This is a genomic window from Clostridium grantii DSM 8605, assembly GCF_900129965.1.
In the GTDB taxonomy this organism is placed as follows: Bacteria; Bacillota; Clostridia; order Clostridiales; family Clostridiaceae; genus Clostridium_AF; species Clostridium_AF grantii.
In genome coordinates this window covers 403,699-461,369 of the sequence record NZ_FQXM01000002.1, presented here as the reverse complement: position 1 = coordinate 461,369, position 57,671 = coordinate 403,699, and the positions used below count along the sequence as shown (strand labels likewise).

The 57,671-nt window shown below is 29.8% G+C and carries 49 protein-coding genes and 1 pseudogene (1 of these 50 running past the window's edge); 12 read left to right on the top strand and 38 right to left on the bottom strand.

Annotation, left to right across the window (positions count from 1 at the left end; genetic code table 11):
• From BUB83_RS02055 to BUB83_RS02020, 8 genes are all read right to left on the bottom strand, one after another.
• A protein-coding gene (locus BUB83_RS02055) for a hypothetical protein (RefSeq protein ID WP_073336482.1) crosses the window boundary here: on the bottom strand, positions 1-121 show its 5' portion. Its footprint begins 197 nt before the window's first position; only the first 121 of its 318 coding nucleotides appear in the window; it begins with the start codon at positions 119-121; the stop codon falls past the left edge of the window.
• A gap of 305 nt (positions 122-426) precedes the next feature.
• On the bottom strand, positions 427-621 hold the full coding sequence (locus BUB83_RS02050) for a DUF4177 domain-containing protein (RefSeq protein WP_073336480.1): 195 nt from the start codon (positions 619-621) through the stop codon (positions 427-429).
• A 261-nt stretch (positions 622-882) separates the two neighbouring features.
• Positions 883-1,149 (bottom strand): AbrB/MazE/SpoVT family DNA-binding domain-containing protein, encoded by a 267-nt coding sequence (locus BUB83_RS02045; RefSeq protein ID WP_073336478.1) that lies wholly within the window; start codon positions 1,147-1,149, stop codon positions 883-885.
• Between the two features lie 280 nt (positions 1,150-1,429).
• The gene (locus tag BUB83_RS02040; RefSeq protein ID WP_084133350.1) at positions 1,430-2,209 is read right to left on the bottom strand and encodes a DnaA ATPase domain-containing protein; all 780 of its coding nucleotides are present in this window, start codon (positions 2,207-2,209) and stop codon (positions 1,430-1,432) included.
• Positions 2,142-2,639, bottom strand: coding sequence for a DnaD domain-containing protein (locus tag BUB83_RS02035; RefSeq protein WP_073336474.1), 498 nt, complete (start codon positions 2,637-2,639; stop codon positions 2,142-2,144). Before BUB83_RS02035 ends, BUB83_RS02040 begins: the two co-directional genes overlap by 68 nt.
• Positions 2,640-2,720: 81 nt before the next feature.
• Complete coding sequence (locus BUB83_RS02030; RefSeq protein ID WP_073336472.1) at positions 2,721-3,101, bottom strand: phage replisome organizer N-terminal domain-containing protein; 381 nt, start codon at positions 3,099-3,101, stop codon at positions 2,721-2,723.
• A 29-nt stretch (positions 3,102-3,130) separates the two neighbouring features.
• Positions 3,131-4,180, bottom strand: a complete 1,050-nt coding sequence (locus BUB83_RS02025) for a YqaJ viral recombinase family nuclease (protein ID WP_073336470.1) — start codon at positions 4,178-4,180, stop codon at positions 3,131-3,133.
• A gap of 189 nt (positions 4,181-4,369) precedes the next feature.
• Complete coding sequence (locus BUB83_RS02020) at positions 4,370-4,609, bottom strand: helix-turn-helix transcriptional regulator (protein ID WP_073336468.1); 240 nt, start codon at positions 4,607-4,609, stop codon at positions 4,370-4,372.
• A gap of 157 nt (positions 4,610-4,766) precedes the next feature.
• Between BUB83_RS02020 and BUB83_RS02015 the strand changes: the two genes are divergently transcribed.
• The 4 genes from BUB83_RS02015 (at position 4,767) to BUB83_RS02005 (ending at position 7,965) form a co-directional block, all read left to right on the top strand.
• Positions 4,767-5,246 carry a helix-turn-helix domain-containing protein gene (locus tag BUB83_RS02015; RefSeq protein ID WP_073336466.1) on the top strand — a complete coding sequence of 160 codons (480 nt, stop codon included), beginning with the start codon at positions 4,767-4,769 and terminating at the stop codon, positions 5,244-5,246.
• 15 nt (positions 5,247-5,261) lie between these two features.
• Positions 5,262-5,432: a hypothetical protein gene (locus BUB83_RS21800; protein WP_207649319.1), complete on the top strand. Its 171-nt coding sequence runs from the start codon at positions 5,262-5,264 to the stop codon at positions 5,430-5,432.
• Between the two features lie 350 nt (positions 5,433-5,782).
• Complete coding sequence (locus tag BUB83_RS02010) at positions 5,783-6,229, top strand: ImmA/IrrE family metallo-endopeptidase (protein ID WP_073336464.1); 447 nt, start codon at positions 5,783-5,785, stop codon at positions 6,227-6,229.
• Between the two features lie 122 nt (positions 6,230-6,351).
• Positions 6,352-7,965 carry a recombinase family protein gene (locus tag BUB83_RS02005; RefSeq protein WP_073336462.1) on the top strand — a complete coding sequence of 538 codons (1,614 nt, stop codon included), beginning with the start codon at positions 6,352-6,354 and terminating at the stop codon, positions 7,963-7,965.
• A gap of 502 nt (positions 7,966-8,467) precedes the next feature.
• On the opposite strand, the gene BUB83_RS02000 is transcribed toward BUB83_RS02005, so the two are convergent.
• The 11 genes and pseudogenes from BUB83_RS02000 to nadA all read right to left on the bottom strand — a co-directional run bounded on the left by BUB83_RS02000 (position 8,468) and on the right by nadA (position 24,250).
• A complete protein-coding gene (locus BUB83_RS02000; protein ID WP_073336460.1) occupies positions 8,468-10,471 on the bottom strand; it encodes a TIR domain-containing protein in 2,004 nt (667 codons plus the stop codon).
• Positions 10,472-10,524: 53 nt separating this feature from the next.
• The gene (locus BUB83_RS01995) at positions 10,525-11,064 is read right to left on the bottom strand and encodes an adenylate/guanylate cyclase domain-containing protein (RefSeq protein ID WP_073336458.1); all 540 of its coding nucleotides are present in this window, start codon (positions 11,062-11,064) and stop codon (positions 10,525-10,527) included.
• Between the two features lie 70 nt (positions 11,065-11,134).
• A complete protein-coding gene (locus BUB83_RS01990) occupies positions 11,135-11,425 on the bottom strand; it encodes a RyR domain-containing protein (RefSeq protein WP_073336456.1) in 291 nt (96 codons plus the stop codon).
• Positions 11,426-11,483: 58 nt separating this feature from the next.
• Positions 11,484-13,721 (bottom strand): hypothetical protein, encoded by a 2,238-nt coding sequence (locus BUB83_RS01985; protein ID WP_073336454.1) that lies wholly within the window; start codon positions 13,719-13,721, stop codon positions 11,484-11,486.
• A gap of 36 nt (positions 13,722-13,757) precedes the next feature.
• Positions 13,758-13,904, bottom strand: a pseudogene (locus BUB83_RS21190) (hypothetical protein); the annotation flags it as partial.
• A gap of 122 nt (positions 13,905-14,026) precedes the next feature.
• Positions 14,027-14,713, bottom strand: a complete 687-nt coding sequence (locus BUB83_RS01975) for a metallophosphoesterase family protein (RefSeq protein ID WP_073336452.1) — start codon at positions 14,711-14,713, stop codon at positions 14,027-14,029.
• A 40-nt stretch (positions 14,714-14,753) separates the two neighbouring features.
• The gene (locus BUB83_RS01970) at positions 14,754-16,409 is read right to left on the bottom strand and encodes a hypothetical protein (protein ID WP_143160450.1); all 1,656 of its coding nucleotides are present in this window, start codon (positions 16,407-16,409) and stop codon (positions 14,754-14,756) included.
• A 268-nt stretch (positions 16,410-16,677) separates the two neighbouring features.
• Positions 16,678-20,991, bottom strand: a complete 4,314-nt coding sequence (locus tag BUB83_RS01965; protein WP_073336448.1) for an acyl-CoA dehydratase activase-related protein — start codon at positions 20,989-20,991, stop codon at positions 16,678-16,680.
• A gap of 217 nt (positions 20,992-21,208) precedes the next feature.
• Positions 21,209-22,045, bottom strand: coding sequence for a carboxylating nicotinate-nucleotide diphosphorylase (gene nadC, locus BUB83_RS01960; RefSeq protein ID WP_073336446.1), 837 nt, complete (start codon positions 22,043-22,045; stop codon positions 21,209-21,211).
• The gene (locus tag BUB83_RS01955; protein WP_073336444.1) at positions 22,026-23,327 is read right to left on the bottom strand and encodes an L-aspartate oxidase; all 1,302 of its coding nucleotides are present in this window, start codon (positions 23,325-23,327) and stop codon (positions 22,026-22,028) included. The genes nadC and BUB83_RS01955 overlap by 20 nt, the downstream gene beginning before the upstream one ends.
• Positions 23,327-24,250, bottom strand: coding sequence for a quinolinate synthase NadA (nadA, locus tag BUB83_RS01950; RefSeq protein WP_073336532.1), 924 nt, complete (start codon positions 24,248-24,250; stop codon positions 23,327-23,329). The genes BUB83_RS01955 and nadA overlap by 1 nt, the downstream gene beginning before the upstream one ends.
• Positions 24,251-24,946: 696 nt before the next feature.
• Here nadA and BUB83_RS01945 point away from each other — a divergent pair.
• Complete coding sequence (locus tag BUB83_RS01945; RefSeq protein ID WP_073336442.1) at positions 24,947-26,275, top strand: MATE family efflux transporter; 1,329 nt, start codon at positions 24,947-24,949, stop codon at positions 26,273-26,275.
• 44 nt (positions 26,276-26,319) lie between these two features.
• On the opposite strand, the gene BUB83_RS01940 is transcribed toward BUB83_RS01945, so the two are convergent.
• The 3 genes from BUB83_RS01940 to BUB83_RS01930 all read right to left on the bottom strand — a co-directional run bounded on the left by BUB83_RS01940 (position 26,320) and on the right by BUB83_RS01930 (position 30,846).
• Positions 26,320-27,252, bottom strand: coding sequence for an N-acetylmuramoyl-L-alanine amidase family protein (locus tag BUB83_RS01940; protein ID WP_073336440.1), 933 nt, complete (start codon positions 27,250-27,252; stop codon positions 26,320-26,322).
• A gap of 23 nt (positions 27,253-27,275) precedes the next feature.
• Positions 27,276-29,393, bottom strand: a complete 2,118-nt coding sequence (locus BUB83_RS01935; protein ID WP_073336438.1) for an amino acid permease — start codon at positions 29,391-29,393, stop codon at positions 27,276-27,278.
• A gap of 109 nt (positions 29,394-29,502) precedes the next feature.
• Entirely contained in the window at positions 29,503-30,846 is a 1,344-nt protein-coding gene (locus BUB83_RS01930) for an MBL fold metallo-hydrolase (RefSeq protein WP_073336436.1), read from the bottom strand.
• A gap of 194 nt (positions 30,847-31,040) precedes the next feature.
• On the opposite strand from BUB83_RS01930, the gene BUB83_RS01925 reads away from it, so the two are divergent.
• Together BUB83_RS01925 and BUB83_RS22165 are read left to right on the top strand one after the other, a co-directional pair.
• Positions 31,041-31,586, top strand: a complete 546-nt coding sequence (locus BUB83_RS01925; RefSeq protein ID WP_073336434.1) for a type II secretion system protein — start codon at positions 31,041-31,043, stop codon at positions 31,584-31,586.
• 121 nt (positions 31,587-31,707) lie between these two features.
• Positions 31,708-31,872 carry a hypothetical protein gene (locus BUB83_RS22165; protein WP_200801415.1) on the top strand — a complete coding sequence of 55 codons (165 nt, stop codon included), beginning with the start codon at positions 31,708-31,710 and terminating at the stop codon, positions 31,870-31,872.
• A gap of 64 nt (positions 31,873-31,936) precedes the next feature.
• On the opposite strand, the gene BUB83_RS01920 is transcribed toward BUB83_RS22165, so the two are convergent.
• The 5 genes from BUB83_RS01920 to BUB83_RS01900 all read right to left on the bottom strand — a co-directional run bounded on the left by BUB83_RS01920 (position 31,937) and on the right by BUB83_RS01900 (position 37,677).
• Positions 31,937-32,863, bottom strand: a complete 927-nt coding sequence (locus tag BUB83_RS01920) for an ABC transporter ATP-binding protein (protein WP_073336432.1) — start codon at positions 32,861-32,863, stop codon at positions 31,937-31,939.
• Positions 32,853-33,932 carry an ABC transporter ATP-binding protein gene (locus tag BUB83_RS01915; RefSeq protein ID WP_073336430.1) on the bottom strand — a complete coding sequence of 360 codons (1,080 nt, stop codon included), beginning with the start codon at positions 33,930-33,932 and terminating at the stop codon, positions 32,853-32,855. The genes BUB83_RS01920 and BUB83_RS01915 overlap by 11 nt, the downstream gene beginning before the upstream one ends.
• Positions 33,933-33,944: 12 nt before the next feature.
• The gene (locus BUB83_RS01910; RefSeq protein WP_084133347.1) at positions 33,945-35,009 is read right to left on the bottom strand and encodes an ABC transporter permease; all 1,065 of its coding nucleotides are present in this window, start codon (positions 35,007-35,009) and stop codon (positions 33,945-33,947) included.
• On the bottom strand, positions 35,002-35,943 hold the full coding sequence (locus tag BUB83_RS01905; RefSeq protein WP_073336428.1) for an ABC transporter permease: 942 nt from the start codon (positions 35,941-35,943) through the stop codon (positions 35,002-35,004). The genes BUB83_RS01910 and BUB83_RS01905 overlap by 8 nt, the downstream gene beginning before the upstream one ends.
• A gap of 75 nt (positions 35,944-36,018) precedes the next feature.
• The gene (locus BUB83_RS01900; RefSeq protein ID WP_073336426.1) at positions 36,019-37,677 is read right to left on the bottom strand and encodes a peptide ABC transporter substrate-binding protein; all 1,659 of its coding nucleotides are present in this window, start codon (positions 37,675-37,677) and stop codon (positions 36,019-36,021) included.
• 457 nt (positions 37,678-38,134) lie between these two features.
• Between BUB83_RS01900 and BUB83_RS01895 the strand changes: the two genes are divergently transcribed.
• Entirely contained in the window at positions 38,135-39,376 is a 1,242-nt protein-coding gene (locus BUB83_RS01895; protein ID WP_073336424.1) for an NAD(P)-dependent oxidoreductase, read from the top strand.
• A 114-nt stretch (positions 39,377-39,490) separates the two neighbouring features.
• Here BUB83_RS01895 and BUB83_RS01890 read toward each other — a convergent pair whose 3' ends face one another.
• The 11 genes from BUB83_RS01890 to ssnA form a co-directional block, all read right to left on the bottom strand.
• Positions 39,491-39,880, bottom strand: a complete 390-nt coding sequence (locus tag BUB83_RS01890; RefSeq protein ID WP_073336422.1) for a hypothetical protein — start codon at positions 39,878-39,880, stop codon at positions 39,491-39,493.
• A gap of 22 nt (positions 39,881-39,902) precedes the next feature.
• Positions 39,903-40,451 (bottom strand): GNAT family N-acetyltransferase, encoded by a 549-nt coding sequence (locus tag BUB83_RS01885; RefSeq protein ID WP_073336420.1) that lies wholly within the window; start codon positions 40,449-40,451, stop codon positions 39,903-39,905.
• Between the two features lie 69 nt (positions 40,452-40,520).
• A complete protein-coding gene (locus tag BUB83_RS01880; RefSeq protein WP_073336418.1) occupies positions 40,521-41,801 on the bottom strand; it encodes a MerR family transcriptional regulator in 1,281 nt (426 codons plus the stop codon).
• Between the two features lie 116 nt (positions 41,802-41,917).
• Positions 41,918-43,189 (bottom strand): hypothetical protein, encoded by a 1,272-nt coding sequence (locus BUB83_RS01875; RefSeq protein WP_073336416.1) that lies wholly within the window; start codon positions 43,187-43,189, stop codon positions 41,918-41,920.
• Positions 43,190-43,382: 193 nt separating this feature from the next.
• Complete coding sequence (locus BUB83_RS01870) at positions 43,383-43,673, bottom strand: nucleotidyltransferase family protein (RefSeq protein WP_073336414.1); 291 nt, start codon at positions 43,671-43,673, stop codon at positions 43,383-43,385.
• A 4-nt stretch (positions 43,674-43,677) separates the two neighbouring features.
• Entirely contained in the window at positions 43,678-44,115 is a 438-nt protein-coding gene (locus BUB83_RS01865; RefSeq protein WP_073336412.1) for an HI0074 family nucleotidyltransferase substrate-binding subunit, read from the bottom strand.
• 137 nt (positions 44,116-44,252) lie between these two features.
• Entirely contained in the window at positions 44,253-44,399 is a 147-nt protein-coding gene (locus tag BUB83_RS22295; RefSeq protein ID WP_207649317.1) for an MBL fold metallo-hydrolase, read from the bottom strand.
• A gap of 293 nt (positions 44,400-44,692) precedes the next feature.
• Complete coding sequence (gene xdh, locus BUB83_RS01860; protein ID WP_073336410.1) at positions 44,693-47,251, bottom strand: selenium-dependent xanthine dehydrogenase; 2,559 nt, start codon at positions 47,249-47,251, stop codon at positions 44,693-44,695.
• Positions 47,244-48,617: a dihydropyrimidinase gene (hydA, locus tag BUB83_RS01855; RefSeq protein WP_073336408.1), complete on the bottom strand. Its 1,374-nt coding sequence runs from the start codon at positions 48,615-48,617 to the stop codon at positions 47,244-47,246. The genes xdh and hydA overlap by 8 nt, the downstream gene beginning before the upstream one ends.
• A gap of 21 nt (positions 48,618-48,638) precedes the next feature.
• Positions 48,639-51,641: a putative selenate reductase subunit YgfK gene (gene ygfK, locus BUB83_RS01850; RefSeq protein WP_073336406.1), complete on the bottom strand. Its 3,003-nt coding sequence runs from the start codon at positions 51,639-51,641 to the stop codon at positions 48,639-48,641.
• A 16-nt stretch (positions 51,642-51,657) separates the two neighbouring features.
• Complete coding sequence (gene ssnA / locus BUB83_RS01845; protein WP_073336404.1) at positions 51,658-52,989, bottom strand: putative aminohydrolase SsnA; 1,332 nt, start codon at positions 52,987-52,989, stop codon at positions 51,658-51,660.
• 250 nt (positions 52,990-53,239) lie between these two features.
• Here ssnA and BUB83_RS01840 point away from each other — a divergent pair, with 250 nt between their 5' ends.
• From BUB83_RS01840 to ygeW, 4 genes are all read left to right on the top strand, one after another.
• Complete coding sequence (locus BUB83_RS01840; RefSeq protein ID WP_073336402.1) at positions 53,240-53,881, top strand: helix-turn-helix transcriptional regulator; 642 nt, start codon at positions 53,240-53,242, stop codon at positions 53,879-53,881.
• 19 nt (positions 53,882-53,900) lie between these two features.
• Complete coding sequence (dpaL, locus tag BUB83_RS01835) at positions 53,901-55,112, top strand: diaminopropionate ammonia-lyase (protein WP_073336400.1); 1,212 nt, start codon at positions 53,901-53,903, stop codon at positions 55,110-55,112.
• Positions 55,113-55,160: 48 nt separating this feature from the next.
• The gene (locus BUB83_RS01830; protein ID WP_073336398.1) at positions 55,161-56,360 is read left to right on the top strand and encodes a YgeY family selenium metabolism-linked hydrolase; all 1,200 of its coding nucleotides are present in this window, start codon (positions 55,161-55,163) and stop codon (positions 56,358-56,360) included.
• Positions 56,361-56,421: 61 nt separating this feature from the next.
• Positions 56,422-57,615 carry a knotted carbamoyltransferase YgeW gene (gene ygeW / locus BUB83_RS01825; RefSeq protein WP_073336396.1) on the top strand — a complete coding sequence of 398 codons (1,194 nt, stop codon included), beginning with the start codon at positions 56,422-56,424 and terminating at the stop codon, positions 57,613-57,615.
• Positions 57,616-57,671 lie beyond the last annotated feature (56 nt).

The following is a 57,671-nucleotide window of genomic DNA, read 5'->3' as shown; positions in this document are numbered from 1 at the left end:
GTGCAACTTCAAAACTTTTTATTTCCTCCTGATTAATATCACCTAAATAATTATTATCTAATATTATTTTGTATTTTCGCAAACTATCTGCATATCCCTTTTTTCTTGTAATCTTTATCAAAATATCAACTCCATGATTTGATTATGAAAGAATATTATTCATTAGACACAATATCCCCTATAAAATATTTAGAATGCAATATTGTATATATAGTAACAATAGCAGCATAAATAGCATTACCTATAAAGGGTTGACTACCCTATTTATTTGCTTGAAAAATACTTACACAACAGAGTAAAACTGAATAAATCAACATGCTCCAATAACCCCATTTTGTTTGTATAAAATATTCACAGGCTATTATTATAGCAAATATTACTACACATATTTTTACTAATATTTCTGGAATAAAAGGCACACCAAAATTACTTTCTTCTCTTAAAAACTGCTATTGCCTCTCTGCCATAACCTGATCCTCCATTTGTAGAAAAACAAGATACTAATTCCCACCCTTGTTCTCCCATTTTATTGAGTTCGTCGTCAAAATCTTTTACTTCCAATATACCTCCCTGAAATCCCTTAAGTTGTATTTTAATAGTAGTATATTCCCACTTTTCCAAAATAAAACCCCTCCTATTAATACGTTAGTTTCTATAAAGTAATAAATAAATTATATTAACTTATATGGAAATTATAACATATTTCTCATATTTCTACATCTTTATATTTCTTCATAATACCGTATTATTCAATTTTCAAAGATCATTATTCCTACTTTTAATTGGAATGTGCTATGGATCCATTTCTGCCCTTCATTTTGTGCATCCTATTGAGCACTGGTTGTCCACTGTTCTGATAACAAGATTCAACATTCTTACCTTTTAACCTAAAATGTCGGTATTTATTTTAACATAATCAACCATTTCTTTTAAACACTTTCTACATAATGAAACTTTACCAGTAGTAATTACTCCATTAACCTCACCACATTGCATACATCCAACACTATATTTTTTAAGATAAACTTCTTCCTTTGATATATTAATTTGTGTTTCTTTTTCAACGAAATTAAGTTTCTTTCTTAACTCCTTTGGTATAACTATTCTTCCTAACTCATCTAATCTTCTTACAATTCCTGTTGCTTTCATTTTCCCATCCTCCATTTTCTATTTAATTTCTGTTTTAAATAAATGTTGATTTTTACATTTATTTAAAGCTTTCCATTAGTTAACTGAGGATATGTTTTAAATTGTGGAGTTCATTATAATGAGAATCTACTATTCTTGTTTAGTTTAAATCATGGAGCGTTAAGAAATTTTCTTGTCTGAGCTTGCGAGTTAGAAAATTTTAGCTACATTAGTTAAAATAAATTTAGAATTGTTTTCGATATTATATGAAATCAACAATTTCTTAAAACATAGCCTTTATTTACTTAATAAATTTTTTCAAACTATAATTATATTTAATTCCTTTAAAAACCGTTATATTATCCCCGCACATTTCTAAAATTCTTCTAGCAATAGCTTCATCTAACTCAATCAACATTTGTGGAGTACACTCACTTGACACTAAAACAGGTAATTTATTTAAATATCTATAATTAATAATTGGGTATATATGTTTGATGTCTGAGCTGTTTAATTCTGCAATCAACTTATTGTTTTTCACTTTGCTTTTAAATAAATCATCCATTATCAGCAGCTCCGCTCTGCAATACTTTGATTGAATTTTTATATAATTTTCATCATCCATGGCATTGGCTTTTAAATCTCTAATCACTTCTTCATAAGGCATATAAACCACTTTAATAAATTTCTCTTGCCTATTTAGTAAAGCAGCTCCTATGGCAATTACTAAGTGGCTTTTCCCTGCCCCTGGCTGACCAAATAAGCCAAAACTATTTTCTTTTCCTTTCTTTATTCCATCAAAGTTTTGTATATATTTAATGGCTTTATTTTTAACTTCATAGGTTACATCATCGAAGGGCTTATAATCGTTAACTTTTGCAACCTCTTCTGGTTTAACTCCAAATCTACTCCAGGCATTCTCGATAATTCTTTTTTCATAACATTCACATCTGGTACAAACATTGTTTTCATTTATAATCCAAGTAGTATCCATACACTCTTCACACTTATATTTATCCTCCGAACATTGAGAAATCGTACAAGCTGCTTGCATCCTTTTTATGGTGGCTTGTAGATCCATTTTTTTCTTCCCTTCCTTCTGCTCTCCAATTGTTTAAAACCCCTTGAACATAACTAAGACTTTTTTTATTTCTCATAACTGCAATATCTACAGCACCCTTAAACCACTCAAGAGTAAATTCATTTACCATGTCAGTTATTTTATCTAAAGTGATTTGTGATATAGTCCCAAATCCTGCTTTTTCATAATAATTACAAGCTTCAAGAGAAAAATCAGTAGACCACGTTGAAATCTCTTCTTTTCTTCTTTCTTTTTCTCTTTCTAAATCTTCTTCTTTATCTCTTTCTTCTTTATCTCTTTCTTCTTTATCTCTTTCTTCTTTATCTCTTTCTTCTTTATCTCTTTCTTCTTTATCTCTCTCTTCTTCTACATCATTACGTAACATTACATTTTTGTTACTTAACATTACATCTAATTTAACATCCTTCATCTTAAAATTACTTTTATCAAATCTATTTTCTACACTCTCGCTACATATTTCATCTTTAGGGGTAGGCTTGACTTCTTTCTTCTATTCCCTATGCCTAGCTACTCTTTTTCTATTCTGATCCTTTAACTTTTCTAATTTATCAAGGCTTTGATGTTTACCCCAGTTAGAAATGAATATAAAGTTATTATCAAGTATTTCTATCATCTTAAATTTCTTAAATACATCTAAAGCTAAGCGAATGGTATTAAGAGGTCTGTTAAATATTGCAGCAAGCATCTCATCTGTGAAAGGTATATTTTCATCAAGATAGATATACCCTTCATCATATATTTTACCTGCAAGAACTAAAAGCTTAATCCAAATGGTAAATATTCCATCACTCTCTGGCATTGAATCTATAAGCTTTATTTTTTCATCATCAAAGATTGAAGTTGTTATTTTAATCCACTTTACATCTGCCATTTATTTCACCTTCTTTTGTGAATATATTTTTATTTACATTTTGTAATTCTCATGGTCACATATTCTGTTGTTCCATTTTTTATAGCTGCATAAGTAACTGGATATTTTTCATTTAAAAGTTTACTATCTATTTTATCTTTTTTAATTTCATATCTAGTTACTTTATATAGTCCATTAGAACCCTTTTTACTTTCTCCTAATTCTAAATATATTAATTGTTTTAATTGCTCCTTTTCCTTCTCTAAAGCTTTGATTTGCTCATCTATTACTTTATATCTTTCTAATTTGTTATCACCAATATTAACTTCAATATCCTTATTTAGTGTTTGATTATAAAGTATTTCTTTGGTTTCACATGGTAATCCAACCGGTGCAGGTGGAACTTTTTCAAGTATGTGTTTTTCCCAGAAATCTTGTCCTATTTCAAACAAAACTTTTATAGCCTCTTCATTTCTTGAAATTATTTTCCACTTAACTTCTTTCCCTATTAAATAAACTAATAAAAAATAATTAAGCCCTGTAACCCCCATATACCACTGACATTTATAATAATATTCATTTGGAATTTCATCTCCTTCCCACCTATTTTTTAAAAACTCACTAACTGTTTTAATTTCTAATCCTACAAGCTCATTTTTAGGAATAAATTCACTCTCTTTAGTATCCAAATTTTCATAGTATTTGTAATTATCTTCAAACCTTGCTAACCCATTAATATTTGCTGAAAAGAATTTATACTTCTTATGAATCATCATATAGGGGTACTCAAATATTCTTAATTCAATCTTAGTAGCTTCTTCAAAATCATCTTGTATCCATTCTTTTATCAAAGGCTTCATTCTATTTCCAAAGACAGTATGAATATTCCCTTTAAATTTTTCTGAAAGTCCTAACTTATCATTAAATACTGTTAAAGCCGAACCATATTTACTATATCCAGCAATTTTAGCAATCTCAGAACCCCCAATGCTTTTGCCTCTAATTTTTAACCATTTCGTTCTTTCTTCATCATCCTTCCTAGTATCAAAAATAACTCTTGCACTTTCAAAAATTTCCTTATCTTCTATAAAACCAACCATAATGTGCCTCCTACACTCTTTATATCTACCCACTATTCACTACCCCACCTACCCTATAGACAAACCATACGTAAACTTAAATTATACTTGTACAAAATCTCTACGTTTTGAGGAGTTTTGGACACGTATAATTTAATAGTTGAAGTGGTTTGTCTATAGTTTTAAAAACTTGAAATTGCATAAAATAAATTAACTTATTTTATCGGTTGCATCAAACGCAACTTTTTCATTAAAAAAAATCTTCATTATTTCTTCACTAGATAAATTCAAAATTTTCGCTATATTACTAACTTCATTAATTGTAAATGGCACTACTCCGTTTTCTCTTTTAGAATAAGATGTTTCTCCTAAAAGAGCTAATTGAGCTAACTTTTTTTGTGAATATCCGCCACGTATTCTAGCTGCCTTTAATTCATTTGGAACTAACATTCTTTCGCCTCCTTTAGTTGCTTCAAAAACAACTTATAAGTCTATTATAGGCTTTTGATGCAACTTGTCAATAGTTTATTAAAAAAAAGTTTCTTGTTGAACAACATTTATTTATTTTAACGCAACTGAAGATATAATATAAATTGAGGTGATTTTAATGGCTACATTCAGTGAACGATTAAAAGAATTACGAAAAGAAGCTCGTTTAACTCAAGATGAACTAGCTAAAATTTTCTTTTTAAACAAAAGTTCCATATCTAGATATGAAAAAAATAAGCAAATTCCTGAAATGGAAACATTACAAAAAATAGCAGAGCACTTTAACGTTTCCATTGATTACCTCCTAGGCAATCATGATTTAAAAAATTACAATGAGCAAACTTCCGTCAAACCTGATTTACAACCAAGTACAACCAATGATTTGTTAACTCCTAAAGACAAAAAAGAAATCTCAGAATATTTAGAAGAAGTTAAGAAAAATCTAGAAACATCAGAAGGCTTAATGTTTGATGGTAATCCAGCCACACCAGAAGCTATTCAATCAATCATTGATGCTATGGAAATGGGAATGGCTATAGCCAAAAAGAGAAATAAAGAAAAATACACTCCTAAGAAATATAAGAAAAATAATGAATAAAGGTAGGTTTTTCAAATGGAAACAATGTTAAATAAAATACTAGAAAAACTCACTTCTATGGAAAAAACACAAAACTCAATGATTGATGAAATTATATCTTTAAAAGAAACTCAAACATCCATGGATGAAAAAGTATCAAGAATAGAATTAAAAGTAGATAAGAATACCTTAATACTAGAATACTAGAAAAATTAGATATTAATATAAATACAGTTGCAGAAGTTCAAACCTCATTTTCTGAACAACTTGATAGAGCTAAAGATAAAGAAGGAAAGACCATCGGAGAAAGACTTGAAATTATAGAGCTTGCTGTTACTGATACTTCTAAAAAAGTTGATGCTATTGCAAAAGATTTGAATTTTGTAGAAGTGGCTACTGGTAAAAATATATCTGATATTGCCTATCTTAAAGCTATTAAATAGTTAGATGCACTGTAAAAATTTTATACAAGGTTTATGCAAATAGGGTAGATTTACCCCCTACAGGATTACAAATTAGCGTGATAATCGTAAAAAAACTAATTTGGGGGTGTTCTTTTGACTTCAAAAGAAACTATAAAAAAATCGGTAAAAAAATTGATCAAAAAATACGGTACCAATGATCCATTTGAACTAGCAGAATATTTACATATAATTGTTATCAAATGTCCAATGGTACAAACAAACGGTTTTTATCAATATTTCAAAAAAAATAAAATCATTTATATTAACGATTCTATTGATGAATATGCTCAAATTACTACCTGTGCACATGAATTAGGACATGCCCTGCATCATACTAAACTAAATGCTGTTTTTATCAATAGTAATACTAATTTTGTTTCAGAAAAATTTGAAAATGAAGCTAACTTATTTGCTGCAGAACTACTTCTTGCATATATTTGTGAGGAAAATTGTTATGAATTAACCTTAGATCAAATTGCTGCTACATATAGCATTGATAAAAAGTTTGTTGAACTCAAGTTCAGAAATGAATTTGGGTAAATTTTATACTCTTTGCAGAAATATTTTACATATTGTGCATTTGTTGTATTTTGTCGAAAAATAAAAAAGATAAGAAAAATTAATTCAATTAAAAGTATAAAATATTAATTGAGGTGAGTAAAATGAAGGCCGCAATATACAGCAGAAAATCCCTATTCACGGGAAAAGGTGAATCTATTGAGAACCAGATAGAACTATGTAAAGAATATGGAGAAAGACTTAATATTGACGAATATTTCATATATGAAGATGAAGGTTTTTCAGGCGGCGATACTAAAAGACCGCAATTCCAACAACTTTTAAAAGATGCTAAAGAAAATAAATTTGATTTCTTGATTTGTTATAGACTTGATAGAATCAGCAGAAATGTTGCAGACTTCTCCTCAACTCTTGAATTACTGCAGGAGAATAACATAAGCTTTGTGTCTATTAGAGAGCAGTTTGATACAAGTTCTCCTATGGGTAGGGCTATGGTCTATATTGCCAGTGTGTTTGCTCAATTAGAGCGTGAGACCATTGCTGAGCGTGTTAAGGATAATATGTTGCAACTGGCTAAAACCGGACGTTGGCTGGGAGGGCAAGAACCTTACGGCTTTAAAGCTGAAAGAATCACCTATATTGATGCAGAATTAAAAGAAAGATCATTAATGAAATTAACTCCTATTAAAGAAGAATTGGAAGTTGTAAAACTGATATTTTCTAAGTATTTAGAACTACAATCTTTAAGCCAAGTTGTTAAATATCTATACTTAGCCAATATTAAAGGTAAAAATGGCGGTGATTGGGCCACTATACAAGTTAAAAGGTTATTATCAAATCCTCTTTATGTGAAATCAAATTCTGACGTTGAAAACTATCTAAAAGATTTAGGTATTAACGTTTTTGGAAATGCTAATGGTAATGGCTACCTAACTTATAATAAAACCAAAAAAATTACCATTGAAAGAAATATGTCTGAATGGATAGCCGCTGTGGCAAAACATAAAGGTGTTATAGATTCGAAAGAATGGTTAGAAGTTCAATCTACCCAAGATAAGAATAAAGATAAAAAACTACCACGCTTAGGAACTGGAAACACAACTTCACTTCTTACTGGAATTCTTAAATGTAAAGTATGTGGTGCTAATATGAAAATTAAACTTGGTCATAAATCCAGAACTGAAGAAGGCGTAAGATATAATTACTATGTTTGTTCTTCAAAAGATACTAATTATAAAAACAAATGTGATAATCACAATATCCGTGTGGATAGATTAGATACTCTTGTACTTCAAGAACTAAAAGCATACAATAAAGCACTTTTAATTGATGAATTAGCTGCGGCTATTACAAAAGAAGCCTCAAATACTTCTCAACTTGATGCAATTCAAAATTTGAAAGAAAATATTGCTGAAAAAGAAAAAGCTATAAGTAATCTTGTAAAACAATTATCCCTTAACAATAATCAACAGGTTGCAAAGTATATCTTTTCAGAAATGGGAAAGTTAAATAACGAAGTCAATAAATTAAAAGATAAGCTTGATTTAGTTGAAAAAAATAATTCTTCACATAATGAGCAAATTGACAATACAGAAATTCTTTTAGATACTTTGAAAAAATTCAATAATGAATATGATACCTTAACTGATATAAAACAACAAAGAAACCTTATTCAAACAATAGTAGAAAAAATCACTTGGGATGGTAACAAAAACACGTTTAAAATACACTTATTCACCGGGGATAAAAAAAAATGATCCCCTTCTCGCCTATTCCTTCCAAATTGTGGCACTTTCGTAACACAAGGTCAATATTCTGTCCCAGAATCTATACAATCTATAATTTCATATTTCATTACTTACCTCCTGTAGCACTCTAGTATTAAGATATTTTATAAAAGCAACTTTTGTTACACCAAAAAAATAATTTAAGCCTAAAGCTACCTAAACTTTAGGCCATTTTACTACAATTGATATTTCTCCATGAAGGCTTTGTTGTAACACATATGAAATAATACATTACTTTTCCTATTTATATTATTTCGTTGACCCTCATACCCGGAAAATTTACACCTCAAAGATTTTTGCAATATTTTTAGGTTGAGCTTGCTATAGACATACCACTTCAACTATAAATTTATTCAAGTCCAAAACTCACAAATACCTGAGATTTTTCACATGAATAAATTAAGTTTAGGTATGGTTTGTCTATATCTACTAGACAAATCCTTCAATAATTTTGCTAGAGATTAAGATTTTACTATTCTTTTATTCCTTCAGTAATAATTTGCTCTTCAGATGTTTCTATATTAATTCTTTTAATTGATAAATCAGGTAAATAGTAGTACAGATAATCGCCTGCATATATAAATTTTTCTACCCCATCACCGATTTTTATAGGTTGTGTCTTAAAATTCTTATCAACCTTATATATATTCTCGCCTGAAACAAATAGTATTTCATCAAAATCTGTCATAGTGAAATAAGTAACATTATCATAAAGTTTTTCATTTAACGTTCCCTCTAAAGACATTCTATTTAATGAGCTATAATCCTGGTCTATATAATATACATTTTCCTCATCCGATAAAATATTTGTAGGAACTACATTACTTAATAATTTCTCTTCCCTACCAATTTCTTTCTTAAATAATCCATTATTTTGCGTGTAGGTATAAAATAAACAACCACTACCTAACCAGGTTTCAACAAAATAATTAAATTCCGTAGAATCTTCTTGAAGCTTATCTATTGACATTGAGATTTCACTTTTTATCTCCCCATTATCTGGATCATAATATGCAATATGCCATCTGTTTTCACAATAATCATACAGGCGATCGTATTGATACAAGTTGGTATATTTAAAATAAACTTTATCTCTGAATACAGAAAAATCAAAATCTTTTTTTGAATAACGTATAATTGGATCTCCATGCCCAGAATTATACTTATCTCCAAGAAAACTACCAATAGATTTTAAAGAAGTTATTACTTCGGCTTGTTTACTACCATCAGATAGAATTCTATAAAAATAATACTCATTTTCCTTGACAGAAATGAAATATATATATTTATCTAGTACAGCAATTTCTGAGTCTTTTTCTAAAATATCTGTTAGAAGTATTTTTTCTGAACCATCGTACATACTTCTATATAATTTACCATTTTGATTATAGTAAATATATTTTTGAGATAAAAGTATTTCCTTACCTGCATGAAGATTTTTTCTATTAGTTTCAATAAAGTTTAAATTTTGCAATAAAGATCCTTTCTCAACTGTAACATGACAAACCATATCAATGTTACCATCTTCGGTAGTAGCTGTAATGGATGCAGTCCCTAAATTTCTTCCAACAACAACCCCTTCACTATCCACCTCAGCGATGTTTACATCATCTGATTTCCATATAATATTCTTATTATCTGCATTATTTGGAATTATAATTACATTTAACTTATATTCTTTTCCGGTATATACCAATAATTCCACATCACTAATCGTTGCATTTTCAACTAGTATAGGTTCTTTTATAGGTTCTTTTTCTGTACTTGTATCAGTATTACTCTTATTGTTGTTATTACTATTAGTTGTAGTTAAAACTTCTTTATCCACACTTACTGCTTCATCTAGAGAGCTATCATTTACATAACCAATAATTGTTCCTATAAAAATAACCCCAATAAGTATACAGCCACCTATTATAATTTTCTTTTTCTTGTTCTTATCACCAAACTTCTTAAGATGCTTTAAAGCAATTGCCAAAAAGTTATTATTTGTATTCTTAATATTTTTTCTATTTTCATTTATTTTTGAAGTGACTTTACTAGGATTCTTACTATTACCTTCTACTTCCCCCCCTTCATTTAATATTCTCCTTATAATAGTTGATAATTCAACTATTTTACTTTTAATTGGATTTGCTAAAGCCTCAATCCATTGTGACGCACTTAGAAAGTACTCAATTTTCTTACAAGGAACAACGTCTTCAATTTTAAAAGGTACAATGATTTTATTATAATTCAGTGCTCTTTCTAATTCATTGGTAACATGTCTCGATTTATTTGCGTTATCAGAGAAAATCAACACCATAATCCTACATTTTTCTATTGCTTCAACTATTGCTTCCCCATAATTTGTTCCTGGTAAAATATCCCTAGGTGCAATCCAACATTTAACATTGTCCAGTTCAAGTGTAGAACACACCGTTTCTGCAATTTTCTTATCTTTTGTTGAGTACGAGATAAAAACATCATAATCCATACTTCTTTCCTCCATAATTAAAATATTTTTTCTAGCATTTCAATCACTCTCTTTTATTCTTTTAATTTATAATACTCAATATTTTTATAGAGCCTAGACTCAAGAGCATCGTAATAATACTTGCTTTTTCTAAAAGCATTCCTTGTAATCAACATTTCTGATTCTTCTGCTAACTCTTCACCTAACTTACTAGCAAAGTTAACCTGTTCACCAAAAATATCTTCATTATCATTGTTAAGAATAAATCCGTAGCCTATACCAATTTTAACCTTTGTTTTGATATTACTGTGTTTCACTTCTTCAATAAGTATTTGTCCAAAATCAATACTATAATCAACTTCATCAAAAATCAGCATGAAACTATCCCCAATTTGTTTTATTATTACAGCGCTATATTCAGACTGCATAGATTTAATAAGTTTCTTTATCAAAAGTACAGATTGTAAACTCTTTATAATGCCATCACGAGTGGTATTATTGGTAAATTCAGTACAATCAATTAAAAGGATTGCTTTTTCTTCACCATACCTTTTATTAATTTCTGTTTCAGAACAATTCATTAGATCAAATTCAAAGTTATTAAAATTATCCATATAGTCCTCCTATCTAGCGCAATTTAGCTAATTTTCTTTTCATTAATTATACTCTCTATTGATTATCTTTTTATTTTTCTACTTTTCGTATCTCATATCCTAGTTTGGTAATAAGTTTCAATGTATTCATAGCTAATACCCTGTCATACTCTTTTTCGGATTCCGGCAACTGATCATAGGGAACTAAACATGGATGTTGTTTAATTTCGTCATTTCTTTTCTCTCCATACACCCACCCATCTTTTATCCTTGTTTCAGCCCAAACTTCATGAGCATTTCTAGATAATATTTCTTGTAATTCTTTAAGTTCTTTTGATAATTGAATTTTAGATGTGTCAATAGTTTTGGGTTTGTAAGTCATTTTAATCCTCCATATTTATAGGTATTAATTTAATTTATCTCTATTGTATTCAATATATTTAACTTTGGTTGTTATCAAATTTGTATTCTAGAATTATATCTTTGTATATATTAGTGCTCTCATCTGTATTTGCTTTGTTTTTTCTCTGAGTTATCAATGTTTGAAGTAAATAATATAAGTTAAAATACTTTTGTTTATCACTTAGCTCTTTCCAGTGTTTGAGATTAGGATTTTTATTATATATTTCACTTTGTTCCTTTGAATAAATATATTGCTGTAATTTTCTTTCTATATACCATCTTTCATGTTCAGTAATTGACAGGTGGTTAAAGAATCCTTCAATTTTCTTTAAGTTGTTTTCCAATTCAAACTCTGTATATGTCTTTGTTCTCTCAATTAAAAGTTTATCAATAACATCGATAATAAATTCGTTATGCAATACTCCTACTACATTTGAATCTCTAAATATTTCAGATAAATTACTAAAGTTTTTAACTTCATTATCTTTAAAAGCTTTACCATATGCCTTATGCATATCCTTACTTTTAGGTCCATAGTCTTCATAAAATTCATCAATTTTCATCATCAAATCAGTTACACTACTTATGTGTATAATAGGATTAAAGAAATTATATTCAAAACTTTTTTCACCTACATAATATTGTTCTAGCAAACTCTTTATATATGTTTGCAATATACTATATTCAATATCATTTCCCTTGGTTAATATCATATATTCATGAATTTTATTCTGTAGGTCGTATTGAAAAACCTTTTGCAATATTGACTGAATTTCTTTCTCATCAATGGAACTAATGAAAAATAAATTGATTGTATTTTCTATTCTACTGAGTTCTTCAGCACTTTTCACCTCTAGTTCTACCAGTTCATATAACTCATTTGGTAGTATATCATGGGGAGTTAGTCCACCAAATCTTGAATGATCCATATAATACATCTTCATAGGTTCATTATTATTGTAAACACAGTTTTTTGCTATTTCTATAAAGGTTCTATCTAGTAAATCTCCTGTACCTGATACAACAATATTAATTTGCTTTAATTGTTTTTCTAACTCATCTAAAGATGTTATTCTATCAATTTTCAAAGAATTTACAACGGAGACCTTAGATAACATCTGCCTTATAGCAATATCATAGGGATTTATAAAATATGTGACAAAATTATCTGACCTATCATTAAAGATTTTATCAATTGAATAATAGTTTCTTTCTTGGTCCTTTAAATATTGTATGTAGCACACTGTTTTATTTGATTTTTTCTTTCTATAAATTTCCAAATTTTGCCTAGTATCATTATCATTATCATTATCATTAAGAATTTTAAGATAATCTTTAATTAATTGTTCATTTGTTTTATCTCCCCAATTTTCACTATTTTCAGTCTTATAATCAATATTTCCACTATCTGAATGTCTTATACTGAATTTTTCTTTCAATTTATAGATCAGTTCATTATTCAATTTCATTTCTTCATATATATTTTTTGCTAATTTCACATTATCTTCAGTATTATTGCATAGAAGATAAACTACTTTTGCATTCTTAACATTGCAAGTTTTTAATCCTACTTTAATGTCATTCTCCACATCAACAGAGATAATAGGTATTTCACTCTCTCTTTTATCAATTGCTCTCTCATAATCTGATGTATATCCAATAACAACCTTTCTATTACCTTTAATTAAATTTTCAGCTAAATCTACAATATATCCTTCAGCTTTATCAGCTATTATAAGAACATCTCTGTAGAATATCTTTATCTTCAGATTACGAAGTTTTTCTTTTAATACAAGAGCCACAATGGTACCAAAAGATACGAATACAGCTAAAAATCTAGCTACATTTAGAACTGCTGGAATTTTATTATTATTAAACCCCTCATCAAATCCACCAGTAAAAAGCTGAATTGACTTATAAACAGCGTCAAAATAGCTTGCATTTCTTTCAAAAATCAGATTAGAATACCCTATAATCCCTAGCGCTATTGCAAGAAAAGCAATTGCCATCAAAAATTTTCTTTCCATTGCCTGTCGTTTAATAAGAAGAAGTGCTAATAAACTAATAAAAATTAATATTGCTATCAATGATCCCGTTGTAAACATAACCCTTTTGACGGTTAAATAATTCATAGCCCTCCACTTATTTGACTCCAAAACAAAAAATATTATCATACCTGTTACAACTGCTATCCACATAAGAAAAGATATAATACTATATGTTTTTAGTTTTTTATACCAATGAGTAATATTTCTATTACTGTCTTTTCCCCTCATTAATTCCACTCCTAACGTAGTGTTTTTAGCTATTTGTTAAAATAATCCATAAAACATATATCCAAGCTTAGATTGTGCTATTACATGATCTTGATTTGCGGCTCTGTTATATAATTTTATAGCTTTTAACTTATACTGTTCTACCCCTATCCCAGTATCACACATCAACATCCCTAACCTAAAATATCCTTCTGCTTTCCTTCATTAACTGATTTTTTAAAGTACGTTTCAGTTCTTTGATATTTCTTATCAAAATACGCTTGTTATGTTCTTTCCATATTCGTTCATGGCGGATAAAATTTTTATTAAGTTATCTCAATAACATCATTATAAATAACAGTATGCTTGTTATCCTGAAAAGTTCTTTCCTCATGATAATGTCCAAAGAACCAATGTTTATAATTTACTTTAGTTTCAATTAAATCGAAAAATTTATTTAGCTCATTTCGTTTTGCATTTTTATAAAGTAATATATCTTTTAAATTACTACAACAATCATGTGTAATAATATAATCTACTGTCCATTTATGTTTCTCAAAATTCTTTAAACCTTCTTCATATTCTTCTTTTGATGGCATCTCTTCTTTCCACCAACTTATGTTTTCCTTTCGATGATACTTATCTACACTTTGCGCCCCGCCAAAGGTAAAAAATTTTAAACCTTCAATCTCATAAATTTGCCCTCTCATTAGATGAATCACACTATCATTAATAAAATGAACCTTTCCGCCCTTCCATTCACTCACCGGATACTGTTCCAGCAAATTAAAATTTTCATGGTTTCCATCTATCCATAATGTAGTAAATTTCTTATCCTTAAGTTTTTGAAGCCATCGCTTTTCACCTTTAGAATCATTCCATACCAATCCAAAATCTCCACAGATTATTACATAATCAGTCTTGGTTAACTCTTTACTTTTAGGAAAATTCACTGTATTCAGTTTTACTAAATCTTCTCTTAATCCATGGGTATCCCCTGTTACAAATATCATTATATCTACGTCCTAACTTTATATTTATATATAAATCATATTATGGATTTATTTCATAACATATTATTCTACCATCTATAGTACCAGCAACTATTTTATCATTATAATTACTTAAGGACATAATTACAGTATCTCTCCCATTCAACTTAACATCTTCTAAATAAATCAACTCACCATTAAAAGATGATACTAAGCCAATTTTTCCTTCTGCTAAAGCAAATGCAATTAATGAATAATCTTTAATCCATATTAATGAAGTTACCTGACTATTAAAACTTTGATTCCACATAACTTCCCCATTAGGTAATCTTCTTCTTGTCATAATTGAATTGTTACTGAAAAATTCAAATGGATTATTATCATCAAACCTTGATGCAAGTATTAATGCTTCTCCTTTTGGATCATTGCAGTAACATCCACCATCACTTATAAAATGAGCTTCTCGCATTGTATCCCATTCTAACGGGAATAATCTAGAATACTTTTCACTAGACGGATTTAATCTACAAACCCATTTTTTCTCATGAGAAGATGCAGGTGTTCCTTGGATAAAATAAAAATCTTCAGCACCATTCACTCTCAAATAATGATTAAATTTACCATAATAGCCCAGGTTTAATTCTTTAGAGATTTTGTAATCTACATCAATAAGAAAATCCTTTATATTTTCTTTACTTTTAGAACAACCAGAAACCTCTCTTGCCAAAATTAATCCATCTTTATTGATACTAAGTGAAACATTATAATTTTTCTTAATAACTTCTTCAAGTTTATTTGATTTATATTCCCACTTATATAATACTGACGTTCTCCCTACGTAACTTTCAGGTAAATGTACTATAGCATTAATCATACAGTGTTCTTTTTCAGGTAAAGTTATAATTTCTACAGCCCTTATATTTTTAGGAGCTTCAATATAACTGCTTTTTCCACCCTCAGTAAAAGACCATTTTTCTATAAGATTATTATTAGATATTGCTATAATCTCTGTTTCGTTGATCATATTAATGTCCCATATATGCCCTCTGCTTTCATACTTTAAATTTAATCTATTTGAAAGGAAATGTAATTCCTTACTAATTGATTGAAAATCTTGCTTAACAAATGGCACTTTAATCTCTTCTTCATTTATTTCAATTTCACTAAGTGATTCAATTTCAACCTTATCAAAGAACCTATCAGTTATATACAAAAAAGATGGATCCATGAAACTACTACCGGGATAATCATTTATACAACTAGGGTTAAGTGAAAAATATAAGCTCGTACCATCTTCGTTAAATTTACAGTATGTGACTTCTCTTGATTCACATAAGTGACTATTACTTCTGCCATTTTTAATATCCCAAAATAATAGTTCTCCCTGAAAAAAATACCCACCGTCAAAAGAACCTGTAGCAATAGCTAAAATTGTATTGTCAGGATTAAAATCTATATAATTTATTGGATAGTCTATGTTATCAAAAACTTTAATCAAACTGAGTGTTTCTGAATTATAGACACTAACTCTATAACTAAATTTATTATTTAAAGACAATTCTCTAGCAGGACACTGTAACCACTCAAAATCACTTGCAATGGCGAATACCATTCTATCTCTACTCCAATAAATTCCTGTGGGTCTTCCAATTTCAGAAAAACAATAATCTCCCAAAACCGACTTTATTTTTATCGTGTAATTATTAATTCTAATCACTCCATTATTCAAGTTTCTTAATTAGTTTATTCAAAATCAGTTTAACTTATGTCTCCATCTTGCATAGTATCATTAGGCTTGTATAATTCAAGTGCTAATCCACAATGATTTGTTTTGCTTTTTGTTGATTAAAGTTGGATATGATGTTAGGAGAAATTTCATGGTGCAAATTATTTGCTATTCAATAATACAAAGCCTAGTAAAAGAATTCATCTTTTACTAGGCTTTGTATTATTCTAAAATAATTAATCTTCATGTAGCAGGATTTTTATTTGGGTTGATACATTCCTTTGGATTCCATATATTTAAATATTGATTCCCCATGTTTTTGTTCTTCATTTTGAATATGATTTAATTTTGTTCTTTCTAGATTTTTTAATGCTACTGAAAACATTAATTTGATTCTATTAATCTGATTTACTTCACTGGCGCCTGGATCATAATCAATAGCAAGGATATTAGAATTAGGATAATTTTCTTTAAGAGCTCTTAGCATTCCTTTTCCTGTTACATGATTAGGTAAGCAGGCAAATGGTTGCAGGCAGAGTATATTATCAACGCCATTTTCTAGAAGTTCCATCATTTCCGCGGTTAAAAACCATCCTTCACCAGCATGATTTCCTAATGAAAGAATACGCTCCGCACCTTGAGCTAGCTGGTGAATAGTGCTAGAATCGTGGAATCTATTACTGTCTTGTAAAGCTTTTCTGAAATATCTTCTAGAAGTTTCAATATACGAAATTGTAATGTTAGCCCATAAAGATTTTAGTTTACTCTTGCCAAGATATTTACTTTTAAAGTTTGCATTGAATACACAATAAAGAAAGAAATCAATAAGATCAGGAACAACAACTTCGCCGCCTTCACTTTCTACTGTTTTAATAATTTCATTGTTAGAAAAAGGATTAAACTTAACAAAAATTTCGCCTGTCAAGCCTATTTTAGGCTTTTTAATGTGATTCAGTGGAAGATTATCAAAATCTTTAACTATACCGCTGATAATTTCTTTTGAGTTAAAGAAGTTACCTTTTGAAATATTCTCAATACAAATCCTTTTCCATTTAGAATGAATTTCTTCTGATGCACCCTTATTTTTTTCATAAGGCCTAGTTTTGTATATCAACTTCATAAAAAGGTCGCCGTATAGTATTGCCATAACCATTTTGTTTATCATGGGAAGGGTAATTCTAAAACCTGGACTTCGTTCTAAGCCTACACCATTAAGGGATATAACTGGAACATGACCAAACCCTGAATCTTCTAAGGCTTTTCTTATAATGGCTATATAGTTTGTAGCTCTGCATACTCCTCCTGTTTGAGAAATTATTACTGATACGTTACTTGTGTCATAATCCTGAGATTTTAAAGCAGTTATAATTTGCCCAACAATTATTACTGAGGGATAACAAGTATCATTATTAACATATCTAAGCCCTTCTTTTATGACTATTTCATCGGCATTTGGAAGTACTTTGAAATTATATCCACAGCTTTTTATTGCTTCTTCCAATAGTTCGAAATGTATTGGAGATAGTTGAGGTGCGAGAATTGTATGGTTTTTCTTCATTAAACTTGTGAAAATTATTCTTTGAGGAAATTCTTTTACTTGCTTAGCTTCAATACAATTATTATTTCTTTCCTCCATAGCTGCTTTTAACGATCTTAGCCTTATTTTAGCAGCTCCTAAATTATTTACCTCGTCTATTTTAATTAATGTATATATGTTATTATTTCTTTCTAATATTTCTTGAACCATTTCTGTAGCTACAGCATCTAAGCCACAGCCAAAGGAGTTCAACTGTACTATTTCTAGATTGCTGGTTTTACTTACAAAGCTTGCCGCTAGATAAGTCCTTGAATGATAGGTCCATTGATCAACTACTCTTAAAGGGGTAGTTATTTCACCTAAATGTGCTACAGAATCTTCAGTAAGTACTGCCATTCCTAAATCAGTTATTATCTCTGGAATACCATGATTAATTTCGGGATCTATATGGTATGGTCTTCCACAAAGTACTATTCCTTTTTTGCCAGTTTCTTTTAGGTATTTGAGAGTTTCTTCACCTTTTTCTCTTAAATCTTCTTTAAAATTTTCGTTCTCCTGCCAAGCTACAGTAAGAGCCCTATCAATTTGACTTTTATTAAAACCGTACTCTTTAAAAGTATTGTAAAGAACTTTTGAAAGTGCATTTTTATTATCTAAAGTAACAAAGGGATCTATAAATTTAATTTTTTTCTCTTTCAAGATAGACATGTTATTTTTAATAACCTCTGGATAGGATATTACTAAAGCACAATTTAAACTATTACTAGTATGTTGGTACTCTTTTTTTTCGTAAAAAACACAAGGGTAAAATATCATATCTACATTTTTTTCGACCAAACTAGCAATGTGTCCATGGGCTAGTTTTACTGGGTAACAAGCAGATTCAGAGGGGATAGTTTCCATACCTTTTTCATATATTTTTTTACTACTTCTGGGGGAAAGCTGAACCCTAAAACCCAACTCAGTTAAAAAAGTAAACCATAGGGGATAGTTCTGATATATGTTCATTACTCGTGGAATACCTATAGTTGCTTTTGCCTTATTTTTTTCCAAAGGTTGGTACTGAAATAGCCTCTTGTATTTGTAAGTATATAAATTAGGAATATCATTTATTGCGTGAACACTGCCAGTTCCTCTTTCACAGCGATTACCACTTACAAAACTACTTCCATCACCAAAATTATTAATGGTTAAAAAGCAGTTATTAAGGCATAAGTCACATCTGCGGTGATGTACTGATGTTTTGAAATTAAGAAGATTTTCTTTAGTGAGGAGACTACTTTTCTCACCATCACTATATTTTTCCTTAGCAATTAAAGCGCATCCATATGCCCCCATGATACCAGAAATATCAGGGCGTACAACTTCTCTTCCTAAAATAAGTTCAAAGCTTCTCAATACAGCATTGTTATGAAAAGTTCCTCCTTGAACAATAATTTTTTCTCCCAAATCTTCTGGATTTTTAATCTTTATAACCTTCTGTAGAGCATTATTTACAATTGAATAGGAAAGTCCAGCTGAGATATCACCCACAGTAGCTTTTTCCTTTTGTGCCTGTTTAACTCTTGAGTTCATAAAAACTGTACATCTAGAGCCAAGATCCACAGGGTCTTTAGCAAAGAGAGCTTTTTTACTAAACTCATCTATATTGAGATTTAATGATTTTGCAAAGGTTTCAATGAATGAACCGCATCCTGAAGAACAAGCTTCATTAAGTATTATATTTTGAATAACCCCGTTTTTAACTTTTAAGCATTTCATATCCTGACCGCCAATATCCAGAATAAAGTCTACTCCAGGACAAAATCTCTCAGCAGCTTTATAGTGGGCCACAGTTTCTATTTCTCCAATATCTAACTTTAAAGCTGTCTTTATTAAAGATTCACCATAACCTGTTATAGCAGATTTTACTATAATTGCGCCATGAGGAAGTTTACTGTATAAATCTTTAATAATAGAAATAACTGATTTTAGTGGATTCCCTTCATTACTACCATAATAGTTATATAGTATCTCATGTTCTTCACCCATTAAAACCACCTTAGTGGTTGTAGAACCAGCATCAATACCTAAATAACAATTACCATTATAATTAGATAAAGGGGCCTTACTTACTTTATTCATTAAATGCCTGGTTTTAAATTCTTTCAATTCTTTTTCGTTACGGAATAATGGTCTCAATCTAGTTACTTCTACTTCCGTATTTTCTTTAAAGTGTGTTAAATTTTCATAAAAATGCTCACATTTTAAAGGGACACACTCTTTGGAACTTAGCGCTACACCTATTGCAACAAAATAATGTGAATTTTCAGGGAAAATTATGTCCTTTTCTACCAAATTTAAAGTTGCAATAAATCGTTGTCTTAATTCTGAAAGAAAATACAGTGGTCCTCCTAAAAAAGCAATTTTTCCTTTAATTGGTCTTCCACAGGCAAGACCGCTAATTGTCTGGGTAACTATACTTTGAAATATTGAAATAGCAATATCTTCTTTTGCAGCTCCTTCATTTAGAAGAGGTTGGATATCACTTTTAGCGAAAACCCCACATCTTGATGCTATTGGATAAATATTTTTATATTTTTTAGAAAGTTCATTTAGTCCCATGGCATCAGTTTTTAATAGACATGCCATCTGGTCTATAAAAGAACCAGTGCCTCCTGCGCAGGTAGCATTCATTCGTTGTTCAAGATCATTTTTAAAAAATGTAATTTTAGCATCTTCCCCACCTAGTTCTATAGCAACATCTGTTTGGGGAATAAATTTATCTACAGATAAATTGCAAGCAATTACCTCTTGGATAAAAGGCACATTTAACCATTTACAAACTGATAATCCACTAGAACCGCTTACTTTTAGGGTAATATAGCTATCACTAAAATTTTTATAAATTTCTTCAATAATTTCATTTACACAGTTTTTTATAGCTAATAGGTGTCTTTTGTATTTGCAATATAATATTTCATCATTTTCATCTAAAACTACAACTTTAATAGTAGTAGAACCAACATCCAAGCCTATATGTAATAAATTTTTCATAAAAATACCTCTTTCGGTTTATAAGTATTTAAATAATTTCCCCGGTTTTCCATATTTTATTCAGTGCGTTGATATACCCTGGAAATATTATCTAAGGGTAATTTAAAATTGAAAAATAAATATATTGCACGTTAAAAAATGTCCACATATTTCATGTGGACATTTTTATTAATGGAAGCTTGTATTTCTTACTAATATTAATGTGAAAATTTTAATGCTAAATTATTTGAAGATTTTTCATACTTATATCTAAAGCTTTAACCGAATGAGTTAACATTCCAGAAGAAATATACTCAATCCCTGTTTCAGCTATAGCTTTTACAGTTTCTAGCGTTACATTACCTGATGCTTCTACCAATGCTGATTTATTTATCATTTTTACAGCCGTCTTCATTGTTTCTATGTCCATATTGTCTAACATTATTATATCAACTTTAGCTTCCATAGCTTCTTTAAGCTGCTCCAGATTTTCAACTTCAACTTCAATTTTACGTACAAATGAAGTATTCTCTCTAACTTTAGCCACAGCTTTTTCAATACTGCCCGCCGCATTTATATGATTATCCTTTATCATTACCCCATCTGATAAATTGAATCTGTGATTTTCTGCACCACCCACTTTTGCAGCATATTTTTCAAGTATTCTTAAATTGGGTGTAGTTTTTCTAGTATCTAAAATTTTTGCTTTTGTATGGCTTATTTTTTCACACATTTTTCTAGAAATAGTAGCAATACCGCTCATACGCTGTAATATATTTAACGCTACTCTCTCGCCTAAAAGAATATTTCTTGTAGAACCTTTTAGATTAGCAATTTTCCTTCCGCAATTTACAAAATCACCATCCACTACAAAATATTCAACTTCCACAGAGCCTAAGATAAAAAAAACTCTCTCAAATACTTCTAAACCAGCAATAATTCCATCTTCTTTTGCAATCAACTCCACCGTAGATTTACTATCTACGCTAACAATAGAGTTTGAAGTAATATCACCATAAATAGCATCTTCCTCTATTGCTTTCTTTAATATTTCATCAACAACTAACCAATTCATTTTTTATATCCTCTCTAACTTTAATTAATTCATGGATTATCACCCTTTTATTTTCTAACTGATGTTCTAGAACAATTTTATTTTTTATTTTTTCCTTACAATTTTCTAGTTTAATTTCAGGTATTACCTTGTTGATATTTTCCGCCGCTCTATTTGAAAAAACAAGTGCTTCCAATAATGAATTACTTGCAAGTCTATTAGCACCATGAACTCCGGTACAGCTTACCTCGCCACAAGCATAAAGATTTTCCATAGAGGTTTTAGAATGCTTATCTACCTGTATACCACCCATTAGAAAATGTTGAGCGGGAGTTACTGGAATTCTATCTTTTGTTATATCAATATTTCTTTTTAAGCATTCTTCATAAATAGTTGGGAATCTTTCAATAATCACATCTGATGGCAAGAAAGTTATATCAAGATACACACATTTACACTTTGTTTTTTCCTCTTCTTCTAGTATTTTTTTTGAAACCACGTCTCTTGGAAGCAGCTCATCTACAAATCTTTCTCCTTTATTATTAAGCAAAAGAGCTCCTTCTCCTCTTAAGGATTCCGAGATTAAGAACCTTTTATTATCTACACCTTCTTCATATAAAGCTGTAGGGTGAAATTGAACATAATTCAAATTTTTTACCAAAATATTATTTCTTAGCGCTATAGCTATTCCTTCTGCTTTAATCACTCTGTCATTGGTAGAATTTTTAAACAGACCACCTATGCCCCCAGTTGCTAAAACAGTTATTTTAGCACTTATGAGAACTGTTTTGCCGTCAAGTATGCATACAGCCCCTTTAGCCATATTCCCTGAAACCAGAAGATCAACCAAACAACAATTTTCTATTATTTTAATATTATTTTTCTTTTTTACCGCATCAAGTACACATTCGAAAACATGTTTACCAGTAAAATCCTTATAATGAACAATCCTATTCACACTATGGGCGCCTTCTCTTGTAAAATGGTAATTACATTCTCTTTTATCAAAGTTCACACCTAATTCTTCTAAATAATCAATATTTTTTTTAGCATCTTCTGCAAGTATTTTAACCATATCAATATCATTTTTATACAAACCTGCTTTAAGGGTATCTTCCACAAAAACAGCCTCATCTTCTTTGTTTAATACTGTTGAAATACCTCCTTGTGCAAGATAAGTATTACAATTATCTACAGAGGATTTAGTAATAATAGTCACCTTTAAATTATCATTTAGATTAAGAGCAGTATACAAGCCTGCTAGTCCACTTCCAACTATTAAAACATCAGTGTTAACTTTCACTACTTCACCTTCTCACCAAATTTATGCATATCTTCTAAGGACCTATATGCATTTTTTATAACTTCTTCATCTAATTCTACCTGGTAATTATCTTTATCTAAACACTCATAAAGATTTTCAAGAGTTATTTTTTTCATTGTAAAACAATGCATAAAAGGCATGAAAATAAACTCTTTATCAGGACATTTTTCTGTTAATTTATGTTTAATACCTATTTCAGTGACAATTATATATTTATCATAATGTGATTTTGATGCAAATTCTATTATTTGGGCGGTACTTCCTATAAAAGTAGCTTTATCTCTTATTACTTTTTTACATTCAGGATGAACCAAAATTGCAATATCTTCTTTATTTTTACTATTTGATACTATCAATTTATCTAATATATCTTTGTCTACATCATCATGAACACAACAAAAACCATCCCACAAAATTACTTCTTTATCTTTTACTTGTTCACTAACGTAAGAACCTAAATTTCTGTCTGGAACAAATATAATTCTATTACTATCTAAATTATTAACAATGTTAATAGCATTTGAAGAAGTACAACATACATCAGATACAGCTTTTACCTCTGCTGTTGAATTTACATAGCACACTACTTTGGCATCCGGATATTTTTCTTTCATGTAAAGCACATCATCTTCACTAACCATCTGAGCCATTGGACAAAAGGCATTATTAACAGGTATAAGAATTTTTTTCTCTGGAGAAAGAATTTTAGCACTTTCCGCCATGAAGTTTACTCCACAAAATACTATTGTATTTTCTTTGCACTCTTTAGCAATTTTACTAAGATAAAATGAATCCCCAATGTAATCTGCAACTTCTTGAATTTCTTTATCAACATAATAATGTGCAAGAATAATAGCTTCTTTTTCCTTTTTTAATCTTAAAATTTTCTCTTTCAATTCCATAGTAGTCATAAAATATTCTCCTCATCAATTATCATACTTTTGAATGTGAATTTACATCTGTATATACACCTGTAATTAATATATCACTTTCTATTTAAATTATCAATACTTCATTCACTATATAGATAAACCACTTAGTAGATTTATCTATATTAGTTTACAGTTGTAAGAAGGTTCACAGTGCACTGTGAACCTTGAACTTATTAGTTTTACATCTAAACAAATCATCTATTGTAAAATTTTTCTGTTATTATAATAATAGCAAAAGAGATTACAAGCATGATTTTGCCAAAAGGGGTGCAGTATGAACTATCTAGATGCGATGCAAAACAGCATTGATTATATCGAGAAAAATTTGAAATCAGAATTGTCGGCTTACGAGCTGGCAAAAAATGCTTATGTGGTTGCTTTATAATAAAGAATTACTAATAATTTTAAAAATGGCCAAGCTTAAAACACTTGGCGATTTCATTATAATATTTCATCCATGGTTTGTTAAATTGCAAGAATTCCTATGAATTACTCCTTATTATAGCCTACTTTGGTATTAGTTGTTATAATTTCTCCCTATTTTTTATAAATTATCCCTGTAGTATTTAGCATTTTATGATATAATTCATAAGATGGTTACTGCTTTAAATTACTATTTATAGGAATCCAGTTCAACTATTAATTAAAATTACAAAGGATGAGAAAATGAAAAAAATTGATTTAACTGAAGGTAGTGTAATAAAAGTTTTAACAGCTTTATCTGTACCCATAATGGGAAGCTCTTTACTTCAATTCACTTATAATTTAGTTGATATGCTATGGGTTGGTGGATTAGGAACAAATGCAGTTGCCAGTGTTGGTTCCTCAAGTTTATTTATAGGTCTTGGGAATTCTTTATTATCCTTAGTAGTTATTGGAACTGGAATTAAAGTTGCTCATTCAATAGGACGTAAAGATGATCTTAAGATCAGTGAATATATTAATGCTGGTCTTTTAATTAATACAATAATTGGACTTATGCTTGTACTTTTCATTATGCTAGGTAGAAAAAGTTTAATTGGTTTTCTTAATCTTAATAATCTTACTGTTCAACAAGATGCTTATTTGTATTTAGTATTTAGTGGGCCTGCTATGTTTTTTTCGTTTTACAATATGCTATACACCAGAATATTAGGTAGTTTCGGTAATAATAAACTTCCCTTTAAGATTAATACAGTAGGTACACTTGCAAACATAATACTAGACCCCTTATTTATTTATATTTTTAAATTTGGTGTTTCTGGCGCCGCTATTGCAACTATGTTAGCTAATATTTTAATGTTTATTTTATATTTAACTAATTCTTCTGGTGCTCTTAAATATAATTTTAAAGTTAAATTTCATTATTATCAAATAAAAGAAATCATTGTTTTAGGTTTTCCTATGGCTGCTCAAAGAATTTTATTTACTTTAATTAATATATCCCTTGCAAGGATTATAGCCGTTTTTGGCTCCAATGCAATTGCTGCACAAAAAATCGGCCTTCAAATTGAATCAATAACTTATATGGTTATTGGTGGGCTACATGGAGCTATAGCAGCATTTACAGGACAAAATTTTGGTGCTAAAAAATATGATAGAATAAAAAAAGGCTATACCTCAGCCTTGAAAATAGGAACAGTTTATTCTTTGCTTATGGCAATTGTATTTATGTTTTTCAGTACTCCTTTTATAAAATTATTTGTACAAGATAAAGAAACTATCCTTATTGCAAAAGCATATTTACAAGTTGTGGCATTTTCTCAAATATTCAGCACCGTAGAAATAATATCCAATGGATTTTTCACTGGTATCGGAAAACCTAAGATTTCCTCAATTATCAGTGTGATATTTACTAGTTTAAGAATCCCCATGGCTTTAATTCTAATAAAACCCTTTGGATTAACTGGTATATGGATGAGTATTGCATTATCTAGTGTTCTAAAAGGAAGTGTAGCTTTTATCTTATATGAAATTGAAGTTAAATATAAACAAACAATGAAAATCCCTTATTGAAGAATTATTCTTCAATAAAGGATTTTTTTATTTGCATTAATTGTTTATTTTAGAGATTCATTAATTCCGCTATATAATGCCTTCGCTATTTTTTCTTGATAACTATCGGTGGCTAGTAATTTATCTTCTTCTGGATTAGACATATATCCCATTTCAACTAGTACAACTGGAACTTTTGACCAATTAAACCCTGTTATATCGTTCCTCAAAATAACGCCTCTATTTTTCATGCCAACCTGACTTGTTAAAGCGTTTAATATAGTTTTCCCATAAACTCCACTTTTCTGATATATATCTTTTGCATATCCAACATTGCCCGGAACCAACATAGATGCTCCGTGAACACTTGAATCATTTGAACCATCTGCATGAATTCTAATTACTAGATCTGCATTAACTTCATTTCCTATTTCTGCTCTTTCAACATTTGAAATTGTTTCATTTCCACTTGTTCTTGTCATCACTACTTCATATCCTGCATCACTTAAGTATTTTTGTAGCTTTACTGCAACTGACAAATTTAATGATGCCTCTGATAATTTACTAGATACTCCTGAAGTTCCACTAACATTTTTTAATTTCATTGTATTTGAATCAGGTGAATTTGGTTCTTTTTCAGAATTTGAAGTACCTCCATGACCTGGATCTACTACAATAACCATCTTATCTTTATTAATTTTAGGTTCCACTTTAATCTCTTCCTTAACTTCCTCTTTAACCTCCCCCTTAACTTCTTCTTTAAATTCTTCTTTAACTTCCTCTTTAACTTCTTCCTTAACTTCCTCTTTAACTTCCTCTTTAACTTCTTCCTTAACTTCTTCAGGTTTATTTTGCATATTTGTTTCATTTTTCTTTTCAGCGCTTACATTAACAATCTTTTCATCATTAATACTCATGTTATCTTTATTACTACAGCCCATTAAAATTATCCCTAAACTAAATAATATCAGTATAATTAATCCCTGTTTTTTTAACATACCTTCACTCCTTAAATTGATATTTACACTAAAGCATTTTCAAGTCCTGAATCCGCAACAAATAGCACACTAGCCGGTATAATTTTAATTATTTTCTCTATTTCACCAAATTGTTCAGGCATACCAAGGATATTTAAATCTGTTTGTTCCTTCTGTATAAGCTCTGAAAAACTTCCAACCATAACTTGAATTTTCGTGTTGATTGGTAATCTTGCATCTTCAATAAATTTGTGCAAATCCTTTTCTACTTGTTTCACATCTGAAGAACTATCAATTACCCTGCATAAAGTTAAAGAACCATTCCAATTTTTCATTATTTGAATAGCACTTAAAACAGCTAAATTATTGTTAGTACTTTTATCTCTGAGCCATAAATTAATATTCTTTTCTTGTCCAAAACCATATTTTGAGTGAGTATATAAACACAATAACCCCAATTTTCGTCTTATATCCTTTAAACTATCCAATAACTCTTTAAATTTCTTTCTTCTTTCAGCATCCTCACTAATAGTGAAAAATATGGTGTTTGGAGGTAAAAATACATTTAATAAACTTTGAAGAACAATTTTTAAATCTCTATTAAAATCCCCCTCATAAATAGTAATTTGTTGAGCAAACAAATTTTCTTCTTTATATGGTGCTAATGTACTATCCATATCATCACTAACATTTTGTGTATTATTTTGTTCTTCTTTAATAGTTAAATAATATACTCTACCCGCTGGATTTATCAAATCACGTATAAATCGTGGTACCTTTTTATAATCTTCTTTTTTCTCTATAGGTACCACAATAGAGGGTTTCCAAAGTCTTGGATGATAAGGCAAATACATTGACTTTTGGGCAGCCCATTCCGCCATGGAGGTAAAAACTCCTCCTCTAACATCCCCCCAAGGAGACACTAAATTTTTTCTTTTTAAAATATAATAAATACTGATTACCACAAAAAATGTGATAAATGTGAAAAGTCTATTAATTAAAATCATAGCTAACAAACATCCTATTAATCCTACTATAGGAATAAAAGTTGATATATTGAACCTTGGTCTAAAGCTCATTACCCCTGTAGCTTTTTCCACCAAAACCACCAAATTAATCATACAATAAGTTGTCAAAAAGAATAAAGTTAATAATTCTGCCAAACTATTTAAATTACTTAGTAAAAGTACTGCTAATGATATCAATGAAGAAATAATAATAGCATTACGCGGTTCATTATTAGAAGCTTTAGTTGCAAAAAAATTAGAAAAAGGTACAGTTCTATTTTGTGCTAAGGCTGCTAAAGTACGTGGAGCACTTACTAAAGTTGATAAAGCTGAAGATATAACTGCGCCCATAATGCCCGCTATAATCAAAATCTTAAATCTTCCTAATTGAAGAATTATAGAACTATCTGCTAGCAATAAATTTTCTGTAGCATGCATTGAAAAAATTATAGCTACAACAATATAAATTATAAAACCAGTTAATACCGCTGCTAATGTTCCATTAATTATACTTTTTCTTGGATTTTTAAGTTCTCCAGACATAGAAGCCCCTGCTAAGATACCTGTTACTGCTGGAAAAAAGATTGCAAAACTCTCCCAAAACCCACTTTGTGCAAATTTTCCTATAAGCACTGGATTTCCTGAATTCATTGAAGGTCCAGTTAAAAAAGATATAATTGAAAGAATTACTGCTATTAATATAAAATATTGTATTTTAAAAGCTAATTTAGCACTTATCATAGATAAAGTAGTCAAAACACCCCAAACAATCAATCCCACAAGCCAAGTAGGATGATCAAAAAAAGATGCCCAAAGTTCTGTAAATCCAGTAATATAGAAAGCAACGGACAAAGCTTGGGATAAATAAAGAGGAATTCCTATAGCTCCTCCTATTTCTAAACCTAGTGATCTAGATACAATTGCGTAAGCCCCTCCATCACCAATCTCAATATTAGTAAGCATTGATGACATGGATAAAGTGGTAGCTACAGTAATAATATGTGCCAACACAATAATAATTAGTGTTCCTATTATTCCTGTATTCCCTACTATCCAGCCCAAACGTAAAAACATAATTACACCTAATATTGTTAAAACAGTAGGTATATAAACTCCTTCTAATGTACCCAATCCTTGTTTGTTATTTGATTCCATTTTATTCAAGCTCCTTCCTTTTTATTACTTACTATTGATTATATATTAATTATTCTAAATTTCAAAGAAAAAAATAGCTCATATGGCATTCATATGAGGTATTTTTTCTTTAATATGTAAATTTTGAGATAATGTTCCCATTATTGTCTTTTAAAATCCCATTATCATCACCAGTATTATTCCATATATTAGCTGTACCCCATTTGATATCCCCTTGTGCTTTACCACTTGCAATAGTTATAGAAGTACCTGCTTCAATAATAAAATCTTCAAAAATATATTCCTGGTTTCCTGTAACAGAAAGTAAAGTCCATCCTTTTAAATTCTGATCTTTATTTGAATTATTTTTAATAGTAACTATTTCTCCTACTTTATCAATATTAGCTATAAAAATTTCACTATCATCATTAGTTGTTTCCACTGATAAATTATTGTTACTTCCGTCTGGATAATTACTATCATCATTATCATCAACTAAACCGCTTTTATCTCCATCCCTATAATCATAGCTATCTGGGGAAGTATTAAAAGTAATATTATTTCCATCACTTGAAGCTATTACTGTGCCACTTTCATCAGTTCTATAAACATCAATATTTTTTTCTTTTAATTTATCCATAACCCTTTTATGAGGATGTCCGTATGTATTTACTCTACCTACACTTATTACTGCATACATAGGATCAACAGCTAACAAAAACTCATCTATGGTAGAATCACGACTTCCATGGTGCCCTATTTTAAGTACATCTGCTTTTAAATCTAATCCCTTTGCTACCATTTCTTCCTCACTAACATCTTCACAGTCCCCAGTGAATAGAAAGCTTGTATCTCCATAAGTTAGTTTAATTACAATACTATAATTATTTGTATCACTATAATCGCTACTATTTGGAGCTAAAATTTCAAAGGTTGCTTTTCCTAATTCATAAGTTGTCCCAGCAATAGGTTCTGTAATTTTTAAATCTTTATTATTTATAGAAGTAATTAAATCTTTGAAAGTTTGAGTAGTAGCTGTAATCTTAGGCATTAAAATTGTACCTATATCATAGGTATCAATTACAAGATCTAGTCCCCCAATGTGATCCTCATGAGGATGAGTGCCAACTACATAATCTAATTTCTCAACTCCTTGCTCTTTTAAATAATAATCCACTAATCCTGCTTTATTATTTTTTCCTGCATCTATTATCATATTTTCATCATCACATTGAATAAGAATTGCATCTCCTTGAGCTACATTGATATAATGCACCTTTAATACTCCGTTTAAATCTACTAAATTTTTGTTTTCTTCATTTTCACTAACTGCTGGTGTTTTTTCATTGTTATAGGAATTATCACTACCTACATTTCCACAAGCTGTAGTAAAAAAAGCGGTTAATAACAAAATAACTATACTGGCTGTAAGTTTGAATTTATGATTTTTTTGTTTTCTTCTGTTTTTTATCATTTATTTTTTAATCTCCCTCGTAAAAAAAATATATATATATTATATTAAACTATTTTCGACAAAATGTTAAGATACTCGATAATATACTTTAATATAAAGGTTTTATAGAAGTCTTCACCTTGAAAATTACCATATTGTGAGATATAATCATATGTATTAGTATATTAAATGTATAATGATAGGTGGTTAAGTTAATGCAAAAAAATAATGCAAGAAAAAAAGGTTTTACACTTATAGAACTCATTATAGTTATTTCAATTTTAGGAATCTTATCTTTTGTAGCAATACCCAAATTTACAGATTACATCAAATTATCAAAAGCAAGTAAAGTTATAGTTGATTGTCGCGTTTTAGAGGAAGCTTGCAATTTTCATTATGTAGATACTGGAGCATGGCCTAAGATAAACAACCACAATTATACTAATAAAGAAGAATTATTAGATACATCTACTACTCATCCAACTGGATGGAATGGTCCATATCTAGAATTTTGGCCTTTAAATCCATTTAATGAAAAAAGTAATGCTAAAAACGACAGTAATGATGATTACCAACTAGATACAAGAACAATTAATAGTAAAAGTTTTTTATGCATAGAAATTTCTCTACAAGAATATGATGAAGAAATAATAACATATATGGACAAAGAATTTGATGATAGTGATGGTGCTAATAGTGGAAACTTTAGATGGGAAAATAAGAATAGGTGGCCAATATACATAATTAATAATCTTAACTAATATATTCTTACTTAAAGGATTCAAAGTATTCTAATAATATTCTCATATATTATTAGAATATTTTTTTATATTTTCATTCATAATAAGAGAGAAATAAAATTTATATATAGGAGGAATTACAATGCCTAAAGATAGTCAAATAGATAAAAAAGATGTTAGAGCTGAAAAATGTAATTACCAAACTTCTTTAGCTAGTGAAGAAGGAAAAAACAAAAATAGAACTATGAAAAAACACTCTATTGAAAGAGAAGGAACTCAAAGTCCCCATATAAATAACCAAGGATAACATTTAACAAAAGAAAAGAATAGTATATAAGTTCTTTTTTTGAACAAATATACTATCCCTTTTTTTATTTTTTCCAACTTTTAAGTTCCTCTTCACTGGCAAGAACATAATGAGTTCCACCTATATGTTGCTTAACACCTTTTGTATAATCTATTCCACTAGTTTCATAGTCATAAGTTTCAGATATTCTCACTTTTTCCACTATTGGATTTGGATGAGGAATTGCTGATAGTAATGACTTAGTGTAAGGATGGATTGGATTTGTAAAAATCTCTTCCTTTGTTCCTGTTTCTAGTAGATATCCTAGATGTAATACTCCAATTCTGTCTGAAATATATTTAACCATTGATAAATCATGAGCTATAAATAAAAAAGCCGTATTTGTTTCCTTTTGAATATCTTTCATTAAGTTTACCACTTGTGCTTGAATAGACACATCCAAAGCGCTAATAGCTTCATCTGCTATTATTAATTTAGGATTCATTATAAGCGCTCTTGCTATCCCAATTCTTTGTCTTTGGCCTCCTGAAAATTGATGAGGATATCTATTTGCATGTTCTTTTGACAACCCTACTTTTTCCAAGATTTTAAAAACTTTTTCTTCACGTTCTTGTTTATTATTATATAAATGATGCACATCTAATCCTTGTGCAATAATATCCATTACTTTTTTACGAGGATTTAAACATGCCATAGGATCTTGGAAAATCATTTGCATATTAATTCTTAAATGCTTTTTCTCTTTCTCACTTAATTTACCCGAAATATCCACTCCATCAAAATCTATTTTTCCTGCTGTAGGATTGTATAAACGAATTATGGCTCTTCCAATGGTAGATTTACCACTTCCTGATTCCCCTACCAGCCCATAGGTTTCCCCTGGATATATTTCAAATGTAACTCCATTTACAGCTTTCACTGTGAATTTTTTACTCATTTTAAAATATTGTTTTAATTCTTTTACTTCTAGTAAAGGGTGCTTATTTTCCATTTTCTTCTGCCTCCTTTAACATTCGTTCTATTCTTTTCTTCAACTCAGCTGGCATATCAACTTTAGGCGCATTTTCGTGCAATAACCAAGTTGCTGCATAATGAGAATCCGAAATTTTAAACATTGGAGGCTCAAGACGATTATCAATATTTAATGCAAAAATATTTCTTGGTGCAAAAGCATCTCCTTGTACTTTTTGTGTCAAGTTTGGAGGAGAACCCGGTATTGTATAAAGCTTATCATCATTAGTGTCTAGATCAGGCATTGCAGATAATAATCCCCAAGTGTATGGATGCCTTGGATCATAGAATATTTCATCTATTGTCCCTTTTTCAACTATTTTACCTGCATACATAACCGCTACATAATCTGCTACTTTAGCAACAACTCCTAAATCATGAGTAATATATATTACTGAGATATTCATTTTCTTTTGAATATCTTTTACTAATTCTAATATCTTAGCTTGTATAGTAACATCTAAAGCAGTTGTAGGTTCATCACATATTAGTAAATCTGGGTTACAAGCTAAAGCTATAGCTATAACAACCCTTTGTCTCATTCCACCTGATAATTGGTGAGGATAATTTTTCATACGTTTTTCTGCATCATTAATACCAACAAGTTCTAATAATTCAATTGCTTTTTTTTGAGCTTCTTTCTTAGGAGTTTTATAATGCCAAATCATTCCATCCATGATTTGAGATCCAATTGTCATGGTTGGATTTAATGATGTCATAGGATCTTGAAAAATCATTGCTATTCTTTTACCATTTATTCTTTTTCTCATCTCTTTTTTGGATATTTTTAAAATATCTACTTGAACTTTTTCTTTATTTCTATAGTAAAAATAATTAATACTTCCTGAATTAACTTCTCCATTACTGCTAAGTATACCCATAACAGCCTTCATTGTAACTGATTTTCCACTACCACTTTCCCCTACTATAGCCAATGTTTCGCCTTTATATAAGTTTAATCCTACCCCACGAATAGCATCTACCTTTCCTGATGATGTGTTGAAGGATATAGATAAATCTTTAATTGATAATACTTTTTCTTTTTCCATCTATTTCTCCTCCTACATTTCTTTCATTTTAGGGTCAAATGCATCCCTTATACCATCTGCTAAAGTGTTAAAACTTAGCATTAAAATTGCAAGAACTACTATTGGTGGCACTATCATATAAGGGTGAGTGGTAAATGATTTAAATGCATCACTTATTAATAACCCTAAAGATGCCATTGGAGCTGGAACTCCTAATCCAATAAAAGCTAAAAAAGCTTCTGTAAATATTGCGTTTGGTATAGAGAACATTGTATTTGTTATTATTTGCCCAAAAATATTTGGAAGGATTTCTTTGAAAATAATAAACAAATCTTTTGCTCCTAAAGTTCTAGATGCTAATACAAATTCTTGCTCTTTTAATTTCAACATTTGTGCTCTTGCAATTCTATTCATCCCAATCCACCCGGTTATCATAAGAGAAAATGTAATTGTCATTAATCCTGGTTTTAAAACTATAATTAGCAAAGTAACAATTACCAAATTAGGAATACCATTTAATATTTCTGCAAAACGCTGCATTGCATTATCAACTGCTCCTCCAAAATAACCTGAAAGCAAACCATATGTTAAACCAAAAAACATATCTATTAAAACAGCCATCAATGCAATATAAAGAGAAATTCTAGTTCCCATCCATGTTCTAGTAAAAATATCTCTTCCTAAAACATCAGTTCCAAACCAATAATAAACGTTTTCTAATCCAGTTGTGCTTCCATCATTTGAAACATATTTATTTACTTCAACTACACCTGAAGATGTATTCATTTTCTCACTACCATCAAATATCCCTAATTTTTCTAAAAAAGGGATTCTAGGTGCAAGATTTTGATGTTGAATAATTTGAGAATCATAAGTATTTTCATTAATTCCAATTCCAATTATAGCCATAATTATAATCAATATTATACAAACTAATCCTATAATAGCACCTTTGTTTTTAACAAACCGATGCAATACATCTTTCCAATAAGATTGACTAGCAAAAATATTATCAACCTGAGCTAAGTTCTCTTCTCCCATTATTTCAAAATCATTAGGTAAAAACTCTATATTTTCATCACTTACCATATTACTCATGGTTGTCCTCCTTTGCTAATCTTATTCTTGGATCAATAATTCCATATAATATATCCACAACAAGCATAATTCCTATATACATAGCACTATAAATAAATGCTAGTGCTACAATTACGTTGTAGTCATTTGATTGAATTGCAGTTACCAAGAGACTTCCTATTCCTGGTATAGAAAAAATCTTTTCAATAACTAAACTTCCTGTCATTAATCCAACTATTAATGGTGCTAAAACAGTGATTATTGGAATTAATGCATTTCTTAATTGATATTGAAAAATTAATTGAAGTCCACTTATTCCTTTACTTTCCGCCAAAAGCATATAATCTGAACCTAGCACTTCTAACATTTCTGTTCTTGTAAAACGAGCTATTGTAGCTATTGTAAACATGCATAAAGCTATTGTAGGAAGCACTGAAGATTTCAAAGGCGAGTCTACTGAATATAATAATGGAAACCAAGATAATTTATATCCTAAATAATAAGATAATGCCAATGCAAATACATAAGAAGGCAAACTTACACCTAAAACTGAAATTACAGTTGTAAGAGTATCCCAAATAGTGTTATGTTTTAAAGCCGCTACTATTCCCAAAATTATTCCTATTAATGTTCCAAGTAATACAGCTTGTCCTCCAATTCTTAATGAAATTGGCAATCTAGATGTAAGTAAAGTAGCAATAGGTGTATTTTTAGAAATTGTATAAGAAACGCCAAAGTCTCCTGTAAGCATATTCTTTATATAATTTAGAAATCTTATAAATACTGGCTGATTTAATCCATATTTTGCATTTAACAAAGCAACTTGATCCACCGTTAATTTTTCATCATTGAAGGGAGATCCTGGCATTAACTCCAGCATTAAAAATAATATTAATAAAATTGCTAGTAATGTAGCTATAGAAATTGCTATTCTTTTAAGCAAGTATTTTTTCATATGCAACCGCTCCTTTAACCAACATTACAGTGGTTAAAATTAACCACTGTAATGTTTAATAATGAATACTAAATTTTATTTTATAGTAACATTCTTGAAAATTCTATTTACCCCAACAGAATGGAACTCAATACCTTCTACGCCGCTTTTAATCATAACTGCGCTACCCTTTTGATATACTGGTAGAATTACTGCTTCATCCATTACCATTGCTTCTGCTTTCTTCAATTCTTCCCATCTTTTTTCTGGGTCTAAAGATAAATCACCATCTTTAGCAGATTGAATTATTGCATCATAATCAGTATTTGACCAAAAACCATAGTTGTTTGGACTGTCTGTAGTCCACATATCTAAATAAGTCATTGGATCTGAGTAGTCTGGTCCCCAACGAGTAAGTCCAACCTCAAAGTCTCCATTTTGCATTCTCTCAACTCTATTCTTCTTAGGCATTGTTTCAAGATTGATTTTAAAACCTGGAAGAGTTGTTTGAATTTCTGATTGAATAAATTGAGCTACATTTTGAGCTGACTCTGTATCTTCTACAATTAATGTATACTCAAAAGAATCTTTTCCTAATTCTTCTTTAGCTTTATTAAAATATTCAACTGCTTTTGCTTTATCAGTAGATAAATAAGTTTCTGAAGTTTCACGATAATCTTTTCCATCTGGTCCTGTTGCAAGTAATGAAGGAACTGCAAAGTCCGCTACTATAGAACCATCTTTTAATATGTTATCCGCAATTGCTTTTTTATCATATGATAAAGCAAGCGCCTTACGAAGATTTACATTCTCTAATCCTGGAATTTTTTGATTAGGAGAAATATACCATAAATATCCTGCCATAACATTATTAAATTCAGCATCTCCCTTAAATTGTTCTACTTGCTCTCCTGAAAGTGTTGCTACATCTAAATCTCCATTTTGATATGCAAGCATTGTTTGTTGTGCTTCTTTTATTACTTGGTATTGTATACCATCTATTTTAACCGCTGCCGCATCCCAGTAGTCAGCATTTTTTTCTAATACTATTGTTGTTGCTGCTGGTTCATAAGAATTAATTTTAAATGGGCCATTGCTTAAAATAGTATCTGGTGATGTTGCAAATTTATCTCCACTTTTTGTGAAGAATTCTTCATTAACTGGTAAAAAAGAAGGAAATGACATTAATGATTCAAAGAATGTAACAGGATGTGATAATTCTACTACTAAAGTTTTATCATCTTTAGCTGTTACTCCTAATTCTTCTATTCCTTTTTCTCCTGCTGCAATTTCATCAGCATTTTTAATGCCAGCAATACCAGCTATAAATGCATATTCACTAGCTGTATTTGGATCAACAAGACGTCTCCAAGCAAATACAAAGTCATTTGCTGTTACTGCAGTACCATTTGACCATTTTGCATCTTTTAATGTAACTGTGTAATTTAATCCATCTTCACTTTTATCAACACTTTCTGCCATTGCCATAATTGGAGAACCTGCTTCGTCAACAGAATATAATCCTTCTGTTACTGCCGCTAGAACTTCAAATGAAGTACCATCTGTTGCAATTTGTGGATCCATTGATGCAACTTCAACATCAAATTGAACTTTTAAATTTTTCCCTGTTTCTGCTGTTGTTTCCGGTGTTTTAGTGGTATTAGTGTTTGTACTATTTCCATTGCCACATGCCATTAAACTAGCTGTCAATGAAAGAGCCATTACTAAAGCCAATAATTTTTTAACGCTTTTCATATTATCCCCCCTGTGATTGTAAACAAAAGAATCAAGTAATATTTTACTTATATAACTTAATTTTCCCCATTTGCTATTACATATTATTATATATCTATTTTTTTCTTTGTCAAGCTGAAACATTGTTAACACTTAGCTCATTTTGATATAAATCTAATAATTTTATAAAAAAATTTTTTTTTGTTTAGCTTACTTTTTAAATATTTTTTCTTTCTTTAATTAATAAAAACTGGTCATAATTTTCAATATATTTTCCATTTCACAATGATAACCTTTTCTCTTGTTGTTGGAATTTTTTTATATAAATTAAAGTATATACAGCGCCTTATACAATTAAGAATATTATTCTTTATCTTTGTTAATAATAAATCAATTATTGAACATAAATGTAATTATATGATATTATATCAAGCAAGTAGCTATATTGATTATTCTAAGAATTTACGGAGGTGTGGTAATGCAAAATAATTTAGTTAGCGAAGCAAATCGATGCTTAAAATGTAAAGTTCCTAGATGCCAGAAAGGGTGTCCAGTAAACACTAATATCAAGGAAATGATACAAATGTTTTTGGATAAAGACATATTAAATGCTGGTAAAATGTTGTTCGATAATAATCCATTAACTTTAATTTGTTCCTTAGTTTGTCCCCATGAAAGACAGTGTGAAGGTAATTGTGTTCTAGGAATTAAAGGGGATTCAGTTAATATAAGTTCCATAGAAAACTACATTTCCGATTATTATCTTAAATTTGTTGAGTCTTCTTGTGAAAAAAATCGCGAAAAAAAGATTGCTATTATAGGTTCTGGCCCCGCTGGTATAACAATAGCATTTATTCTAGCTTCTAGAGGATATGATATAACTATTTTTGAGGCTCATGATAGAATTGGAGGAGTACTTATGTATGGTATTCCAGAATTTAGACTTCCAAAAGCTATTTTAGTTAGATTAAAAGATAAAATGCTAGAACTTGGTATAAAAATAAGACCAAATACATTAATAGGACCAGTGCTAACAATTGATGATTTATTTAGGGATGGTTATAAAGCTGTTTTTATAGGGACAGGTGTATGGAAACCTAAATCTCTTGGCATAAAAGGAGAAAGTCTTGGCCATGTTCATTATGCAATTGATTATCTTAAAAATCCAGATGTTTATACTTTAGGTGATAAACTTTGTATTATTGGTGCAGGAAATGTAGCTATTGATGTAGCTAGAACTGCACTAAGAAAAGGCGTTCGTGAAGTTTACATACTATATAGAGGTGGAATGGAAGATATAACTGCTGAAAAACATGAAGTGGAATATGCTAAAATAGATGGTGTTAAATTTGAACTATTTAAAACCCCAATTGAAATAGTTGATCAAGGAGTTATTTATTCATCTACTATTAAATCCATTGATGAGTATGGCACAGAAAATTTTACCACAGTTGAAAATACTGAAAACCTATTTGAAGCAGATTCAGTAATTATTTCAATTAGTCAAGGCCCTAGGGCAAATATTGTTACAACAACAAAAGGTATAGCTATAGGCAATAATGGCTTGGTATCTACTGATGAAACAGGTAAAACAACTCGAGAAGGTGTTTTTGCTTCTGGTGATGTGGTTACAGGTGCTAAGACTGTGGTAGAAGCAGTAAGACTTTCAAAGCAAGTTGCAGATGTTATAGATAAATATGTTATGGAAAAATTAAAATAAAAATATTATTAAAAGAAGCCCTTTTCAGCTTAAAGGGCTTCTTAATTAAATCTAATTTTGTATCATTACCAGATAACACTTTTGAAATATATACTAATATTTTATGCTATTATTTTATTCCAATACTTTACCACAACTTGGACAAATATTACTTCCATTTAATTCACTGCCACAGAAATAACAAAAATTTAACTGGATAGGTTCTTTTTTTATTTGCTGTTGTTTATTTCTATTTATTTCTCTTACTCTTATGTGAATATAATATCTTAGAAAAATAGGGAAACTAAGTATTGACTCAATATAAGTATTTTTAATTCCATGAACATTAAGTTTAGGCAATAATAAATGAACAAGCAAAAATAATATAATAGCTATTAAACACATATAATTAATTATTTTTTTAAATCTAGTATTTTCCTTATTCTCAAATCTATTTACTATCTCATATTTATTTTCTAAAAAAAAGATAATACAAATATACATAATTAATATTGTAAACTTCATTTTTTTGCCACTCTCCTTTGTACTATCTCAATAAAAGCTTATCATTATATCTAGCCATCAAATATTCATTTTCGTATTTCCCATTTCTTATAAGTGCATATTTCTTTTCTCCTTCTTTAACAAATCCAAAGTGTTCATATAATTTAATTGCTGCCATATTATCTGTAAAAACTCCTAATTCTATTCTTACTAGCATCAACCAGTTATCCGCTAAATCAATGAGTTTTCCCATAAGTGCTTTACCAACTCCTATCCCTTGATAATCTGCATGTATGCTTATTCCTAAAGATCCGCTATGTCTAGCACGAGGTGATTTCATAATATTCAGTGCTGCAATACCAATTACTTTTTTAACTCCATTTTCTTCAATTTCAGCTACCATAACATGATCATCAGATGATAGATTTTTTATAAAATTCTCTGTTTTATCCATTGTCTGTGAAAATAAACTCATGGTATTTTCACGAACCCCATCCATTATTCTAAGATTATAAATATCCTCTACATCAGTGTATTGAACCGCTCTAATTGTATAACTTGATTTTATTTTTTCTAGATTATTATTCTGCATAGTATGCTCCTCCGTAATATAAAACTGTAGGGGCGGTTTCCATGCCGCCTCCTAATAATTCAATACTTTTTATCTATTTGATACAATCCTTAAAAATCTATCAATATACCTTTGATCTAGATCACAATACTCACTATTTTCTGGAGATGCTATTTTTTCTGCAGAAGTTTTCATTATTAAATCATCTATAATTTCTAATTCTAAGTAAGTATCTTCTAATGAACTATTCCCTTGATATAAATTAACTTTACTTCCATTAGTAAAATTTACAATATAATAAAATTCCCCAGCATTTTTACGAAATCTTCCTAAAAATTTTCCTTTAAATCCAGTTTCAACTTTTACAATATCATTATATGAATATATTACACCTGATGGTTTGTAAAAACTATAATCCACAATTCTATTCTTTGTAACCACTGTTATTCCAGTAACGCATGCATAAATAAGAAAAATATTAGCTACTACTATAATTAATACTTTCTTTTTAAATATATTAAATATACTTACTGCCCATTTCCACTCACTACTTTTATTAATTTTATTGATTATATATATAATAAAAATAATAAGTTCAATTTCAAAAAAGAAAATCATATATGAATATGGTGGCTTAAACATATAAAGCAAATATTCATCTGGTACAAATATTTTTTCTTGAAGTTGACTTATAAATATAAAACTCCATATAGTTAAAAAAAGAGCTCCTATAAGTCCCAAAAACGAAAGCAAACATCCTATATTCTCATTTTTATTATTCTTTTTCTTTTGAAAATAACTCTTCCAACAAAGCGTTAACAAAACAGTGCAAATCAAAGAAATAATAATATTTTCTACAATAAACTCATACTTATGACCACTTAAATTAATCCAAAGCCAGAATAATGGCCCTGAAAGGATCAAGGTATTAAGAATCTGAATTGTTAATGAGGGCTGTAATATATCTTTCAATTCATTATTGAAATCCAAATATTCTTCACTTTGAAAAATCTCTACAATCTCTAAAAAAACGTCTACATCAGTTTTTCCATTCTTTTTTAATTCTTTAATAATTCCTTTATATGCTTCTTTTTTGTTTGAAATAACCACTTCATGTTTATCAATTTCCTTTAATTTTTCTTTCAAAAGACTTTCTAAATTTATAATTCCTTGAGACCAATCTTTAATTTTCGAAATTGGAATTTGAAGTTTAAATAATAATTTAATTGATTTTATTTGATTAATTGTTTCATCATCATATATTTCATTAGAATCATTATCTCGTTTAATACAAATAAGCTTTTCACTTTCATAAAATTTTATAGTTTCTGCATCTAATCCAGTTAAAATTTGAACTTCTCCACTTTTCATATTTATATCCTTTCAACATTATAGGATATTATACCATTGAATTCTTAATATTTATATTATCATAAATTTATACAATTTGGACGACAAAAGAATTACAACTTCTAAAAAATTTTCACTTAATTATAGTCCAAAGCATACAGCAGTATATCTTCCACTTTTGTACCATTATAACTTTCTTCAAGTTTTGAGAACTTATTCTTCATTTTTTTCCCTAGATTATTCATATATCTATCCGTATAAGGGAAATAGGCTTTTATGTTTTTATAATAGTAGGTACTATAGAAAGATTTATTTCTTGCTATAGCAAAGTAAGTAAGTAGACTACAATTTTTTCGTATTAAGGTTTTTAATTGTTCAAGATTTTCACACTTAAAACAGGTCTCATTATTGAGTAAATCAAAAATGAAATTAATTAATCCATTTGTAATATTATCTAGTGGATATTTTGTAGCAATTTGAGAAAACATTGTCATATTTCCATTTTTCAAATCTTCCTTGGCATCTTGTAAATCATCACAAAGCTGAAGTAAAAATCCATAACCAAAGAAAAATTCTTTGCATTTATCATTTAATTCCCCATTTATTAAATAAGCATCTGTTAAAACTGAAGCCCCTCCTTTTTTTAAACTTATACCTAAAATATCTGTTTCATAAGGAGTTGATTTTTTATGTTGCTGCTTAACACTTTCTCTTTGAGCATTATGGATCATAGCTAAGCTATGAAAAATACTTGAATATTCATTTCTATCATACTGGCTTTCTATCATGGAAACCAAAGCAAAAACCTGTTTTTCATGGTCATTGTTTACTTTTATTAATTCTCCCTTTAATCTTCTTGCTAGTTTATTATTAAACTCTTTCTTATTTTCCAAAGAAATACTTATGTCATCTAGATAATTATCAGTGTAAGGATATAACATACTATACCCAAAGATAGAAGGGCTAATTTCTGGTTTTTTAGAGAGTAGTAACTGAGATATGTTTATAATCCATAAATTCCTTAGTGCTTGTCCGATATCTTCCATAGGCATTTTTTCATTAAATAGTTTTGATTCATTTATAAAATCTTGTGTACTTTTTATTAAATCCTTATTTAAAAGAATTTCTTTATCATTTTCACTGATTATACCAATCTCTAGAATAAACTTATTTAATAACTTTTGAAATTCAATTCTCCACTTAAATTTTTCCTGCTGATTTTCAGGAAAACTCTTAATATTCTTAAGAAAATCCTCAATAAATCTATCCGTTGAAAATTCTTTACGTTTTTTATCCCAAAAGCTTGTTCTATTATCTAATTTAGGAAATTGCTTATTGGTACTCCACCATATTTCCTCATATGCATAGGTTAATTCTTGGAATTGCGTATTAAAAGTTACTTCATTCATTCAAGTTTGCTCCTTTCGAAAACTTAAAATCCTATAAGTTTTTTTGTATTGCCATAATCTCTTATTGCTATACTATAGGAAATTCTTATTACCTTTTTTATTCAAAAAAAACAATAATGTTTTGAATAGAAAATGCTTACTAGAAAGATTGTTAAAAGTTTCCTAGTAAGCATAGGTTCTTCTACTAAACTTCCTATACTTTTTTATAAATTTCAACCCCATGACTATCAATTTGATTTCTGATCTCTTCATTTAAAGAATTTTCAAAAACAATATCACAGGAGTAAATACCTATTAATTCATCAATATCTTCTACAATACTTCCTTTATTTACCCCTAAATAATTTACGCATAAATCTATATCTGAATTAAAGTTAGCCATTCCCTTAGCTCTAGAACCAAATAAAATCACTTTTTTAATTTCAGTATTATTTGTAAAGTAATTAATTAAGTTTTTATATACTTTCTCATTTATGCCATACATATAATCACATCACTTTTTCAGAAATATTTCTTAATAATTTTTCTATAGCATCAATATACTCATCTAAAATTTTATCTTTTATGTCTTCATAATCTTCTTCATTATAAATGTGAGAATTACTATTTCTTGATAGCAAAATGTCATTCCACATACTTATATCATCTATAAGATTTTCTTTAAAAGCTTGCTTATAACACCCTCTAGGATTATTTATCTCTAATCCAGATGCTTTGAATATCTTAGATAGTAACTTCCATGTCAAGTCTTCTAATGTTTCATATTTTTTAATAATAGAATCTCTATATACTTCAATTGTTATATCATCCGGATTATCTAATTTGTTAAAATTTTCTTTTATGTTTTTCAGATGAACCAACATTCTATAGGTATAATTGTATGTTAAATTTATGGATTCATTATGTTTTTCTAATATACCACTCAATTATTATTTTCCTTCAATGATTCTTAATATTTTTTTCTTAACATTATTATATACCATTTCTTAGAAATCATAAACATTGTTTTATTATTTACACATCATCTTTTTAGCAAACTCTCTTGCACCATTTATTCCATCATCTATTTAATCAAATATCCACTATGTCCTGTACAAATGTATTTTATATTTTCTATTTTCACAAGCTTTTCAATTGATTCTTTTTGTACTTTTGTATTCATATTTTGCAACCAAAAAAACGGTTTTATTTTACCATTTTTTATTGTCAATGTATCTCCAGTCAAGAAAAGCCTTCTAATAAGTAGTTCTTAAAACATCTTTTGCTCTTTCTTTAATTAGTTCTCTTGTCCACATAAATATGCCTCCTTTTAAATTAAAAATAATTTTGTGATAACTACTGTTTGCAATATAAGAAATTTAAATAATTCCTATTGTTATATATATATCCTATTATATACTATAAAAATTCTCAATACTTTACAAATTAGTTGCAAATAAAAAAAATCTTATCTCAAAATATAAAGCTGCCATCATATTTTGAGGGCAGCTTTATATTTTAAGATTATTTTTTTTTGGTATATGGCGTATCTGAAATTGGTAACTTTGTTCTGAACTTTCCATCATAATTATAATAAGCTGCTGCAACAGCAGGTGGCGTAGGTATTGAACATATTTCTCCTATTCCCTTTGCACCATAGGATAAATGACTATTTGCATTACCCAAAATTATTGATTCTATTTCTGGTACTTCTGTTGCTTTAAATAATCCTAAAGTTCCAAATTTTGCTGTTGGTACGCTGTTTTTAAGAGGATAATCTTCTGTCAAAGCATAACCTAGGCTCATAACTACCCCACCCTCAATTTGACCCTCAATATTTTTTGGGTTTATTGGAGTACCCACATCATGAGCTGCTATTATTTTTTCAATTCTACCTTCCTCATTTAATATAACAACATTTGTTGCATATCCATAAGCAACATGACTTACAGGATTTTGTTTTGTTGAATGCATTTTATCAGTTCTACCTTTAAACTCACCTTCAAATACTTCTCCATCCAAGTTTTCTAGGGTTTGATAACTCAATAAATCAAGCAGATTTCTAGCCGCTCTTTTTGTTGCTTCCCCAGTAAATAAAGTTTGCCTTGATGCTGTTGTATTCCCTGAATTAGGAGATAGTGCAGTGTCTGGTGTTGCATGCACAACTTTATCTGCTGATATATTAAGAGTTTCACAAACAATTTGAGTAAGTATTGTTCCAAGTCCCTGTCCGATACAAGCGGCACTTGTGTGAATGTATATTTTACCATCTTTAACTATTAGTTTGCACCGTCCTATATCAGGAATTCCAACTCCAAGCCCACTATTTTTCATAGCACAAGCAATTCCAGCCTTAGGATTTTTCTCACATATTTCTTTTACTGCCTCTAATGTTTCAACAAGACATGTAGAATCATCTGCAATTTGCCCATCTGGCAACACCTGGCCAGGCCTAATTGCATTCTTATATCTTATTTCCCAAGGAGTTATTCCTACCATTTCTGCAAGTTGGTTTAAATTACTTTCTGTTGCAAAACAACTTTGTGTTACCCCAAATCCTCTAAATGCTCCTGCAGGTGGATTATTTGTATATAATGCTTTCCCTATTATTTCTACATTTTGATAATTATATGGTCCTGCTGCATGAGTGCATGCTCTCTGTAAAACTGGTCCTCCCAAAGATGCATAAGCTCCAGTATCAGCAATTATATAAGCTTTCATTGCAGTTAAATTTCCATCTTCATCACAAGCTGTTGTAACTTCCATTTCCATTGCGTGGCGTTTAGGATGCACAATTAAACTTTCTTTGCGACTCAATGCAAACTTTACAGGTTTATTAGAAACATAAGCAAGAATTGCTGCATGATGTTGAACGCTCATATCTTCCTTACCTCCAAAACCTCCTCCAACGATTTTACTTATAACTCTTACTTTACTTTGGTCTAGTCCTAAAGCTTCTGAACATTCCTTTAATGTTTGGTAAATCCCTTGATCTGCAGAATATATTATTATTCCTTCATTCCCATCAGGCTGTGCAATTGCTGTTTCAGTTTCCAAGAATGCATGTTCTGTGAAAGGTGTACTATATTTATTTGTTACAACATATTTTGAATTTTTAATACGATTATCTGCATTACCAAAAGATAAGTTTTCTGTTGCTAATACATTACCAGTGGCATGTATCTCAGGAGCATCGCCTTTCATTGCATCTTCTGGACATGTAACTGGGACTAATTCTTCATACTCAATTTTCACTAAAGTTTTAGCTTCTTCTAATATTTCTAATGTTTCAGCAGCTATTAAAACTATAGCATCTCCTAAATAATGAGTTATTTTACCTTCTGGTATTAATATATCCCAATCTTTAACTATATGTCCAAGTTTTTGATTTCCTGGTAACTCATCTGCTGTAATTACTGCATGAACACCTTTCAATTTTTTAGCTTCACTAATATCTATGCTTTTTATTAAAGCACGAGGGTATTTAGTCCTCACTGCTCCCCCATGAATTAACCCTTCAATACGCATATCATCTACATATTCTGCTATACCAAGGACTTTATCAAATGCATCAATTCTATTAAATCTTTCTCCTACTAAACCTTTACATTCATCAACAGGAATATTTGAATTTTCTCTTAATAATTTTGCAGCTAACTTCACAGCCTCAATTATTTTTACATATCCTGTACAACGACAAATATTATTCTTTAAAGCATTTTTTATTTCTTTTTCACTTGGATTATCTATTTTATCGATTAAAGCTTTTGCACTTATAACCATTCCCGGAGTACAAAATCCACATTGAACTGCACCAGCTTGCATAAAAGCATACCCATAAGCATTCTTTTCTTTGTCTGAAAGTCCTTCAACTGTTACAATATTTTTACCTTCTAGCTTGCTTGTTTTTAAAATACATGCTTTTTTTGCCACTCCATCAACTATAACCATACAAGTACCGCATGCACCCTCAGAACATCCATTTTTAACAGAAACTAAATTTAAATCTTCTCTTAAAAATGCAAGTAATTTCTCATCTTTTTTAGAACTTACATCTTTACCATTTACAATAAAATCAAACATTAGTTTCACCTCGTTTAATATATTTTCCTGAATTTGAGTTTATAATAGACCCTTCTTTTACAACCTGACTTCCTCTTAAAAAAACATGTTTTGCTTTTCCTGTAGTTTTAAATCCTTCATAAGGAGTGTAATCAACATTTTGTTTTTGATTATCTTTTGATATAATTCCTTGCTTTTTTGTATCCCATATAACTATATCTGCATCACTTCCAACTTGAAGTACCCCTTTTTTAGGAAACATTCCAAACAGCTTTGCTACATTTTCGCTGAGTAATCCACACATTTGTTCCTTTGTTATTCTTCCCCTATTTACTCCATACTCATATATAAGAACTGGCCTATGTTCAACTCCTGGTATTCCATTTGGAATTTTACTAAAATCATTTATTCCATGAGTTTTTTGACCTTCTAAATTAAAACTACAATGGTCTGTTCCAATGGTATCTATATATCCTTTTGATAAAGCTTGCCATAACATTTCAATGTCTTCCTTTTTCCTTAACGGTGGTGATAAAACGTACTTTGCTCCTTCAAAATCTTCATTCACATATAAACTATCATCCAATAGTAAATATTGTGGGCAAGTTTCCACATAAACCTTTTGTCCAGCTTCTCTAGCTTTTATTACTTCTTCTATACCTTCTTTGGTACTTAAATGTACTATATTTATAGGTGATTCTGCTAAACTTGCAATATTTATATATCTTGAAATTGCTTCTGATTCCACTTTATTAGGTCTAGATAATGGATGAGCTGAAGGGGAAGTATTCCCCTCCTTTAACTGCTCTTTTATAAATGTATTTACAAGATCACCATTCTCACAATGAACTCCAAGTATTCCATTATACTTTTTTAAAGCTTTTAAGATAGTGTAAATATCCCCATCATTAAGCCTCAAGCTGTCATAAGCCATGTAAGCTTTATAAGAAGTTATTCCTTCATTAGTCATTGATTCTAACTCTTTTTTTATATCTTCATTCCATTCTGTAATTGCCATATGGAATCCATAATCACAACTAGAAACATTTTTAGCTTTATCATGCCAATTTTTCAAAGCTTCATTTAAAGTTTCCCCTTTATTCTGAGTTGCAAAATCCAAAATAGATGTTGTTCCCCCAATGATAGCTGCTGCAGTACCTGTTTTAAAATCATCTGCTGTTCTTGTATATCCTGTATCTAAATCAAAATGTGTATGAGAATCAATAAACCCTGGGAACAATAAACACCCAGTTGCATCTATAATTTCTGATTCAGAATCTACCAAGTTTTGTTCAATCTCAATTATTATTTCATCTTTAATTTTGATATCAGATAAATAACTTCTTGTAGGAGTTACAATTGTTCCTCCTTTTATAATGATTGACATTTAAAATCACCTCATCAATTTTTAGAACATATAACTATAATCTTGAATTAAAGCCCAAATCATATTTTCTATTTCTTTAGGTATACTTGTATCATTATTTTCAAGTTTAACCTCTTGAGCTTGGTTCTTTAATCTAATTTTAATTATCTTTTCTTCTTCATTAATTAATACAAAACCTGGATTTTCACTATCTTTAAAATCTTTTTCTGTACTAAATAATGTGAATTTTTCTTTGTATGGAGCACTATTATATGGACAGAAAGCTTCACAATTTCCACATTCATTACACATTTTATCAATATGAACTATTTGATGTGCTTTATTTCCTTTTACTTTTATTGCTACATTAGCACGATTAGGACAAACATCAACACAAAATTCACATATAGTTGAACACTCAAGACATCTGCTACTTTCATTTTTATCATATATAGCCATTTTAAGTATTCCTTTTTTAGCTATAGGTATTTCAATATTTGTACTTACTTTTGGAAGATTCATTTGCAAATCACAATTTTTTTCTTTTTTAACTATAGTTCTTGCGAATTTTGTTGCATCTGCTATCCCCTCTACTACTGTTGAAGGTCCACGTAAAGCATCCCCAGCCACATAAACTTTTTCAATATTTGTTTCTAATGTTGTTGGCTCAACCTGTACAAAGCCTCTATCATTTACCTTGATATTGTTTTCCTCAAACATTGTAGTGTTAATTTTTTCTCCTACCGCTGCTATAATAGTATCTGCAAGAATTTCTACTGTTTCATCAGTTGCAATTGGCTTTCTTCTACCACTCTCATCTGGCTCTCCTAGCTTCATAACCTTACAGATAAGGGCTCCATTACTTATTTTTACTGGCGCTAATAATTCTTTAAATTCCACACCATCTTCAAGTGCCAAGTGTAATTCTTCTTCATCAGCAGGCATGTACCTTTTTGTTCTACGATAAACTATATAAACATTTTCTACTCCATCTGCTCTTTTAGCTGCTCTAGCTGCATCCATAGCGGTATTTCCTCCGCCTATTACAACAACATTTTTACCAATTTTCAATTCTTCATCTTTATTTCTTAATTTTTCTAAAAAGTGGATTACATTAATTACATTTCCACCTTCAATATCTAACATACCTGGTTCCCATGCCCCTGTTGCAAATAATATATATTTATATCCTTCTTCTTTTAACTGCTGAACCGAAGTTTTTTGAGAATTTAATTCAATTTTAACCCCTAATTTACAAATTAAATCAATATCATTTTGAATGGCATCTGATGACATTCTAAATTCTGGAATAACATGTTTAACTATTCCACCTAAAGAATCCCTTTTTTCAAAGATGGTTACATCCAATCCTTCTTTTGCAAGAAAATATGCTGCTGATAAACCTGTTGTACCGCCTCCAACAACAGCAATTTTTACATCACTTTTTGAAGTTTGCGAAATTTCCTTCATTAAATCTTCATAAGCTTTTTCTGCTGCTTGTAATTTTACATTTCTTATATTCACAGATTCATCATAGAAAGTTCTGCTACATTTACTCATACAAGCATGACTACATATGGTACCAGTGATAAAAGGAAGTGGATTTTTTTCTACAATAACTTTCAAGGCCTCTAAATGTTTATCTTCTCCCACAAGACGTATATATTCTGGAATATCTTGTGATATTGGACATCCCTTTTGGCAAGAAGCCATAAAACAATCCGTTAATGGTACTTTATCTGTTACTTTTCGATTTGGCATAGGCTTTATAGCTTTTATATGATGAATATCAACTACTGATTTTTCTTTTAATTTCTTTAACTTTTCATTATCCATAACATACTTGTCGCTATATTCTAATTGATTTAAGTTTTCCGCAATTTGGAAATTTCTTTCGTATCCACCAACTTTTAAAAGTGTTGTAGCTATTGTTATTGGCCAAATTCCTGTTTCAAATATTTCATTAATATTAAATACATCTGCTCCACCTGAATAAGAAATTTTAAGATTTCCTTCAAATTCACTTGATAGTCTATGAGCTAACTCTATTGATAAAGGATATAAAGCTTTACCAGACATATACATTTCTTCTCCAGGCAATTCATTATTTTTAATTTCAACTGGGAAAGTATTGGTTAATTTAACTCCAAAGGATAATTCCTGTTTCTTTGCTAAATCTTGTAGGTATTTAAACATAACTATAGCATCAGAAAATTGTAAATCATCATTAAAATGATGTTCATCAAAAGAAATATAATCATATCCCATGTTATCTAAAGTTTTTCTAGCAAATTCATAACCTAGTAATGTAGGATTACATTTTACATAAGTATTTAATTTTTTCTCATTTATCAAATATGATGCAATACGCTGGATTTCTTGTGGAGGACATCCATGCAAAGTAGATAAAGTAATTGAGCTACATACTTTAGGAGAAATACTATCCACATATACTTTATCTATATTTTCAAATTTTTCAATATTGTTTAAGATGTAAGTTCTACATTCTTCCCATATTTTAGTTTTAGAAGCATCCTTAAGCCCCATAATAAATTTATCTATTTTTGGTGAGGAAATACCTTCAAAATCATACCCTACACTCATGTTAAAAATAAATCCATCACTACTTCCAAGTTCAAGTTCCTTAGATAATATTTTCAATGCAAACCAAGCTTTAACATACTCTTCATAAGCCTCTGGAACTCTAAGTTCAGTTGACCATTCAACGTTATACCCTTCATCTTTAGCACTAATACAAGGTTTTGATACTGGCAAGTCTTCTCCATCAAGAGTTTGTACAGTTTTTAATTCAAAAAATCTACATCCTGATAGATATGCTGCAATAATATTTTGTGCTAATTGTGTATGAGGTCCTGCTGCTGGTCCAAAAGGAGTTTCAATGCTTTCATTAAAGATTTCAAGGACCTTACTATCTTGTTTTTTAAAAAATTTATTTACCCCGAAAATTGTTCCGTATTTTTTGTTTTCTGTAATTATCCATTGCATTAAATCTTCAAACGAAATAGGTGTCATTCTATCACTCATAGTTACTGTTTCCTCCTTATTTATTAATTTTATTCCATAGTTTGGTAGATAATTCTCTTGATTTTGCCATGATTTGTTCTGTGTCTATACCTATTATTTCACGATCTTTCATAATAACCTTACCATTTATCATTGTAGTTGTTACACATCTTCCATTGATTCCAAATAAGATATGAGAATTTGCATTGTTTGCATTAAAAGGTGTTAAAGGATCATATTCAACCACTATAACATCAGCATAAGCTCCTTTTTCTATAACACCAACCGGCTTTTCAAAGAATCTATTCACAATTTTTGAATTGTTTTCGAAAAGCATTAAAGGTACTTCTCCCCATGCAACGGATGGATTACAGTTATGATGTTTATGTAGAATATTAGCAACTTTCATAGATTCAAACATATCACTTGTATATCCGTCAGTTCCAAGACCTAATGTTATTCCTTTTTTAATCATTTCTAAAGCTGGTGTACATCCCACTGCATTACCCATATTAGATTCAGGATTATGTACAACCATTGTATTTGTTTCCTTTAATAAATCTAGTTCCCCATTATTAGTATGAATACAGTGAACCGCAATAGTTTTTTCTCCTAAAATGTTATTATCAAATAAACGATTTACAACTCTTTTATTATATTTTTTTAAGGAATCGTATACATCATCTATGGCTTCAGCTGTATGCACATGGTATCCTGCATCATAAGGCATATTTTTAGCGCAATATTCAAGGGTTTCATTACTCAATGTAAAAGAAGCGTGGAGTCCCATCATTCCCTTTTGCATATCGGAAGAATCCTTTTTAACATACTTCATGAAATCAACGTTTTCTTTAACAGCTTGTTTCATTTTTTCAGATCCGTCTCTATCAGAAACTTCATAACATAAAGATGTTCGAATTCCTAATTCTTTAGCTATATCTGAAATTTGAAATAAACTTCCTTCAATATTACCATAACTTGCATGATGGTCAAAAACAGTTGTTACTCCATTTCTTATGCAATCTAAATATGTTGATAAAGCGCTATATCTTGTATCTTCAAGTGTCAACAATCTATCTATTTTCCACCACATACCTTCAAGAATATCGCCAAAATTTTTAGGATTGTGATTGTTAATTGAAAGTCCTCTAGCAAAAGAACTATATATATGATGATGTGTATTAATCATTCCAGGCATAATTAACCCTTTTTTTGCATCTACAAACTCAGCACTTTCATATTTTTTCTTCATGTTTTCAGTAGTTCCCAAATCAACGATAACATTATCCTGAATACATACACATCCATTTTCTATAAATGTATTATTATCATCTCTTGTCAATAATTTTCCATTGCCTATTAATATCATATTACCCCTCCTATATTTAAAAGAATAAACTTAGATAAATTAATCTTTACCATTTACAAGTATATTTTATCATTTACTTAAGATTACAGTCAATGGATTTATAAAAATATTTTTGTAAACTTAAAAAATTTTTTTATAAATCCATTGATTTTCAAAAATTTTATTGATATACTTAACTCATAAATTGTTTCCAAGTTTTCATTATGTGAATATGATTCTTTACTATAATATAAAAATAAGGGGTTTTTTTATGAGTGATGTTTCAAATTTGGATTTTATGAAAAGATTAGCAAAAGGTATCACATCTCAATTTGGGAGAAATTGTGAAGTTCTTATCCATGATTTATCTTCTGGCTATAAAGATTATCCTATAATCTTAATAGAAAACGGTCATGTAACTCACAGAAGCAATGATGATGGCCCTTCGCGTATTGTTTTAGATGCTCTTAAGCATTCCCCAGATAGCATTGAGGATAAATTAAATTACATAACCAAAACTCAAGATGGAAAGATTTTAAAATCAAGTACAATTTATATAAGAGATGATAAAAATAAACCTATAGCTATCTTTTGTATTAATTATGACATTACTGAACTCACTATATCTAGCAATTGCATAGAGTCTTTAATTAGCCATACTGATTCTATTCAAGATGCAAGCACAATTCCTCAGAATGTAAATCAACTTCTTGATGATTTGTTAAGCGAATCAGTAAAAAAAATAGGTAAGCCTGTTCCATTAATGAGCAAGGAAGAAAAAATTGTAGCTATTCAATTTCTAAATGACTCTGGTGCTTTCTTAATCACCAAAGCTGGCGATAAAATAGCAAACTTTTTTGGTATTTCAAAGTATTCTATCTACAATTATGTAGATATTAAAAATAAATTTTAATATAAAATAGGAGGTTTCTATGAATAAAATTAAATGGGTTTCTAACGAACTCCCAAAAACTGAAAATTCTAATTTAAATGTAATGTCCCCTGAAAACGTAGCCAAAGCAGCTTCTTTTCATAAAAGTTTTCCTGAATATAGCCAAACACCTCTAGCTAAATTAGACAATATGGCTGAATTCTTAGGTTTAAAAAATGTATTTGTAAAAGATGAATCTTATAGATTTGGCTTAAATGCTTTTAAAGTATTAGGTGGTTCTTTTGCTATTGCATGCTATATTGCTGAAAAACTAGGAAAAGACATTTCTGAACTTGATTACGATACTATTACATCTGAAGAGCTTCTTAAAGAATTTGGGCAAACAACATTCTTTACAGCAACTGATGGAAATCATGGAAGAGGTCTTGCTTGGGCCGCTAATAGATTAAGCCAAAAATCTGTTGTTTTTATGCCAAAAGGATCTTCTGAAATTAGACTTAAAAATATTCAAAAGGAAAATGCTACAGCTACTATTGAAGAAGTTAATTATGATGAATGTGTACGAATAGCTATAGCTGAATCTGCAAAAACTCCTAACTCTGTCGTAATTCAAGATACAGCTTGGGAAGGTTATGAAAAAATCCCTTCTTGGATAATGCAAGGATATGGAACAATGGCAATGGAGGCTAATAACCAATTACATGATGCTAATTGTGATGCCCCTACACATATTTTCATACAAGCAGGTGTTGGCTCTCTTGCTGGAGCAGTTCAAGGATATTTTGCAAATGCTTATACTAAAAACCCTCCAATAGTTGTTATAGTAGAACCAAACAAAGCAGATTGCTTATATCGTTCTGCTAATGCTAAAGATGGTAATATTAGAACTGTTACTGATGATATGCAAACAATCATGGCAGGCCTTGCTTGTGGGGAACCAAATACAATATCATGGGATATTTTAAAGAATAATAGTTCCTTCTTTGTATCTTGTCCTGATTATATTTCTGCTAAAGGAATGAGAATACTTTCTTCCCCTATAGATAAAGATCCTAGAGTTATCTCTGGAGAATCAGGAGCAGTAACTACAGGTATTCTCTTTGAAATCATGAAAAATGATGATTTAAAAGATCTAAAAAATGCTTTAAAACTTGATGAAAACTCAAAAGTATTATTGTTTTCTACAGAAGGAAACACCGACCCAGATGTTTATCGTAATATTGTTTGGGATGGTGCTTACCCTTCTATATAAATATAAATAAAAATATTATCAAAAATAAAATTTTTGGAGGTAAATAAAATGGATTTTAACAGTATAAAACTTAAAGCAGAGGGTTACGAAGCTGCAATGACTAAATTTTTGCGTGATTTAATTGCTATACCTGGTGAAAGTGCAGAAGAAGAAGGTGTTATAAGAAGAATAGTGAAAGAAATGGAATCCCTTGATTTTGACAAAGTGGAAATTGATAAAATGGGTAATGTTCTTGGTTATATGGGAACAGGCGAAACTCTTATTGGGTATGATGCTCATATTGATACTGTTGGTCTTGGTGAATTAAGTAACTGGACATTTGACCCTTATGAAGGATATGAAAATGATGAAGAAATAGGTGGCCGTGGCGCATCAGATCAACTTGGTGGTATAGTTTCTGCTACTTATGGTGCAAAAATAATGAAAGATTTAGGACTTTTATCTGATAAATATACAGTTTTAGTTACTGGTACAGTTCAAGAAGAAGATTGTGATGGATTATGTTGGCAGTATATCCATAATGAAAGCAACATAAAGCCTGAATTTGTTGTTATAACAGAACCTACAAATGGCAATATATATAGAGGCCAACGTGGACGTATGGAAATACGTGTTGAAGTTAAAGGAATTTCTTGTCATGGTTCAGCTCCAGAGCGTGGAGATAATGCTATCTACAAAATGGCTGATATTCTACAAGAAGTTAGAGTTCTTAATGATAACTTGCATTATGATCCATTTTTAGGAAAAGGAACTATTACTGTTTCTGAAATATTCTTCAATTCCCCATCTCGTTGTGCAGTTGCAGATATGTGTGCAATTTCACTTGACCGTCGTTTAACAGATGGTGAAACTTTTGAAATGGCTCTTGAAGAAGTTCGTTCCCTTCCGTTTGCTAAAAAATATAATGCAGAAGTAACAATGTACAAATATGAAAGACCAAGCTGGACAAACCTTGTTTATCCAACTGATTGTTATTTCCCTACATGGGTAATTCCTGAGGATGCCCCAGCTACAAAGGCAATGGTTGAATCTTATGAAGGTATGTATGGAACTCCTCTTGTTGATAAATGGACTTTCTCTACTAATGGTGTTTCAATAATGGGTAGATACGGAATTCCTTGTATTGGTTTTGGACCTGGTAAAGAAGAAGAAGCTCACGCACCAAATGAAAAAACTTGGAAAGCTGACTTAGTTAAATGTGCTGCTGTTTATGCTGCCCTACCAACAATCTATTGTTCTAATAAATAGCTTATATAAATTCTAAAAAATACAATAAAAAATAATATAAAAATGAAAAGGGGTTTTTAAAATGGCTATAATGGATAAACATATCGATAAACTTGACAGTTTAGATTTCAAAGAAATGTACAACAATGATTTTTTACTTACTTGGGAAAAAACATTAGATGAATTAGAAGCAGTTTTTACTGTGGCAGATGCTTTACAAGATTTAAGAAAAAATAATATATCTTCAAAGATTTTCGATAGTGGTTTAGGTGTTTCTTTGTTCCGTGATAACTCTACTCGTACAAGATTTAGCTTTGCTTCTGCTTGTAACCTTCTTGGCCTTGAAGTTCAAGACCTTGATGAAGGAAAATCTCAAATAGCTCATGGCGAAACTGTAAGAGAAACAGCTAATATGATTTCTTTTATGGCTGATGTTATTGGTATTCGTGATGATATGTATATCGGTAAAGGTAATACTTATATGCGTGAAGTTTCTAAATCTGTTGAAGAAGGTAATAAAGAAGGTACTTTAGAACAAAGACCAACTCTTGTTAACCTACAATGTGATATCGACCACCCTACTCAAGCCATGGCTGATGCTCTTCATCTTATTAATGAATTTGGTGGTATAGAAAATTTAAAAGGTAAAAAAATTGCTATGTCTTGGGCATATTCACCATCTTACGGTAAACCACTTTCTGTTCCTCAAGGAATAATTGGACTTTTAACTCGTTTCGGCATGGATGTAGTTCTTGCACATCCAGAAGGATATGAAGTTATGAGTGAAGTTGAAGAAATTGCAATGAAAAATGCTGCTGCTTCAGGTGGTTCATTTACAAAAACTAATTCTATGGAAGAAGCTTTCAAAGATGCTGATATTGTTTACCCTAAAAGTTGGGCTCCTTTTGTAGCTATGGAAAAACGTACTGATTTATATGCTAAAGGTGATGATGCTGGTATAAAAGCACTTGAAAAAGAACTTCTTGCTCATAACGCTAAGCATATGGATTGGCAATGTACTGAAGAGCTTATGAAAACAACAAAAGATGGAAAAGCTCTTTATATGCACTGTCTACCTGCTGACATCACAGGAGTTAGCTGTGAAGTTGGAGAAGTTGATGCTTCTGTATTTGACCGCTACCGTAAACCACTTTACAAAGAAGCTAGCTATAAACCTTACGCAATAGCATCAATGATTTTCTTGAGTAAAGTTAAAAATCCACAAGAAACTCTAGCTATGCTTGAAAACAATAATAAAGAACGTAAATTAAAATAATTTTTAATATACCATTAATAAAAGGCTATATTGACCTTCAACGTATATATAGCCTT

Coding starts and splice junctions, on each gene's coding strand:
- BUB83_RS01930 (WP_073336436.1), bottom strand. CDS start 30,846: ATGATAAAAAACAGAAGAAAACAAAAAAATCATAAATTCAAACTTACA.
- BUB83_RS02030 (WP_073336472.1), bottom strand. CDS start 3,101: ATGGCAGATGTAAAGTGGATTAAAATAACAACTTCAATCTTTGATGAT.
- BUB83_RS01910 (WP_084133347.1), bottom strand. CDS start 35,009: ATGAGTAATATGGTAAGTGATGAAAATATAGAGTTTTTACCTAATGAT.
- BUB83_RS01990 (WP_073336456.1), bottom strand. CDS start 11,425: ATGACTTACAAACCCAAAACTATTGACACATCTAAAATTCAATTATCA.
- BUB83_RS01925 (WP_073336434.1), top strand. CDS start 31,041: ATGCAAAAAAATAATGCAAGAAAAAAAGGTTTTACACTTATAGAACTC.
- BUB83_RS01830 (WP_073336398.1), top strand. CDS start 55,161: ATGGATTTTAACAGTATAAAACTTAAAGCAGAGGGTTACGAAGCTGCA.
- BUB83_RS01870 (WP_073336414.1), bottom strand. CDS start 43,673: ATGTATGGCATAAATGAGAAAGTATATAAAAACTTAATTAATTACTTT.
- BUB83_RS01975 (WP_073336452.1), bottom strand. CDS start 14,713: ATGATATTTGTAACAGGGGATACCCATGGATTAAGAGAAGATTTAGTA.
- BUB83_RS02045 (WP_073336478.1), bottom strand. CDS start 1,149: ATGAAAGCAACAGGAATTGTAAGAAGATTAGATGAGTTAGGAAGAATA.
- BUB83_RS01920 (WP_073336432.1), bottom strand. CDS start 32,863: ATGGAAAATAAGCACCCTTTACTAGAAGTAAAAGAATTAAAACAATAT.
- BUB83_RS01985 (WP_073336454.1), bottom strand. CDS start 13,721: ATGAGGGGAAAAGACAGTAATAGAAATATTACTCATTGGTATAAAAAA.
- BUB83_RS01880 (WP_073336418.1), bottom strand. CDS start 41,801: ATGAAAAGTGGAGAAGTTCAAATTTTAACTGGATTAGATGCAGAAACT.
- BUB83_RS02020 (WP_073336468.1), bottom strand. CDS start 4,609: ATGTTAGTTCCAAATGAATTAAAGGCAGCTAGAATACGTGGCGGATAT.
- dpaL (WP_073336400.1), top strand. CDS start 53,901: ATGAATAAAATTAAATGGGTTTCTAACGAACTCCCAAAAACTGAAAAT.
- BUB83_RS02025 (WP_073336470.1), bottom strand. CDS start 4,180: ATGGTTGGTTTTATAGAAGATAAGGAAATTTTTGAAAGTGCAAGAGTT.
- BUB83_RS01885 (WP_073336420.1), bottom strand. CDS start 40,451: ATGCAGAATAATAATCTAGAAAAAATAAAATCAAGTTATACAATTAGA.
- hydA (WP_073336408.1), bottom strand. CDS start 48,617: ATGTCAATCATTATAAAAGGAGGAACAATTGTAACTCCTACAAGAAGT.
- BUB83_RS01840 (WP_073336402.1), top strand. CDS start 53,240: ATGAGTGATGTTTCAAATTTGGATTTTATGAAAAGATTAGCAAAAGGT.
- BUB83_RS01995 (WP_073336458.1), bottom strand. CDS start 11,064: ATGGATAATTTTAATAACTTTGAATTTGATCTAATGAATTGTTCTGAA.
- ssnA (WP_073336404.1), bottom strand. CDS start 52,989: ATGATATTAATAGGCAATGGAAAATTATTGACAAGAGATGATAATAAT.
- BUB83_RS01905 (WP_073336428.1), bottom strand. CDS start 35,943: ATGAAAAAATACTTGCTTAAAAGAATAGCAATTTCTATAGCTACATTA.
- ygeW (WP_073336396.1), top strand. CDS start 56,422: ATGGCTATAATGGATAAACATATCGATAAACTTGACAGTTTAGATTTC.
- BUB83_RS02040 (WP_084133350.1), bottom strand. CDS start 2,209: ATGGATCTACAAGCCACCATAAAAAGGATGCAAGCAGCTTGTACGATT.
- BUB83_RS01895 (WP_073336424.1), top strand. CDS start 38,135: ATGCAAAATAATTTAGTTAGCGAAGCAAATCGATGCTTAAAATGTAAA.
- BUB83_RS01965 (WP_073336448.1), bottom strand. CDS start 20,991: ATGAAAAATTTATTACATATAGGCTTGGATGTTGGTTCTACTACTATT.
- BUB83_RS01945 (WP_073336442.1), top strand. CDS start 24,947: ATGAAAAAAATTGATTTAACTGAAGGTAGTGTAATAAAAGTTTTAACA.
- BUB83_RS01900 (WP_073336426.1), bottom strand. CDS start 37,677: ATGAAAAGCGTTAAAAAATTATTGGCTTTAGTAATGGCTCTTTCATTG.
- ygfK (WP_073336406.1), bottom strand. CDS start 51,641: ATGAGTGATAGAATGACACCTATTTCGTTTGAAGATTTAATGCAATGG.
- BUB83_RS22165 (WP_200801415.1), top strand. CDS start 31,708: ATGCCTAAAGATAGTCAAATAGATAAAAAAGATGTTAGAGCTGAAAAA.
- BUB83_RS02035 (WP_073336474.1), bottom strand. CDS start 2,639: ATGAAGGATGTTAAATTAGATGTAATGTTAAGTAACAAAAATGTAATG.
- BUB83_RS01935 (WP_073336438.1), bottom strand. CDS start 29,393: ATGGAATCAAATAACAAACAAGGATTGGGTACATTAGAAGGAGTTTAT.
- BUB83_RS21800 (WP_207649319.1), top strand. CDS start 5,262: ATGGAAACAATGTTAAATAAAATACTAGAAAAACTCACTTCTATGGAA.
- BUB83_RS01940 (WP_073336440.1), bottom strand. CDS start 27,252: ATGTTAAAAAAACAGGGATTAATTATACTGATATTATTTAGTTTAGGG.
- BUB83_RS01875 (WP_073336416.1), bottom strand. CDS start 43,189: ATGAATGAAGTAACTTTTAATACGCAATTCCAAGAATTAACCTATGCA.
- nadA (WP_073336532.1), bottom strand. CDS start 24,250: ATGGAATTGAAAGAGAAAATTTTAAGATTAAAAAAGGAAAAAGAAGCT.
- xdh (WP_073336410.1), bottom strand. CDS start 47,251: ATGTTTGATTTTATTGTAAATGGTAAAGATGTAAGTTCTAAAAAAGAT.
- BUB83_RS01915 (WP_073336430.1), bottom strand. CDS start 33,932: ATGGAAAAAGAAAAAGTATTATCAATTAAAGATTTATCTATATCCTTC.
- BUB83_RS02015 (WP_073336466.1), top strand. CDS start 4,767: ATGGCTACATTCAGTGAACGATTAAAAGAATTACGAAAAGAAGCTCGT.
- BUB83_RS02005 (WP_073336462.1), top strand. CDS start 6,352: ATGAAGGCCGCAATATACAGCAGAAAATCCCTATTCACGGGAAAAGGT.
- BUB83_RS01890 (WP_073336422.1), bottom strand. CDS start 39,880: ATGAAGTTTACAATATTAATTATGTATATTTGTATTATCTTTTTTTTA.
- BUB83_RS02000 (WP_073336460.1), bottom strand. CDS start 10,471: ATGGATTATGATGTTTTTATCTCGTACTCAACAAAAGATAAGAAAATT.
- nadC (WP_073336446.1), bottom strand. CDS start 22,045: ATGAATTGGTTAGTTGTTGATGAAATATTAAAGAAAGCAATAGAGGAA.